The sequence below is a fragment of the Myroides sp. C15-4 genome (assembly GCF_050522745.1).
Lineage (GTDB): Bacteria > Bacteroidota > Bacteroidia > Flavobacteriales > Flavobacteriaceae > Flavobacterium.
The window spans coordinates 1-57,671 of the sequence record NZ_JBMVQX010000007.1 but is presented as its reverse complement, the minus strand read 5'-3'; the positions used below and the strand labels follow the sequence as shown (position 1 = coordinate 57,671).

Sequence of the window (57,671 nt, the reverse complement as noted above, 5' to 3'; positions counted from 1 at the left end):
CTTTTTGAAAATGTAACCCTCTCAACGTTCCTTTACGTGAATACGATTGATTATCTTGAACAAAATTGATCTTTAACCCTGTTTTTTCCTCAAAAAGAGCCTGGTTATAGCTTTCAAAAAAATAACCGCGACAATCTTGAAATACCTGAGGTTGTATGACAAAGCAATCCTCAAATGGTGTTGATTCAACTTTCATTTTTTATACTTTGGATTTATAATATCGCACAAAGTCAATACCCATTCCTACAACAAAAAACAAAAGCATACACTTCGCGATATTCTTTGCAATTTGCTTTTCGATTGTATCTACTTTTCTACCCATAAGAACCATATCCTGAGCAACATAATCCAAAACAAACAAAACTTCTTTGTTTTCTAACTGGGCTAATTGAATCTGATTTAAGCGAGAAATAACTTCTTTTTTCCTTGCTAACACAGTCAAATATTGCTTGCTTTCTCCTGTTTTATTCTCCAATAAAGCTACAGAAGAGAGCCCTTTTAACTCTTCTTCTAGGGCTTCTTTTTCTAAAGCTAGTGTTTGACTTTCTATCTGTTTACGTTGAGAAAAATAAGGATGCTGGTTAAAATGCTGCTGTAAATCGGTGATGAAAGTTTCCACATTGAAAGGTTGATCAAACTTAATTCGCATCAACTGATACGCATAATTTTTGCTAACTGCATAATTGTTTATCATCTCTCCAGCTGTTTCTTCTTTCGCGGCCAAGTGTTCGTATATTTTCACATATAAACTATCCTGGCTCAAAAACGAAAACACACTGGCCAATCCTTCAATTTTAACTTCTTTTATTTGAGTATACCCTAATTTATCTGAAAAATTGGCTTGAGCCAATTGATCTAAATAATCCATGCTATTATACTTAGGAGCCACAATAATCGCGTATTCTCCTCCTCCAGCACTTATTTCGGCTGTTTGGAGTAGGTGTTGATGACCTCGGTATTTGACATAACCTAACACGAACCCAAGTAGTAATCCCAATACGAGATACATCCACTTTCCAACGATATATCTTATCGTTTTGTAGGCAAGAAAGCCAATCGTATCCAACAAAGATACAGTGGCTCTCTTTATATCAACTAAATCTATTTCATCAAACTCTTTCTCTTGCTTGTCTTGCTCCTTCATTTTAATTGCTCGTAAAAATTTGTTCTAATATTTTTATTGTAATCAAATAGGTGGGTTTCACTCCTGTTGTACCCAATCCACCAGAAGCTAATGTACTTCCTGTTTCTAAGGGATTATCCGAAGCATAGTATGCATACCTCACTTTGACATCTGGATTGATGCTTTTGCGAATCTTAGACGCTGATTGAATGGCTTTTTGATAATGCGCACCTTCCATTTCCAGTCCGATTACGCCCCAAGTCGAATCGTGAAAGAACTTCAACAAATCTTTGTTTTGCAAGGAAGTACCCAATACAGTAACCATGGTTCCACCAACTACGGGAATACCGTGGTTTTCAAACATATCCACCGTTAATTCATTGTCAAAAGGATAGTTATCCCCTGTTCCTTCATTGATATGAGCAAAAGGAATCATAATATCCCCTTTTCCACCCTCTAAGATTCCCGCTTTTCCCATAATAGAAACGGATTCCACATTCAGTTGAATCTCTTTTTTATACGGTTTAAGCAATTCATCTATCGTTTCATAGGCTTGTTCTCCAAAAGCGTAGTCCATCACAATGATCACGGGATAATCACCTTCAAAATTCGCCTTGGCAAAGTTGGTTTGTTTGAAATCGATTTTTGCGGTATCGAAGATTTGCACATCAATATTAGTTCCCGAATCGTCTGACAAAAAGACCATGCCTTCTCTTTCAGCGCGTTCGCGAACCATATTGCGTAAGGCCTTGTTTTCAGGCTTACTCAACTCTTCATAGATTTCTACTTCTTCCGATACCTCTAGCTCTCCTTGCATCACAAAAGGAGCAAAAATAGAATTCATCACGCTGTGCATATTGGCGCTAATGATGTGAATCGGACGTTCTACAAGTCCTTTTTCAACCAATACATTCTTGATGCGGTCTGACCAAATTTCGCCGTAAATGTGATGGCCTAGTCGCTCGCGCAACAAAGGACTAAAAGTAATCGTTCGCTTGTCGTGTTCTACTTCTTCTTCAATAGCGAGTTTCCCTAACCAATAGATCACATCTAAAAATCGATCGGGATTTTCTGGAATAGCAAATTTTTCATACACGGTTACTACTTCCGCAAACGAACGTCCTAACACATTAGCTAAGTGCGAGATCGTTACTTCTTTTTCTTGTAATTCAAGTACTTCTGTTTGCTTGGCTGCTTTTTCAATTTTTTGCCAATCGCGCGTTACGCGTCCATCTTCCGCTATTAACACGCGGTTTTTGATTTTATGTGACTCGATAAAAATGAAAGTCAAATGCGTTAAAACATCATAAATGTCCGAACGTCCACGCGTAATTTCAATATTCATTTGCTCTTCGTCAATGCGATAGCAATTTCTTCTTCTTTTTGGCGGTACGATCGCTTGAAAATGGGAAAAGGAATAGCCTTCATCTGAGGTTAAATTGATGTATCTACATTCCTCTATACCAATAGGCAATCGTTCAATAACATAGAGTAATCCATCTAATTCTGCCTTTTCTTCTGCAATTGTACCATATATTTCTGGTCGCAATTCTAATAATGCTTCTCTGAGTGTATCTCCAGACACCCCCATAGGTTTGTAGAATCCTCTGTTAAACAAATGACGCATCGTAATATAAATGCGCTCAATCGCTGCAGATGATACCTGCGCTCTTGTTCTTGAAATATTTTTAATCTCTCTCATAGTCCTCATTTTTCTTTCTTGAATTCTAGTCTATTTTTAATTGATCTGCAATGCTTCTGTCATTGCTTAATCTCGGCAATTTATTTTGTCCACCTAATTTCCCAATGCTCTTCATATAGGCTTGGAATCCCTCTTGTTGTACCGATCGAATCACGAGCGTACGCAATACTTTTCCAACGATTAAATCATCGTAATACACATTTTGCTTGCGCAAGGCCTGATCGATGCACAAGGCAAACGCCTCCATATTTTCGGGTGCTTGTCCAAATTCGATAAACCATTCGTGATAGGGCAATCCTTCCGTGGGGTTAATTTGAGGCGCAACAGTAAATTCATTGACTTGGACGTCTGTCCCTTCCATCGCTTCTTGTAAAGCCGTTTCAACTTCCTTGCCAATCACGTGTTCGCCAAAGGCGGAAATGAAATGCTTAATTCGCCCTGAAACAACGATACGATGTGGTTTCAGATTGACAAATTGCACGGTATCTCCAATATTATATCCCCATAAGCCTGCATTTGTGGAAATTAAAAGTACATAATTAACCCCTATTTCTACCTCACCTATGGTATAACGCTTAGGATGATCTGAAAAGAACTCTTCTACTTTGATAAATTCATAAAAGATCCCTGCATTCAACAGCAGCAATAACCCCTTTTCTTTTTGTGAATCTTGGTAGGCAAAAAAGCCTTCTGATGCGGGAAACAGTTCAATTGACGGTACTCTTCTCCCAATTAGCTGTTCAAATTTGGCGCGATAGGGTTCAAAATTAACCCCGCCATAGATAAACAAATTAAACTGCTTAAAAATCTCCCCTACGCTTTTGCCTTCCCTGTTTTTTAACCGTTCAAAATACATTTGAATCCAGCTGGGAATTCCCGATATCACGGTCATATTTTCATGCACCGTTTCTTCTACGATGGTGTCAACTTTAGTTTCCCAATCCTCAATGCAATTAGTTTCCCAACTGGGCAATCTATTTTTTTGCAGATAAGCGGGTACATAATGCGCCACAATACCTGACAATCGTCCTAGATTAATTCCATTCACTTGTTCAAGAATAGGACTTCCTTGTAAGAAAATCATCTTGCCATCAACAAAATCAGCTATTCCCGTTTCGTGAATATAAGCTAAAATCGCATTTCGCGCTGCTTCAATATGGTAGGGCATGGACTCTTTGGTCAGGGGAATATACTTAGCGCCAGAGGTTGTTCCCGAGGTTTTAGCAAAGTATAAAGGTTTGCCTTTCCACAGCACATCTTCCTCTCCCTTTACTACGCGATCAACATAGGGTTTTAAGCCTTCGTAATCGCGAACAGGTACTTGCTGAGCAAAGGTCTGTGCATCTTGGATTAACTCAAAATGGTGATCTTTTCCAAAAGCAGTGTGCTTCGCTTGTGCGACTAAAGCAGCCAAGACTTTTGCTTGGGTTTGCTCCGGATTTTTAAGCCACTTTTGCGTTTTTTTATGGATGATAGAAGCAAATAACTTTGCTCCAAAAGATTTTACAGACATATTGTGTTTATTCTAAATCGATAAATAATTGAGCATCTAAGGGATAATTGTCTTTCCACAATTCAAAGTGCATATAAGATTGACTAACCTTTCCCGTTGTACCCTCTTGGTTGTACAGTCCTAGCACGTCTCCCGCTTGAACCGTTTCGTATTTACTCTTCGTCAACGAAGACAAGTGTTTGTAAATTGAGCTTAGCCCTTCTTCGTGTAAGACAATCACCGTATAGCCATCATTAATCGTCCAATCGACAAATATAACGGTCCCCTTGGCAACTGCTTTGACTAAAGCGTTTTTTGTTGCTGCAAAATCAATACCAAAATGCGAAGATTTTGGATCGTATTTTCGCATGATTGTTCCTTCAATAGGCGAGAAAAGAACCATGGTTACTCTTGCCTCAGCATTGGTAAATAAGTTGTATTTATCTTCTCTTCTTACATAGTCGCGAAGTTCTATATCTTTTTCACTGGGTTGGGTATGTTCGATGGCGTGTAATGGCGTTTCCGTTTTTATCAAAGAATCTACGCTTGCTGCTGTTATTTCAACATCGCCTAACAATACCCGCTTCACGGCGGCAACATATTGCTCATTCTTTTTTATCTCTGATTCCAAGGAATCGACACGCAGAGCCAAATCCACCGATTTTTGCTTTAACTCCGAAGAGGAATAACCCGGTATATATTCTTTCAGCGGGGTAACGATCAACAAAATCACATTAGAAACGAGCAACAGAAAGACAATGGTTGTTATAGCCCCCACAACATTCAATAGATTTAGCTTAAACGAACTAATATCCTCAAACGTTCGATCGTTCACTACTACTACTCTATATTTATCAAGAAGTCTTTTCTTCCACTTTTTCCATTGAAGTCCTTTCTTAGACATAAGCTATTCGTTTTCCACACAAATATAAACATTAAAAAAATTGACTTCTTCTCTTTTTTGCTTTTATTCACATATTAAAAGGGTCATAATGTTAATATTACTGATCTAAAAGTTAAATAATAGAATCTTCCAATAAAGGGAATCAGTTTTTCTTCCTATATTTGTTTTTATTAAAATCTTCAAACAAAATAATATGAACTCATTACATATTTTTTTAGGAATGGTTGGACCATGGCAAATAATTATTATCGTTGCCTTAATTTTATTATTATTTGGTGGTAAGAAAATTCCGGAATTAATGAAAGGATTAGGGACAGGGATTAAGGAATTCAAGGATGCTACGAAGGACGAAAACAGTCAACCGACAACTAAGAAAGAACCTACAAAAGAAGACAATTCTAAATCAGAATAATCCATTTAGATCTCGATATTTACATGCGTTATACTTACAAGTATAACGCATTTTTTATGGTTGCTTGGAACATAAAAAAAGTGCCCGTTAAAACAACGTTTAACAGGCACCTCACTTATAAAACATAATAAAAACACTACTTAACTTAACCTTATTTCTTTTTCAAATAACACGTATTTTCGTTTTCTTTAAATTTAAAAACAAAGACTATGCCAAAGTGTGTTCTTATTTTAAAAATTACAAGATCATCGAGAGTTGAATGCGTTTTTTTGCAGCATCTACATCGACCACTTTCACTTGAACATGTTGGTGTAATTTCACTACTTCATTCACGTCCGAAACAAATCCTTCTTTTAGTTGAGAGATGTGAACCAGCCCACTTTCTTTGATTCCCACATCGACAAAGCACCCAAAATTGGTGATATTATTGACGATACCAGGCAATACTTGTCCAATTTTCAAATCGGACATTTGTTTTACCGTAGGATCAAATTCAAAGACTTTTGCTGCTTTACGCGGGTCTAGTCCTGGTTTTTCCAATTCTTTTAAAATATCCGTTAATGTTAAAACACCAATATCAGCGGTTTCATATTTTTTTAAATCAATTTGAGCAATGGCTTCTTTATTTGAAATTAAAGTATCCACGGTTACTTTTAAATCTTTAGCCATTTTTTCCACCACAGGATAGGCTTCTGGATGTACAGCTGAATCGTCCAAAGGATGTTCTGCATTTTTAATTCGAATAAATGCCGCCGCTTGCTGATAGGCCTTTTCTCCTAATCGCGGTACCTTTTTTAAGGTTGCACGAGACGTAAATGCCCCGTGTTCTGCGCGATACTGTACGATGTTTTCCGCCATTTTCTCTCCTATTCCCGATACATAGCTCAACAAAGACTTACTTGCGGTATTGATGTTAATACCTACTTTGTTTACGCACTTCATCACAACAGTATCCAACTCGCTTTTCAGCAGGGTTTGATCAACATCATGTTGGTATTGTCCTACTCCAATTGACTTGGGATCAATTTTCACCAGTTCTGCTAAAGGATCCGCCAAGCGTCTTCCAATAGACACGGCTCCGCGCACCGTTACATCGTAATTAGGAAACTCTTCTCGAGCTATTTTTGAAGCCGAATAGACCGAGGCTCCTGCTTCGTTAACCACAAAGACCTGAACAGGCTTATCAAAGGCTATTTTCTTGATAAAAAACTCGGTTTCCCTCGAGGCTGTACCGTTTCCTATGGCAATGGCTTCAATGCGATAAGAATTAACCATAGAACGCACTTTTTTCATCGCAATAGCGCTGTCTTTTTGTGGGGGATGTGGATAAATTGTCTCATTGTACAACAAATTGCCATTTTCATCTAAACACACAATTTTACAACCTGTTTTATAGCCTGGATCAATCGCTAAAATGCGCTTTTCTCCCAAAGGAGCCGCCAATAACAATTGCGCGAGATTATCGGAAAAAACGGCAATAGAGTTGCCATCTGCTTTGGCTTTAGCCTCACCCAGTACTTCATTGGACAAGGCGGGTTCTAATAAGCGCTTATAACTATCCGCTACTGCCTTTTGTAAGTAGGGCGCAGCCTCTCCTTTGCTTTTTATAATTGTCTGCTCCATAAACTGAAGCGCATCTTCTTTGTCTACAGCAATATTCATGCGGATATACCCCTCTTTTTCCGCACGTAAAATGGCTAATAATCGGTGAGCGGGAATCTTGTATAGCGGCTCAGACCAATCGAAGTACTGTTCGAACTTCTGCGCGCCTTCCTCTTCTGCTTTCGCCTTGACCACTTTCGTAGCCACAACGGCTTCTCGTTGGAATTTTCTCCTCAACGCCTTGCGGATATACAGGTGTTCATTGATCCATTCGGCAATAATATCACAAGCTCCTTGAATGGCTTTGTTCTCATCTTCTACCTCCTTCGTGATGTATTTACTTGCAATGGCTTCAATATCTGTCGCATTTTGCGCCATAATTATTTTTGCCAAAGGCTCTAAACCAAGTGCTCTTGCTGTATCTGCCTTTGTTTTACGCGTTTTCTTATACGGCAAGTACAAATCCTCTATCTCAACTAAATCAAAGCTCTGCTGAATCCTAGCACGCAATTCATCTGTGAGCTTCCCTTGCTCTTCAATCGAAGCTAAAATAGATTCTTTGCGCTTGACAATACCCACGTAAAGATCGCGGTACTTCGCAATCTTTTCAATGGCCACCTCATCTAAATTTCCAGTTCTATCTTTTCTATAGCGAGCAATAAAGGGAATCGTACAAGCTTCATCTAACAAGCCTAACGTATTTTCAATACTTTTGGTAGAAGCGTCTACAGCTTGTTGAATAAAATGAATCAACGTCATAATATATTATTTTAAGAATAGCTAAAATACTACCTTTGCGCCAATAAATAAATGAGATGAAGTTTTTATTCTTTTACCTTTTTGCCATCAACTACATCACCTACTCTATGTTTAAAATAGACAAAGAGCGAGCGCAAAAACACAAGAATCGAATTTCAGAAAAGAATTTATTGACCCTTTGTTTCTTAGGGGGTAGTCCTGGCGGATGGCTAGCCATGCGGCAGTTGCGCCACAAAAATGCCAAGCAAAGTTTTAAATTGAAGTTTTACGCTGTATTTATTATACAGGTGGTTTTGTTTTTTGCGTTGTTTAAACGGTAAACAAAATAGCAAAGACAAAAAAGGCATTTACTTGCGTAAATACCTTTTCTTTATCTTCTAGTTTCTCTACTAAATCTTTCATCTGTAGAAATATTGGCCTTTATTCGCAACAAGAAACCTGTTTCTTTTTCAAACCTACCTGCTCTTTCTACTTGAGAACGATGCGCTCTGGGTCTTTGTTTGTTAACTATATAAGCGTTTTTATTTCTCCTTTCAGCAATAAATCCAAACTGCATAAAATAAGCAATCGTCACCTTTAGCTGTTCTTCTGCTTCATTAATCCATTTTCGGGATTCATGATCACTTCTGCTTTTCAATTCAACAAAGGCGATACTATCCCCATAATTTAAAAGACCATCACACTGCTTAGCGTCCTGTCCATTAGGTAAAGGTGGAATCAAACCACAGTGATCGATAGGGTAAAAAAAAACTTCTTCTTGATGTACATTGTGTACTGTTGCAATCCAATTTTCTCCATTTTCTTCATCTAAATAAGCATACTCCTCATTATTCTCATTATCACACAAACCAAAGATTTCATGCTCAGAACTAAAACTGATTTCAAAATCATCAAAACTATGCATGGCGGTTCTTATTTTCAATCTCCAACAAATCCATAAACAAGTCATTAAACTCTTCTAACTCTTTATTCAACCAATTCTCATCAGAAGGCATCCCTTGATAAGTTTCTAAGCGAGAGATGCTCCCGTCTTTTTCACTTAATTCATATACGATCACATCCTCTTCACTCAATAAAGATTTCACTGGAACAATCTCAAAAACTTGCTGCAATTTTTCATCGCCCTCTTTAAATAAACGCGCAACTTGTTGTGCCTTTACTGCTAAAATGAGGTAGTTAATTAGATAAGGACTATGTGTGGTCAAAACCAGCTTATTCTTTGGTAAATCATTGACAAACTCCACCAAGCTATTGACTATTTTTCGCTGAGAAGTTGGATATAAATTTTGTTCGGGTTCTTCTACTATGTTGAAAAAATAAGAATAGATATATTTTTTTAAAATTTTACTTTGTACTTTATCTAATCGTTCTACAAGGGACGAATTCAGGATATTACGTACTAAAACTTCATTTATATTTACTTTATCATTTATTTCACTGGAAAAAATTTCTTTTTTAATCGCCTCATTTAATTCCTTTTCTAATTTCATTCTCTCATTTAAACTAAAATAATCACTATTTAAAAAGAAATTTAGATCTCGCTCACCTTGTACTTCTCTCACTAACTTAGAAAGATAAGACGAGACAATATATAAGGGTACTAATGCTTGAAAACCACTAGATGCGCTAGACAATTTTAGCTTATAATCCTCTTCTTTGATATATGATTTTTGTGTAAAACTGTCGTACTCAAATGCTACATTGTTGATAGGTAATAGACTCTTTTTTTCTACTTTGTCAACCGCTTTAAAAAATTCATCAGCAAAAGTATAGAGGGTACGAGGTAATCCTGTTAGAGTTCTAATGTTATCTACTGCACTAATGATATTTCGATCAGAGGGTACATACATAATTTTAGGGCTATCGAACACTCCCTTGTCTAATAGATTAATCTCTATCTTATTTTTACTCAAATGAAAATGCAATGCTTCCCCTTTATACTCAATTTCAGAATAAATTCCATTCTTATCAATAAGATAATCTGCTATATTTTGATAGTCTAAACGCGCTTTAAAATCTGCTATACTATAACCATCTTTTGAAACTTCTCCTTTGACAATAGCCTTTTCTAACCAAGAAAACGTTGAAATTAACTTGGCAATCGTGCTTTTTCCCGATCCTTGGTTTCCAATAAAAACAGTAACTTTTGCTACCTCCATCCATCCATCACCCTCCATTAAACCACCTCGAATGGGACCAAAATTCTTTACTTTTATTTGTGCCATAGCTTTCTAAAATAACATTCCTATAACAAATATACTACTTCTCCTTTTTATTCAACTATACATTCTCAGGTTAGATCTTCCTTTTAAACTATAAAAAAAGGCATTTACTTGCGTAAATACCTTTTCTTTATTTTTTATGTAGCTGTTATCTTACGAACAAGCAATTTTATTCACGCGATTAGCGTGTCTTCCCCCTTCAAAAGCGGTTGCTAAAAAAGTTTCTACCATGGCAACAGCTTGCTCAATCGAAGTAAAACGCGCAGGAATACTGATGACATTTGCATCATTGTGCAAACGCGCCAATTCGGCAATTTCTTTGGTCCAACACAACGCACAACGCACCCCTTGGTGTTTGTTTGCTGACATGGCAATTCCATTTCCACTTCCACAAATAACAATTCCGAAATCTACGCTTCCGTTTTCCACCGCTGTGGCTACTTGATGTCCAAAATCAGGATAATCTACAGAATCAAAACGATCTGTTCCATAGTTTGTTACCTCATATCCCTTGGCTTGTAAAAAATCGACAATGGCCTTTTTATACGCTGGCCCAGCATGATCATTTCCAATTGCTATTTTCATTTTTTTCGTTGTGTTTGTGTTCCCTACAAAGGTAAAACTTTTGCCTTTTATAATCCTAATTCTTCTACAGCTATTTGGCGCATTTCCACCTTTCTAACTTTTCCTGAAATCGTCATCGGAAAAGAAGAAACGAATTTCCAATACTTGGGAATGCGGTAATGGGCAATCTTCTGATCACAGAATTCACGCATGCTCTCTCCTGTCGCGGTTTTTCCTTCTTTGAGGATGATCCATGCCATCACTTCTTCTCCGTACTTCTCACTTGGCACCCCAATTACCTGTACATCAGCTACATCAGGATGAGTGTACAAGAAATCTTCAATCCATTTAGGTGAGATATTCTCTCCCCCACGAATGATCAAATCTTTTATTCGCCCTGTGATAGCAATGAACCCCTCCTCATCCATGGTCGCTAAATCTCCCGTATGCATCCATCGATTTTCATCGAGTACTTCCGCAGTTAAGGTGCGGTTATTCCAGTATTTCAACATAACAGAGTACCCACGCGTACACAACTCACCAGCTTCACCGCGCGGCACAATACCTCCCGTTTCAGGATCGACAATTTTTATCTCCAAGTGATCTTGCACGGTTCCGACTGTACTTACTTGTTTCTTAATATCAATACCTATATGGGTTTGTGTAGATACAGGTGAAGTTTCTGTCATGCCATAACAAATACTGATCTCATCCATATTCATTTCCGTTTTCACGCGTTTCATCACGTGTTCTGGACACAATGATCCCGCCATTACACCTGTGCGCAAGGACGATAAATCATACTGCTTAAAATTGGGCAATTGCAGTTCAGCAATAAACATCGTCGGCACGCCATAAAGGGAAGTACACTTTTCTCTTTCTACCACTTCCAACGTTTTTGCAGGATCAAAACTATCATTGGGAATAACAATGGTTGCGCCATGGGACGTACAACACAAGTTGCCAATCACCATACCAAAACAGTGGTAAAAAGGCACGGGAATACACACGCGATCCTCCGCAGTATATTTTAATCGTACGCCAATAAAATACCCGTTGTTTAGGATATTGTGATGCGTTAGCGTCACTCCTTTAGGGAACCCCGTTGTTCCTGATGTATATTGAATATTAACGGCTTCGCCAAACTGAACCGATGCTTCTAATTCGGCCAATACGGCTGCATCGATTTCCTTGCCTTGAGCCACAAAATTGTCCCATTCTTCCCCGAGAAAAACAACTTCCTGTAGGGATGGACAATCTTCGCGCACCATGGAAATCATCTTTCGATAATCACTCGTTCGATAAGACTCCGCCGAGATGATGGCTTTTATTTCGGACTGATTTACCGCAAACTCTAATTCGTGTGCACGGTAGGCTGGATTCAAGTTGACCAATATCACCCCAATTCGCGCCGTTGCATATTGTAAGAGCACCCATTCATAACAATTGGGCGCCCAAATCCCTACGCGATCTCCTTTTTCAATCTGCAAAGCCAAAAGCGCTCGAGCCACTTGCCCTGTCTGTTGATAAAACTCGCGATAGGTTGCTCTATACGCTTGATGCGCACTGATTAAGGCTTCGTTATCTGGATATAATGCTGTTATTTTTCTTAAATTTTCTCCTATTGTTTCTCCTAACAACGGAATACTAGAGGCGCCATGCACATAGGATATTGCTTTCATTCTTCGTTTTCGTTTTTTATTGGTTGGTTTTCTAATGTACAAAAAAAAAGGAAAGGTTTTCCCCCTTTACAATTATCTTCTCGCAACTAACAAGATCTTTGTTGTAAAATAATCCCAACCCTAAGCCTGTTTATTTCACACACCACCCCACACTTCACCCAAAATCCTACCAATATCCTTTGAGTATGCTTTGAGTATGCTTCGAGTATTCTTCGAGTATCCTTCGACAAAACCTTAGATTATCCATATAAACTCGAAGCATTCTTGAAGTTTTGTCGAAGCACGTACTGCTCAAACCTAACCAAAAAACAAACCAAAGGGAAAGAATTATCCCTGATTTAATTCTCAAAATCAAGTCCTCAGTATAGAAAAAAGAAATAAATGCCGTCTAAATGAGAAAAAAGAAATACTTTTGACCTCAGTTTTCCGAATGAATTACACTTTTGAAGGAATAAAACCAAGTAGAAATCGATTGAAAAGACTTAGACCTCGACCGATTCTTCTTGTTTCCTTTACCAAAAAATGAAAAACTATAGGTTGATATAGTTGAGATTAGCACACTTTTTAGTCCTTGTAATTCACAATAATAACACAAAAAATAGCCTTTTATTCCTTAGAATAAAGAGTATTTCGTACATTTAAACAACTTTCCATACCCCTTTAGGGTGGAAAAAAAACAAAAAAATGGCAAAAAAAATTAGACATAAAAAGAAAAAACAATTTGATTTTTCGAATAAGATTTTAAAATTTTTAGGGAAGAATCCCAGTAAATCTTTTAACTATAAACAAGTAGCTGCCCAATTAGAAGTAGTAGATACTCAAGGCAGAAACGAAATTATTAAAGAACTTAAATTCTTACTTTCCAAAACGTTAATCGAAGAAGTAGAGGTTGGGAAATTCCGATTTGTTCCAAAAGCAAATTACGTAGAAGGACACATCGATATGACGAGTCGAAAAACGGCGTATTTGGTGAGTGAGGAACTAGAAGAGGATGTTTTCATCCCGACCAACAACCTAAACAAAGCCCTAGATGGGGATTTGGTTAAGGCTTACATCTACAACAAGCGCAAAGGCCGAAAACCAGAAGCTGAGGTTGTTGAGGTATTAGAGCGTCACCGTACGCAATTTGTTGGGGTGATTGAGATCCAGAAAAACTTTGCTTTTGTGACCACAGCCGATGCAAAGATGTATACGGATATTTTTATTCCCAAAGACAAATTCTTAGATGCACAACCTGGAGATGTTGTTTTGGTTGATTTAGAAGATTGGCCAGAGAAAGCAGATAGTCCTTTTGGAAAGGTAGTCAAAGTATTGGGTAAACAAGGAGAGCACAATACGGAAATCCACGCTATTTTAGCTGAATATGGACTTCCTAGTGAATTTCCAAAAGAAGTAGAAGAGTTTGCAAACAAACTCGATACGTCTATTCAGGAAGAAGAAGTAGCCAAACGCCGTGATATGCGTGAGGTATTGACTTTTACGATTGACCCAAAAGACGCCAAAGATTTTGACGATGCTTTATCTTTCCAAACCTTAGAGAACGGAAACCATGAAATTGGAGTTCACATTGCCGATGTATCCCACTACGTACAAGAAGGAACGATTTTAGATGATGAAGCGTATCACCGCGCAACTTCTGTGTATTTAGTGGATCGTACTGTTCCCATGCTACCCGAAGTATTATCCAATTTCGCTTGTTCCCTTCGTCCTCATGAGGATAAATATACCTTCTCAGCCGTGTTCGAAATGAATCCAAAAGGCGAGTTAGTAAACGCTTGGTTTGGTCGTACGGTAACGCATTCTGATCAACGTATGGCCTATGAAGAGGCGCAATACATTATCGAAACGCAAGACCGCACCATTCCAGAAGCTATTTCTATAACTGGAGAAGCACAAGAAGTGAGTGAAGAAGTCGCTCATGCCGTACTAACGCTAAATCGCTTGGCTATTATCTTGCGTCAAAAACGAATGAAAGCTGGAGCGATTTCTTTTGATAAGGTAGAGGTAAAATTCAACTTGAACAGTGAAAGTGAGCCTGTAGGCGTTTTCTTTAAAGAAGCAAAAGAAGCCAATCACTTGATTGAAGAATTCATGCTTTTGGCGAATCGAAAAGTATCAGAATTTATTGGTAAACAGAAGAAAACCTTTGTGTATCGTATTCACGATGAGCCCGATCAAGATAAATTATTTGGGTTGCAAGCCGTTATTTCGAGATTTGGTCATTCCTTGAATTTTAAATCCAGAGATACGATTTCCAAATCCTTAAATGAATTACTGAAAAATGTACAGGGTAAAAAAGAACAAAACTTAGTCGATACGCTAGCGATTCGAAGCATGAGTAAAGCGAGCTATTCCACACAGAATATCGGGCACTACGGTTTAGCTTTTGATTACTACTCTCACTTTACATCGCCTATTCGACGTTATCCAGACGTTATGGTGCACCGTTTGTTGGAATTCTATTTACACGGTGGAAATTCAGCGAATGCAGAGGAATACGAAACGAAATGCAAGCACTGTTCAGCGATGGAAAGCCTAGCAGCAAACGCTGAACGCGATAGCATTAAATACATGCAAGTGAAGTATATGCAAGACCAAAAAGACAAGTCTTTCGTTGGTGTTATTTCTGGTGTGACGGAATGGGGTATTTATGTGGAAATCATCGAAAACAAATGCGAAGGCATGGTGCGCATACGCGAAATTAAAGAAGATTACTACGTCTATGACGAAAAACAATATGCTTTACTTGGACAAGCTACAAATAACACACTTCAATTGGGTGATACGGTGGTTGTTTCAGTTAAAAATGCAGATTTGGTTAAGAAACAATTGGACTTTAATTACATACAAAAACTAAGCTAAGATGAAAAAAATTGCTGTATTATTTATTGCATTATGCGGAACCTTTGGTTTTGCTCAAGATGTCAAAGAAGTAGGGGAGTTTACTAGTGTAAATGTTTTTGACAAAATAGAACTGACGTTGATTCCGGCCAAAGAAACTAAAATGGAAGTTTCTGGAAGTAATACCAATGAGGTGACCTTTGTAAACAAAAATGGATACTTGAAAATCAAAATGAATTTCAGCAACAGTTTTCAAGGAAGTAATACCAAGGTAAAACTGTACTACAAAGCCCTTGAAGAGATCATAGCTGAAGAAGGAGCTAGTATTGAAAGCAACGACGTAGTTCAAGCAACAAACTTGCGAATCCACAGCAAAACGGGTGCTTCTGTTGATTTAAAAGTAAAGGCAGAAAAACTGATTGTACGCAGCTATACGGGTGGAACGATTACCTTAACGGGAAAAACGACTACACAAGATATTTTAGCCAATGCGGGCGCTACGGTTTACAATGAAAAACTAGTCAGTAAACAGACTGAAGTGACCGTAAATGCTGGTGGTATTGCCAAAGTCAATGCAACGGATTTAGTAGACGCTAAAACTAGAGCTGGTGGCGAAATCATCATCTTTGGTGGCCCGAAACAAATCAATGAAAAAGTGGTCATGGGCGGAAGTATCAAAAAGGAGGAATAAAAGTATTTATTTTTTTCTTATTCAATTGTCATAAAAAGCTGTACCTTGCAGTAGGTAATAAACATAGGTGCCAATATATAAACTATATTGGCATTTTTAATTGTGGTAAATGATCGATGACTTACTTACAGGGGTGACCTTAGGTTTTTTCCTAAGCTTCATGATTGGTCCTGTATTTTTTATTCTTATTGAGACGAGTATTACAAGGGGAATTCGAGCAGCTCTCGCTTTTGATATGGGCGTAATTCTCGCAGATGCTCTATTTTTCTCCATTGCCTTTTTTAGTAGCTTTCGCTTGATTAATTCGATTAAAGACGAACCCGCTCTATTTATATTTGGAGGATTATTGATGTTGACCTATGGGATTATTTCCTTTGTCAAGCTCAAAAAAGTACAAGTTCACACGATCCAAATTGCTCCACCCAACTTAAAAAGAGAATATTTGAACCTCTTTGTCAAGGGCTTTCTACTCAACTTTATTAATGTAGGGGTTTTGGGCTTTTGGCTGGCAATTATCATCACATTAGGCCCTAAGATGGACATGGATACCGAACGCATGTTTTTGTTCTTCTTATTCGCTATTGCCGCCTATTTTGTAACAGATGTATTCAAAATTCTCCTAGCTAAACAACTGCGCAAGAAGTTAACAGCCGAGAACATTTTAAAAGTAAAGAAAATAAGCAGTGTATTATTAATGATATTTGGACTGGTAATCATGGTAAAAGCCTTTATTCCCACCTCCGATCAAGAATTAAACTTGCCAATCCCTCGATTGGAACGAAAGTAAAATTGGAACGAAAGTAAAAAAGGATAGCTTCGCTATCCTTTTTTACTTTATAGTGATACGTAAACCGTAAGTAGTAAATGGTAAATGGTAAGTGGTGAGTAGTGAGTAGTGAGTGGTGAATGGTAAGTAGTGAATGGTGAATGGTGAATGTAAACTAAACAAAAAAAGCCCTAACTTTCGTTAGAGCTTTTAGTAAGTCGGGGTGGCAGGATTCGAACCTGCGACCTCCTGGTCCCAAACCAGGCGCGATGACCGGGCTACGCTACACCCCGCTTTCGGTATCGTGAGTGCAAATATACGGCAAAAATTCAATCTGTCAATAGTTTTGACTACTTTTTTTAGATAAAAACGAATTTTATTTATATCCTAGTGATAATTATATAGTTATGGGTGATGGGTGATGGGAGATGGGTGAAAAACCGTACACCGTCAACTGTTAACAAAAAAAGTAAACCGTAATCCGTGGTGCGTAATCCTTACACAAACACTTATTTCTCATTTCTCTTTTCTCATTTCTCTTTTCCAAAAAAAAAGGATAGCAAATGCTATCCTTTTTTCTGAGGCATCGAGCGGATTCGAACCGCTGTAGACGGTTTTGCAGACCGCTTCCTAGCCACTCGGACACGATGCCGTATCCTTTAATTGGATGCAAACTTACTACTATTTTTTAAATTTAAAAACCAATTTAGTGAGTTTTTTACCTCCAACAATCAGAAAACTATCTAACTCCCTGCATTTCAACAGTTACGTATTCAACATCTCCTCCAATTGGTGGATTAATTTTCGAAACCGCTACAGTTACCTTCTCCACTAACTTGATTTCTAACAAGATTCGATCAATAATACGCTGCACAACCGTTTCTAATAATTTCGAACGCTTGTCCATTTCTTCTTTGACAATTTGATTCAATTGAACATAATCAATAGCATTTACGAGTTCATCTGTTGCTGCTGCATCTCTAAAATCGCCTGCTGCGGTAATATCTACGCGATATTCTGATCCTATTTTAGCCTCTTCTGGCATGCAACCGTGAAACGAAAATGTTCGAATATTATTGAGTCTAATAATCCCCATAAAAAACCTTCTTTTAGATTAAAAGATAAAAATACGATTATTTTTAGTTAGATATCGCCTTTTGTCCAGGTAAAGTACATCGAAATTGTTTAGTTTTTTGATACCTTTGTAGTTATAATATTTATATCCATGTCAACAAAAGAGAAATCATTAAATTTTATTGAGCAAATCATTGAAGAAGATTTAAAAAATGGCTTGCCAACAGAAAAACTACATTTCCGTTTTCCGCCTGAGCCTAATGGTTATTTACACGTAGGTCATGCGAGTTCTATTTGTTTAAACTTTGGATTGGGATTGAAGTACAATGCGCCAGTAAACTTGCGTTTTGACGATACGAATCCCTCAAAAGAAGAACAGGAATTTGTTGACGCAATCAAATACGATGTAGAATGGCTAGGATATCAATGGGCAAATGAAGTGTATGCATCGGATTATTTCCAGCAACTATACGATTGGGCTGTGCAAATGATTAAAGAAGGCAAGGCCTATGTAGATAGCCAATCTTCTGAAGTTATGGCTCAACAAAAGGGTACACCGACAACAGCAGGAGTTAATAGTCCGTATCGAGATAGAACTGTAGCCGAAAACCTAGATTTATTCGAACGAATGAAAAAAGGAGAATTTGCAGAAGGCACGCATATTTTACGCGCTAAAATCGACATGGCACATACCAATATGTTGATGCGCGATCCAATCATGTATCGCATCATCAATGCGACACACCACCGTACAAAAAACGATTGGTGCATATATCCCATGTATGACTGGGCACATGGAGAAAGTGATTACTTAGAAAGTATTTCGCACTCGTTCTGTACCTTGGAGTTTTTACCTCACCGTGAATTATACGATTGGTTCTTAGATCAAGTGGTAGAGGAGGAGCATATTCGTCCGAAACAACGCGAATTCGCCCGTAGAAATCTATCGCATACCGTTGTAAGTAAGCGAAAACTAGCGAAACTCGTAGCAGAAGGGCATGTTACAGGATGGGATGATCCGAGAATGTCAACGATTTCTGGATTGAGAAGAAGGGGATATACGCCTGCTTCGATCCGAAATTATGCAGACACTATTGGAATTGCCAAACGAGATAACTTAATTGACGTTTCCTTATTGGAATTCTGTGTACGTGAGGATTTAAATAAAATAGCACCTCGTGTGATGGCTGTTTTAGATCCTGTAAAATTGGTTATTACCAACTACCCAGAAGGACAAGAGGAGTGGTTAGATGCTGAAAACAATCCGGAAGAAGAAGTAATGACTTTTAGAAAAGTTCCTTTTTCAAGAGAATTGTACATTGAAAGAGAAGACTTTAAAGAGGAAGCAAACAGCAAATTCTTCCGTTTGACTTTAGGAAAAGAAGTTCGCCTTAAAAACGCCTATATCATCAAAGGAGAAAGCGTAATCAAAGACGAAGAAGGAAATATTACAGAGATACACGTAAGTTATGATCCAGAGAGTCGCAGTGGAAGTGGAACAGAGGCAAGCAAACGCAAAGTAAAAGGAACCATTCACTGGGTTTCTATACCACATGCAGTAGAGGCAGAGATTCGCGTATACGATCGTTTGTTTATCAATGAAAATCCAGATGGCAATAAAGAGGTAGACTTTTTAGCCTTCATCAACCCGAATTCTTTAAGCTTAGTCAAAGGATATTTAGAACCTAGTTTACGCGAAGTAAAAGCTGGGGATAAGTTCCAATTTCAACGCATGGGTTATTTCTGTGTGGACAAAGACAGTACAGCAGATCACCTTGTATTTAACAAAACCGTAGGGCTTAGAGATACTTGGGCGAAGCTAGATCAAAATTAATTTTATTAACAATACAGTAAAAAAAAGGTGTTTTTAACGTTATATTAACGATCAAAAACACCTTTTTTTATTAACTTTATGAGATAACCATAAAACTTAATAAGTATGTCAGATCGTTTAGGAAGTACATTAGCAGCTTTAGTAGCTGGGGCAGCAATAGGAGTAGGTATTGGAATACTTTTCGCTCCTGATGAAGGAAAGAAAACGAGAAAAAAAATTAAAAGATCGTTTGATGAGTCTAAAGATGAATTATCAGATAAAATTGATGATTTAAAAAAACAAGTGCGAAATGTTGTTAGCAAAAAGGCTGATAGTTTCGAAGATGGTATTGAAGATTTTGTCAATGCTGCCGGAAAGAAAAGAGATGAGGTTATTTCTGCCCTAGAACACAAGCTAGCTGAACTGAAAAAGCAAGGAAAAGAGTTAGCTGAAAACGCAAAAAAATAATCTTTTTATATCAAATAAAGCATGGCATTCCAGGAAATCAAAGACAACCTCAGCGAGATTAAAGAACATTCAGAACAATACATCAATACGAGTATTGACTATGTTCGTTTGTGGGGGTTTAAAATTACAGCAAAGACAGCTATCATTTTTATGACAATTTTTGTCGTTGGTGTTTTTCTTCTTCTTTCGCTTTTATTTTTATCCCTGTTTGCAGCCTTTGCCATAGGGGAGAGCGTTGGAAGTATATCGCTTGGATTCCTCTATGTTGGCTTGTTTTATTTATTAATTAGTATTCTTGTCTTTACTTGCCGAAAATACCTTGTTGATAGACCCCTTATTAAAAAGCTTTCAGAAGCTATTTTTAATGATTAGATTTTAAATATATATGACTATGAGAAAGAGCTATTCATCCTTAGAGCAGATTAATCACGATCTACAAATCTTACGCATAGAGAGAGAAATCCACTATCAAAAGGTTAATCTTGCTTTAGACCAGCTTAAAGAAGAAGCATCTCCCGAAAAATTAATCAAGAATACTTTGGGTACTGCGGGTTCACTATTGAAAAGCTCTGGTAGCATACAGACTTTAATCATCTCGTCTATTTTCCGTTATTTTGTACGCAGAAAATTCAAGAAATAAAAAATGACGTAGCGCTAAAGCGTTCAGTTCACCCCTAAAAAGCTACTAGAAGAACAATATTCAAGCGTTCTTCTAGTAGCTTTTGTTCATTATACCCTCAACTAACTTGCCTCAGATCTACTCGAAGGTAGTTGTCTCCTCTTTTGCGTTGGCTCAATTCGCTTCTTTCGCTAGCAGGTCGCTTTATTTAACTTAGTTGCAAAAAAAAACTTGAAGATGCTATCTTCAAGTTTTATCATTTTTATATTATTCGTCTACTTTCGCTAAATTAGCTCAAATAAGACGATTTAAGGCCTGTTATATCGAACAACCTAGTTTGATTCATTATTCTTTTTTGTAGGCTTAGACGGTCTTTCATTTGACATTTCAGTAATTTTCCCACTCGCTGCAAAGGACGTAATCATATTGGTCAACATATCGCTTGCTGCAGTTGGAGAATTCGGCAATAAGATTAGATTCGATTTCGAATCTGCACCCACTGCTTGAAGTGTATCATAATGCTGTGTCACCACAATTAAGGCTGAAGCCTCTTGCGAATTAATGCCCACTTTATTTAAAACATCCACACTTTCAACTAATCCCTGAGCGATTTCACGACGTTGATCTGCGATACCTTGTCCTTGCAAGCGCTTCGATTCTGCTTCTGCCTTAGCTTTTGCTACAATTCGGATTCTACTTGCTTCTGCTTCGTATTCTGCAGCTACTTTCTCGCGATCTGCGGCATTAATTCGATTCATCGCATTTTTTACCTGAATGTCGGGATCAATATCCGTAATTAACGTATTGATAATATCATAACCATAGGTGGTCATTGCTTCGTTCAGTTCTCTCTTTACAGCTACGGCGATATTGTCTTTTCGCTCGAAAACATCATCCAAAATTAACTTGGGTACTTCGGCACGTACCACGTCAAAAACATAGGATGTAATTTGATCATGCGGGTATTCCAATTTATAAAAAGCATCGTACACGCGATCGGCAATCACTTTAAACTGAACCGAAACTTTGAGTTTAACGAATACGTTGTCCTTGGTTTTCGTTTCGATCATCACGTCCAACTGCTGAATTCTCAAATTAACCACGCCCGAAATTCGGTCCACTACGGGTATTTTTAACTGTAACCCAGAGTGTCGAATACTATTAAATTTACCAAAGCGCTCTATAATCGCTGAAGACTGTTGTTTAACTGTAAAAAAGCTCAAAAACAAGACAATCAATACAGGTACAAGAAAAATTAAAAACATAACAATTATTATTTATTCGTAGGTTAAATTACAAAAAAAATCTCCATTGCAGGAGATTTTATGTTATAATTGTACTTTAAATTCTAATTCTACTTCAATCATAGCAAGTAGTGCTGGTGGTAAACCAGCTGCTAAGTCGGGTACTAAAATTGGGATCAAGGCAGCAAATTGATCGCCTTTTGCTTTGATTACTAACTTATCCTCTGTCAATGTCGCTACATTTACTTTCATCTCCTGATCAAATAAGGTAAAGGTCAATTGGTTTGTTGCTGAATTTAATGCCCAGTTAGAACCTGTTGTTGTTACGGCACAACTTTCATCGTGTAAATTAAACCTCACTTGTTCTGTATCATTGAAAACGAGTGTATCATCGTCGCAATTTTCTTGTTTAGGATAAGGCATGGAAATGGGATCACCTGCTGGCATTCCTACATTTACATGCACCGGAACCCAAGTTTTTCTTATAGAAACAGCTGCTTGCTCCACGTTGATGGTAATTTCATTACTATCGTTATATCCTTCTTTCTTAGCGACCACTTTATATGTGCCAGCTGTAGTAAAGGTAAAAGGATTCGTCACTTGCTTGCCATCTACATAAATAAGACTGCCTTCTACCGTTGTACTTCCAACAGCAACCACAAAGGCAACTTCCTCATTTACAGTCACTGTATTTCCTTTTAATGTCTTTAATTCAAGCGTTTGCATTTGCTTTTTTTCTGAACTATTATCATCACTACTACAAGAAACGGTTCCTGTAAGCACAAGGGCTAGTAATGAAAAAGAAAGCATAATTTTTTTCATACGTTTATTTTTGGTTAACTTTCAAATATACAACTTATTACTTATTTTTTTTTAAAAATAATTAACGTTGAAATATTATTTATTTAACAAAAAGGAAATGAACAAAATAGCGTTCTTTCTCTTTTATTTCTTTCACTTCTGGGATAAAGGGAATTAAATCTGCTGCGACCTGCTCTAAACCAATCGACACTTCCAATTCATTGGTAGATTTATGCAGTAGGATGGTTTTTAGGGTACGATTATCCGCTACTTGTATCCCTAATTCTTCTAATTTGTGGTACCATATAAAAGGGGAAGTCTTCGCTTGACCTAAGCTGTCATAAGCCTGAAATACACCCGTAAAATCTTTGTTTAACACCACTACATCTGCAGAATTACCAAAACTGCTATACTCTTTTTTAACTACTGCTTGGCCGAGCAGTGGTTTTATCGTAATGGATTGCGGTTTCCATTCTCCTACCAGGTGTTTTTGAATAAAATTAGTCCATTCATTTTGCGCTCTTTCTTCTGTATTGGCTTCATCGTTCGCACAAGAAGAAAGCAAGAGGGCAACAATCCCTAAACTAACCAGTGATTTTTTCATTAAATTTCAATTTTAAAATTAAAAATACGCCTTATTTTTTACAAATGTAGTACACCTTTCTTTTAAAAAAGAAAAGAGAGCTGTTGAGCTCTCTTTTTACTTATAGTGTTGCAATTGCTTGCTTGATTCTCTTTAGCGTTTCGTCTTTACCAATTAGTTCAATGATTTGAAATAAATCAGGGCCTTTAAGCGCGCCAACTACACCTACGCGTAGCGGTTGCATCACTTTACCCATACCAATTTCTTGTTCATTGATCCACGCTTTTACTACTGTTTCAATTGTATTAGCTTCAAACGTATCAATTCCCGCGATCACTTCCGCTACTTGTTGCATGATAGCTGATGTATCTTCTTTCCAGTTTTTCAATGCTTTTGGATCGTATTCAGTTGGTGCTTGGAAAAAGAAATCACTCAATTCGTAAAAATCAGCTACAAACGTAGCGCGTTCTTTAATTAATCGGGTGACTTGCTCCACATAAGCATCTGTCGCTTGAATTCCCTTTTCTTTCAAGATCACTTGAAAGGCTTGGGCTAGATCTGCGTCTTTTTGTTGTTTTAAGTAGTGCTGATTGAACCATTTGTTCTTTTCTGGGTCAAACTTAGCTCCTGCTTTATGCACGCGTCCTAGGTCAAATTTTGCTACTAATTCTTCTAGTGAAAAGATTTCTTGGTCTGTACCATCATTCCATCCCAACAGCGCTAAAAAGTTGAGTACTGTTTCTGGGTAGAATCCTCTTTCGCGATAACCTGATGATTTTTCGCCCGAAATAGGATCGTGCCAGTCTAATGGAAATACAGGGAATCCCAACTTATCTCCATCTCTTTTAGACAGTTTTCCGTTTCCTACTGGTTTTAAAATTAAGGGTAGGTGTGCAAATTTTGGTGCTTCCCATCCAAATGCCTTGTACAACAATTCGTGTAAAGGCATCGAAGGTAACCATTCTTCACCGCGAATAACGTGAGAGGTTTCCATCAAATGGTCATCGACAATATTGGCCAAGTGATAGGTCGGCATCCCATCGCTTTTGAACAATACCTTATCATCTAATAAATTCGTTTCGAATTTAATATCTCCACGGATGATATCATTCAAAAAAAGCGTTTCATCCACAGGTGTTTTGAAGCGGATAACATAAGGCACATCCGTAGCAATCAACTGATCTACCTCTTCTTTTGCTAGCTTTAAAGAGGTTTTTAACGCTTCTCTATTGCTGTGATTATAAATAAATGTTTGCCCAGCTTCTTCAGCCTTTTTGCGCAATTCATCTAATTCTTCTGCTGTATCAAACGCATAATACGCCCATCCTGTTTCAATTAATTGATCGGCATATTGCTTGTATAATGCTTTGCGTTCACTTTGTCTGTAAGGTCCAAACTTCTCGTTTTTTCCCATTGTTTCATCTGGAGAAATACCCAACCATTCTAATGCTTCCAGAATATAGGCTTCTGCTCCTGGGACGAATCTATTTTGATCGGTATCTTCAATTCTCACATAAAAAACACCGTTATTCTGTTTAGCAAATAAATAATTAAATAATGCTGTTCTAACACCACCAATGTGTAAAGGTCCTGTTGGACTAGGTGCAAAACGCACGCGAACTTGATTAGCCATTTTGATTCATTATATTTTTACAAAGATACTACAACTATCGTTTTTATAAAGTTGTAATGCCTTTAAAATCATTTATAAAGTTAAACTCTTTCTTTTGCGGTTCTACTGTACTCGTTTATCAATAAACGTAATGGGTTTTCTACTTAACACATCAAATACAATAGGTTGTAAAACGGCCACTTCTTCAAAGATTACTTGAGGGGTGACCCTCAATTTGGCGCGAAACGCATCTTTTATCTGTTTCAGATATTCTGTTGACGTATCACTACTCACCAATCGAATGACAATTTCATCTGTTCCAATATCGTTGGTTTGAACCTCTACCAAATGCATTTGAACAGCTGTAAATGCATTGAGTATGTCGTGAATGGCTGGCGGATAAAAGGTCGTTCCCTTGTATTTAATCATGTGTTTTTTGCGCCCTTCTACGGGGCCTAATCGGTAGGTATTGCGCCCACATGGACAGGGTTTACTATGTTTTCTCACCATATCGCCTGTTTTAAATCGCACCAACGGAATACCTTCAACGCCCAAGGTTGTAATCACGAGTTCTCCTAATTCTCCCGCTGGAACAGGTTTATTCTGTTCATCTAAAATTTCAGTCAGGATCAATTCGGGAATTACATGTCCGCCTTGATGGTACTGGCATTCGGTAAAAGCAGCTCCCATTTCTGTTGAGGCATAAGTAGAATAAAGTTTCAACGGCCATTTTTCCAAAATTCGATTGGCGAGAATACTCGGTTGTAAATCTGCTGTACGCAAAGCTTCTCCAATGCAGATCACCCCTTGTACGCTGCTATTTTTGTAATCAATCCCCACTTTTTCGGCATAATCGATGAGTTTAAGCAAGAAAGAAGGAACGCCGATAAGGTATTTGGGTTGATACTTTAAGATCGAATCCCATTGTAATTGTGGGATTCCAGCGCCTACGCGAATAACACCTGCACCTAGCTTACGCAGCCCTAAAAAATAGGCTAATCCTGCCATAAATCGACGGTCTATTGTCGTCATAAGTTGTACGGTATCTCCTTTTTGAATACCTGCAATACCAAAGGACGTCGCTTCATTAAAAGCCAATCGATCTAAATCGCTATCCGTTAATCCAAAGGTTACGGGGTCTCCTAATGTACCTGATGTTGTCGCATAGTCAATAATTTGCCTTTTGTCTACACAAAAGAAATCATCGTTGTTTCTTTGCAAATCGTCTTTGGTAATCAACGGCAGCAAAGGGAGGTCTTCTAGTGTTTGTATGGCTGAAATATCTACCTGTTGCTCTTGATACAATTGCTTGTAAAAAGGCGAGTACTGAGTAACATAACGCAACACTTCGCTGAGTTTTTGCTCCTGAAAATGTTTTATTTCCTCAACTGATTGGTTCATAACTGACGAATTTAGTTCCATTTTCTATTTATTTTTTTGAGGTATTTCTTTATTTCTCGTTCGGCATTTAGGGTAGTGACTTCTTTGGTCAATGCCAATTCAAAAGCTTCCTTTGCCAATTGATATTCTTTTTGATTATAGTAATACATCCCGGTACGATAATAAACCAGCCAATATTCGGGGTTTAACTGCTGGTATGCAAGGAGTCGTGTTGAATCAATTTTTTCTTTGTCCTTAATTTGCTGTTCAATCACGCGATTTTCTGTTCTAAAGGCTTCATAATCGGCATAGGCTTTTGTGTGAACAAAAGGGTCTTCTGCGAGGCTTAAGCTATCAATGGCATAGGATTTGGCTTCTTCAAAGGTATTCGAAAAAACGGCATTAAGGTCATAGGCAACAAATGCGCCTAATTGATAGGGATTGGAAGACACCCACACCAGGCGTTTCTCTGGCTGAAAGATAATACCGTGGTGAGCAAGGAGTTGATTTAGCGCTTTTTCATTGCCATAGCCAAGTTCCTTGTTGTCTAATCCTTGTGTATTGCGCAATAGATGCGCCATCTTTAGGGGTGATAATTGGTGTTCTTCGTCTACGATTTCCTTAATCTTCTCCCAGCGGTATTGGGAATGACTTTCTTCTATTTGCTTGAGGTTTCGTTTATCTTGGGCAAAAGCATCACTTTGGAAGTGATTGGAACAAATGACAGTGGATACATTAGGCATATCGTATATCCCAAAATTTTTAGGGGCTATTTCAATAATAACGGCCTTTTTATCGTGGGCACTTCCTACTAAAATAGATTCTGAAACAAATACTTCTTGTTGTTGAGCAATGGCAATTGCCTCCTCAATGGTTGCAGCATATTGCAAGATTTCACGAGCCACGACGGAAATAGGCGTTTTAGCCTTTAAGGGTACTGCAGATTTACCTGCATTTAGTGTTACTGTTAATCCTTCTACATTCATTCCCGAGACTACGCCCGTCATTCCACCCCAAGTAACCGACATAAACGCGTGGCCTTGCTTAGGTTTGACAAAGGCAATAATCTTATTTTCTGCAAACTCATCTCCTGCGTAGAAATCAAAATTTCGACCGATAAGTAAACCCCCATCTGCTGAATGTTCTCCCCAAACAGCTAAAGAGGAACATCCTACTAAAGCCAAATCTTGAAAGGCATGTCCGATATCATGTGCACCGTGTAAGTACAAATTTCGATGATATGCATCTCCGAGATATGCAAATCGGTCTGTTGCATATTGTGATACGCCATAGATTTCAGTTTTGAATTCTTCTGGAATATAGCGATACAGGTGTCGGTTGTAAAATTTCAGCATCTTAACCAACATTTTTTGTTTAAAACCTGAGGGCACAAATTCTTCTACTTTAGCAAAAAAGACGGTTTCTTGCTTTTGATATAATGCTTGAGTTAAAGCCCCTGTTTTCAATCCAATTTGGTAGGGGTCACCTGTAACATAGAGTTCCCATAGCTTTTGTTTGTTTTGATAAAGGTAAGCCTGGTCCGTAATTTTTAAAGTATCGGTATCATAAGACAATCGAGGCACAAGGGTGTCGTATTGTTCAATAGACGGAAAGTCTTTCAGTCCTTTCTTAATTCCACAACTAGCAACCAAGAGGACGAGCAGAAGTAATGCGAGTATTCTATGCATGTGTTTTGTCATCGCAATATTGATTTAATTTTTTTATCAGGCCTTCTTTGTCAATCATTTCCATACAGGTTACAAAAGCGCCAATAGTCACCCCCATAATCCCGTGCATTCGCACATTTTGTCCACTAAAAAACAAATTACCTATTTTGGAACGCGGGGAAATAAACGTTTTCATTGGGCTATTGGCATCCTTGATGAAACCGTACATATTTCCTTTTTCTGAACCGATAAAATCGCGATAAGTCAATGGGGTAGACGTATACATCCCTTGAATAGACTCTCGAATACCTGGATATACTTTTTCAAGTCTTTGAAGGAGTAATTCTGCTTTCTCCGATTTGAATTGCTCATACGTTTCATCTCGTTGTTCCAAGGATTTAATAGTCGATACATTGTGCGTATGTTCCCAAGGCTCTACTTCAGAAAAGTCCATATAGGTCATCGCCGTCATGCTATCTGCATAAGTTTGTTCGGATTTACTAGCATTCATAGAAGCCACAAGTAAATTGGGCCAACTCGAATTACACTGCCCGTTGGTATCCCAAGTATCTGCTAGACTATTGTAGTGATAAATATTGTTGTTGTGATACGGAAAATGGTCCTTTTTAAAGACAATATAGAGGGAAAAAACAGAGGTTACTTCTTCTAAACTCATGATTCGCTTTACAAAGGGTTTGGAAAAGTGGTTGGGTCCAACCATGCGAATCGTCTGCTTTAAATTGATGTTGGAAATGAATTGTTCTCCAGCAAATACCTTTCCTTCTTTGGTTTTACATGTCGTAATTCTATCCCCATCAAATTCTAAGATCGTAACTTCGGTATTTTTATGTACTTCACCGCCGTATTTTTTTAATTCCGCAATGAGCAATTTGCTAATTTGACTTCCTCCATTGATACATCGCCAGGCACTTTGAATATACGAATTTACCGTCAGGGCATGTACATAGAGGGGTGTCGTTTCCTTGTTGGCTACATAGAGGAAATTAGATCCTACTAATACGGCTTTCAGGCGTTCATTCGCTGTAATTTCATCTAAGAAATCACACAATCGATAAGAGACAATTTGGTCATTATACCCAGTTCCCAAAGCTAGGTTATACATGGGAAAACTATCGCAAATTGATTTAATTTTAGTAATGTATTGGCGTAAAGCCTTTTCTTCCTCGGGAAAATAGACCAATAATTGCTGGACAAAATTTTCATATCCTTGGCCATGAGGATACTGAATTTTTTCATCGCCAAAGGAAATCAAATCATAGCCATTGAGATCCATTTGTTTTAACTTCAGCTTATCCATAATGCCCAAGTACGAAAAATACTTGTATAGGTTTTGTCCTTCTTGTAATCCACCAATATAGTGTACGCCCGTATCAAAAATGGATTTCTCTCTTGAAAAGGTCTGCAAATTGCCTCCGTATTGGTTATTTTTTTCCAATACGCATACTTTCTTGCCTTCTTTCGCAAGAATAACAGCAGAAGCCAGCCCTCCGATTCCACTTCCAATAATGACTACATCATATTTATTCTCCATCTTGTCTTATATTCCAAACTACTGTGTAGTTATCTTCTCTAATTTTTGTAAATCCTACATACTCCTGCAATTGTACTCCTGTCTTTTTAAGCACAACGATGGTGCGATAGTGGGAGTAGAACGCTGAAGTTAAGGCTGTATTTGCACTATTGACTAAAAGCGTATCGCATTTTGCGTGTACTTCCAGTGTATCGAGGTAGTGAATTTTTCTTTTCTTCACGATATACAAGGTATTCGCTACGGCTCGTTGTTCTTGATTTGCGATATAGCCGTATATTTTTCGCTTGCTTTGTTGCAAGGTTAACAGCATATTCAATTGTCCATAATCATCGCTAATATGATGGATCACCGCGTCTACTTCTAAATTTTTATCTAGTTCAAAATAGAACATACGGTACTGTTTATAATCTGCTTTAACTGCTTTGACCACTTGGGGAAACTTGTATAAATAAGCCCAATATAGCTTTTTCTTAAAGTAATCTACGCCTTCTAGCTCTGAGCGAATTTGAGCAAATTCAGCTTTAAAATACTTGCTAATCGATTTTGTTCGCTGTGTATAAGTGTTCCCGAAAGAGGTGTCATGATACGAAATTCGCTTACCTATTGTAGCTATAATGTGACCATCATAGATGATGTAATCTCCTTTTGGAATGGTTTCGGAATTGCCGTGAATATAAACGGGTACCACATCTAATTGCAGCGTTTCTGCCAAGTAAAAAGCGCCTTTGTGAAAGCGTTGTACTTGGTTGGAATACGAGCGTGTTCCCTCTGGAAAGATCATCAAAGAAAAGCCCATTTCTACTCTTTCTTTTAGGTGTTCGATACTGTTGTCCACACCTTCCGAAACGCGATAAAAACCGGCAGATTGAATCGCTCTACCAAAAATTGGCGATTTATATACCCAATCATTTACTAAATACACAATGTTGGGGTATACCATGCCCATCACAAGAGAATCTAAAAATGAGGTGTGGTTGGCAATGATAATTGCAGGTTTGTCAAAAGTTTCTCGGTGTGGGTTGCGCACTTTTTTACGCACAAATGCATTCAAATACAATACAGAAGTCATATACCCCCGCATTCCCTTACTAAATAATCGCAATTTAGTTCGTTTTTTACCTGGGGCAATCGTAAGAAATAGCTTAGATAGTGAAGAATATAAAAATCCAAAAACGCCAAAGTACAAGAAAGACAACATGCTGTGCAACAACAAGCGCAGTGTAATAGGCGAATTTCCTTTTTGCTGTCTGCGTATGAAACATATTTTGAATAGGCGTGGATAAATCACAAAAGCATTAATAGCCGCAACACTCATTCCAATAATGGAAACCATAGAGATGGATTTCAAGGCGGGGTGCTTAGCAAATACCAAAGTTCCCACGGCTAATAAAGTAGTTAATACGGCTAAAAGAATAGAGGCGCGGTAGGTTGGCATACTTTCTTCTCCTGTGGTATATTCTTTTTGGAGGGCATTGGTCATAAAGATCGTAAAATCTACTCCTTGTCCAAAAATAATCGTACATACAATCGTACTAAATATATTGAATTCAATATGGAACAACCCCATTAAACCCGCTGTGATTAGCCCCGTAACAACAAGGGGAATCATCGAGACAATGACCATTTCAATTCGCTTAAAGAACAACCATAAAATAGCAAATACAGCGATAAAAGAGTAGTTGACTAAGTCGTTAAAATCATGGACAATATTTCCTAAAAAGGCTTCATTCATTTCTTTTCTGTCTATCACGATAAAGTGATTGGAAGAAGGAAACTGTTTTAGGAAAGCCTGTCTGTTTTCTTCTGGTAATTTGACCACAGTACTCAGTGTATAATGTCCATTTTTTTCGATTAAGAACTCGTCGATAATCGCTGGATTTAAGGCTGAATATTCTTTTATGCTAATAGGCTCAAACGCCGTATTTAACAAAGTAAAAAAGGGCTGATAGGCTGTTTCATTAAAGCCATATTTAGCTCCTTCATATTGGAGTTGGGTGATAAATGCCTGGGCGTTCTTTTTTGTCCAGAAATTCTCCCATTGTGCAATTTTATTGCGTTGTTGTTGGGTGGAAAGTACAAAATCCCCTAAAGAACTGAAGTGCAGAATATCCCCTTTGATTTTTGCTTGCTCTAATTGCTTCGCTAGGGCGACATTTTGTTCAACTACTTGTTCTATATCCGCTCCAAAACACGTTAGATACAATGATTTTGAACCACTGTCAACGGTGGATTCTAATTTTTGTTCCGCTTGTTTTAGCTCTTCTGGAAAGTAGTTTAACGAGGATAAATCGCTATTAAATTTGACGTTTTTAAACGTAAAAAGGCTAATAATCACGATTAGACCACACAAGCCCAAAAGCACTTTACTTTGATCAAAGGGAAAGTGGGCGATCTTATCTAAGAGCGAATTGGACTGATTGAGTCGGTCTTTTTCACTAGGTTTATAGAGATGAGGAACCAATAGTAGGGATAGAATTCCCGCTCCTAACACGGTTATAGAGGCAAAAACGCCTAAATCTCTCAAGGCATCAGAGTGTACAAAAACCAAGCATAAAAAGGCAATAGCAGTTGTAGAGGCACTCATAATGATTGGGTTTGTAATTTCTTGATAGAGCTGCTTGATATCATTACAATGCTTGTAATGCGTCATAATATGCAGGGCATAATCAATTGTAATTCCAATTAATATAGCTCCGATACTCAAGGAGATTGCCGAAATGGCATCGGTTAAAAAATACAGAAAAAACAAGGCCACTAAGGCACTAATAAACGTGGGAATGAAGAGAATAATGGGGATAGTAATTCTTCGGTAAAAAGCAATAAGCAAAATCATCAAAATCGTAATCGAAACAGCTACTGTTTGCTGAATATCACTTTTGATTTGGGTTGCATTGGCTACAGCAACAAAAGAAGCCCCAAAATAATCTACCGACACTTGCTCCTGCTTGTGGTTAAAGTCTTCTTTTATTCCATTTAAAAAGCTTATAAAATCGGTATTATGTGCGGTATCACTTCCACTGTAAACGGGATCAATAAACAACAACAATTTATCTTCCTCTTTGTTAAATAAAAAGCCATCAATCAATTGAAAACCGTCGCCAATATTGAGTTTTTGCAATTTCTTTAACGCGATAAAGCCAATGCCAAAAGGATCTTTTTGGATGAATTGTTTGGCAACTAAACTCGTTGGAGATACTAAGGTTTTATAGTTTGCCTCCACCGTTTGAGCTACACTATCGAGCTGTATTTTTTGATCAAGTTGATCATAATCTGCTTCATCCAAAAACAAGGGTAAATGTTGGTAGACAAAAGCGATGGTTTCATTGATATTTTCCTCTTCTACTTTTCCTTGAATATGCTTAATATAGCCTTCTTTTGTTGCTAGGGTATCGAGCAAATTTGAGGCAAATACAACCATATCCTCTGTTGTTCCCTCTTTTTGTTTTTCAATGATGATGGTAATCTTATCCGAAAAACGCAGCTGTTCTAATACTTTGGCTGTTGCATTGGACTTTTCACTTTTCGGCAAAATGCGCGTAATATCTTCTTCAAATTTAATATTCCAAGCGCCGAAAGCCATACAACTGATAAACAACACAATACTGGCGAAAAATAGTAGTTTATTTTTCTCCCCCCATTGATATATTTTATAAAACCAATTTGCCATTTTTACTATTTCTGTTTTTGAGTGAATGAGAGTACGAAGAAGCTAATAGAGCCCAAACAAAAGCTAGCCATTACCGCAAGTGCAAAGCTACCTAAAATATATTGCCATACGTGCTCAGAGATGGCCGTAAAACTAAATTCACTAATCAAAATATGCTGACTACCATGGGGAACCATATAATAGCCTAATTGAAGGGACGCATAGACAATGAGCGGAATCATGGGTGGTATACTAACATTCGAAAAAGCGAAAGCCAATACCTTGTTTAATCGAAAGGCAATCGCCAAGAAGATAGCGAGGAACGAATGCAATCCCCAAAGTGGAGATAGCCCAATAAAGGTTCCCAATCCGATAGACAATGCCTTAACGGATGCGGTATCTTGACTTCCAAGAATATCTTGTGTTATAAAGGTTTTAAAACTTTTTTTTTTAAAACTGCGAAGAAAGTTTCTCGGGATGATATACAACAATAAGAGACAAACCAAAACCGTATTTAGTATGCTAATACGCGTAAAATCTCTGAAAGGGCGAAAATGAGACACGCGTTCTCGGTTATCGTATAATACTTGTATAGGCACGTTTTTCACCTCAACCTCATTCCAAGCGGCACGAACAATAACCTCTATTTCAAATTCAAATTTTCGCGTATAAAATCTTTTAGACAGTTTGTTTAAGGGATACAAACGAAAACCTGATTGGGTATCGGAAAGGGAAATTCCCGTTTCAAACCAAAACCAGAAGTTAGAAAACTTGTTTCCAAAGCTACTTTTTTTCGGAACCCCCTCTTGATTCATATTTCGTGAGCCGATCAACAACAGTTCTTTATTTTTTGCTTGTTCCAAAGCATCGATAAAAACGGGAATATCCGAAGGGTAGTGTTGTCCATCCGAATCAATGGTAATGGCATAGGAGAATCCTGCTTTTTTTGCGTGTTCAAATCCTTTTCGCAGTGCATATCCTTTTCCTTGATTTACGGGCAGGTCAATGATTGTGATCTCATCCCTATAAGCGTTTAAGATAAGAAGGGTTTCATCAGTAGAACCGTCATTTACAACAATAACATCCGTTGAATATTCCAACACGCCATCTAAAACACGTCTTAACGTCTTCTGGTTATTGTAGGTAGGAATCAGGATACAAATCCCCCATTCCTTTAGCTTAGTTATATAATTTTCAAAGTTCACTGTTGTCATTTCCATGCCCATGCCTGTTAAAGCAATTTATTCCGTTCATCCACAGTAAAGGCTTTGGATTGTTCAGCATAGGTTTTAATCCACTTTTTCAATGCCGTTGTTTGTTGGCCGTACTGTTTAATAATTATATTTTTATCGTTGTCGATATTTTTGTAATAGCCGACAATCTTAGGTGTATTCTCTTGAATAATTAAGCGAACAAGTCGAAATTCAACATTAGTAGGTTCTTTTTCGATTGCTGCCTCAATAAGTAAAGCCCCTTCTTGAACTAGCTCTTTTTTTACTTTGATTTTCTTTTCAAATTTAGCCAAAGTAACCAAAGCAGCTCCTTTGTAAAGTGAAGCTGATTCATCCGTAGTCTTGATCAACGATGCCTTTTCATAAAAAGCTTGTGCTTGTTCAGCAGACAAACTCGCTTGCTGAAAGCTTTTGCTCAAGTCTGCTGTTGACACCTGAAAAAAGCTCATAAAACTGATCATCCAAACGAAAGCTATCTTCATCTCTTATCTATTTTTGGGTATATACACTACTCATTTTTAACGCAAGAGTATCTTGAAAGCTAATACTACTCTTTACCTTTAGCAGTTCCTCTTTTTCCTCTACTGTAAAATTTACTAGTAATGTTTGATCCACTTGTGGATTGATCAACGTCATGAATTTCACATTGGAAACCGTTTGCATAAAGAGTCTTTTGTTAGTCGTTGTTTCAACTAGCTCTTTGATGATTTGGATCATACAAACACCTGGCATCACAGGATTGTCAGGGAAATGCCCATCAAAAACAGCATGATCCTTATTTAACTCTATGGTTGCTTGAAAATCCGTTTCCACACTTTGAATTGAAACTATACGATAAAAATCCTTTATCAACATAAAATATCCGATTGCGTTTTTAATTTCACAAAACTAATTAAAATTTACATATAGTTATGGAAAAACCGTCCGTAATGATGCCAATGGCTTTAACATTATAATTTGCAAACAAAAAAACTCTCTTTCTAAACAAAAAGAGAGCTTTTTTCTATTTCATTACTTAAAAAGTATAGGTCAATCCCAGTTGAAAACTGGAGTTAAAACTTTCATCATCATACCAATAATCATTATAGAACCAATTGTCTTTATCCACAACACGGACAATTCCTTGTCTCCATCTTGCTTCAATTCCCAAATGATCTGTCACTTGATACCCTACACCTAAGTTAAAAGTTAAATCGCCATAAAAATCCGTTTTACTTTTTCCCTCTGTCATAATCGCTAAACCAGGTCCAACATGTACGTTAAAATCGTTGAAACTAAACTTATTTATGACGTTAAAGTCTAGATAGGAAAGATTAATATCTTCGGATACTGCTTGATAAGATCCATTCCCCCAATCATTTCTTTTGAGATAAAAGAGATTGGCATTTTTAGCCCCTTGGCGTGTATAGTTTAATTCAGGTTGCAAGGTGTAAAAACTAGCCAATTTAATTGGAAATTGTAGCCCAACATAAAAATCGGCTTTGTAATCCGCTTCTGCATTCGTAATAGTAGATAAACTCAACCCTCCGCGAACGCCTGGTGTAAATTTCTTTTGTGCATAGCTACTGTGGCCAACCCCAATAGTAATACACGCAATGAATAGTAATTTTTTAATCATAATTTATAAGGTTTTTGTTACTAGCAGTTAAAATGAGTAGGTTAACCCAAGTTGTACACTCATATTCTGAATGTGTCTTGCGCTTCCTAGGGAATAAATATTTTCCTCCTTCATTGAAATAAGCCCCGTTGCCCCATATCTGAATCTCGTTTCTACTTCTATAGTTCTGCTTATACTATAGCCTAATCCAATCGTATAGGTAAAGTCATAATTGAAATCCGCGTACTTAGTTCCACCGGTCAAAAAAGCAATTCCAATTCCACCATGGGCATTGAATTGTCGCCAGTGAATTTTATTCATGATAATAAAATCTAAATAAGACATATTCATATCTTCTTTTTCGAAAACGCCTGTCTTATTTCCCCAGCCTTCCTCCGCTCTAGCTTGCCAAATGTCTGTATTTTTTGCTCCTAAACGGATATAGGATAATTCGGGTTGTAGGGTATATAATCGAGTAAGTCGAATTGGAAATTGCGCGCCTACATAATAGTCTGTTTTATAACTCGCATCTAAATCCGTTAGAGTCGATACCACCATCCCTGCGCGAAGACCAGGTGTAAATTTCTTTTGCGCATAGGTATGAGTAGCAATTCCCAAGCTCATACCTATACAGGTGAGAAAAAATAATATTTTACTCATGAGGTATTTCGTTATTTTCTAAAGGTGTTAGCTGAATAGATAAAGGAAAGTTTTGGTGTTTTATTTCCACCATTTCTCCTGCTTTTGCATAGGTAAAACTAATTTTTGGTTTTCTAGCGCTAGCGGCAATAACTTCCATTACGTCCTCCTGTTGATTCACTACAACAAAAGTTTTTTGCTTTTTATATAGTCCCTTGTAAACTGTTGTATCCCCTTGTGTAGCTTTTGCAACTAAGGCATAGGTATCTTCCACTAAATAGCCAAAATCTTTAGCTAAAAAATTGAGAAGAATCTTTTTATCCAAATCGGGCATGACGTAGTTAATCGCATAAGGGTTGTCTTTGTAAATAGAAAAATCAAAGAGCGTATTGCCAAAATCAGAAGTCAACACGACACGGTGTACTTGTTCATCCATGCGTTTTACGACTAATAAGCCACTCAATTCTTTTTTGAAAATTGAAATATGAGCGCGAAAAATATGTTCTTCACCAATCGTAGCAAAATAGGGATTGACTACAGTGAAAGTACCTTGTGTATAGTTTTCTTTGCTTGTCACAGGACCGTGATAGCTCCTACACGAAAACAACAACAAGGAGAATAAGCTAATGAATAAAAGCCTTTTCATCTAATTTAATATTTACTTTCTTGTTGCTAAATACAATACGCGTATAATCTGCCGAAGGTTCAATCAATTTAACCTCCGAAACGGTGTTTTGTCCTTCGTCAAAATACAAGACAATTTCACTGATGTATTGGGCAATTTCTTTGCTTAGGGGAACTAATTTAGCTATACGTCGGTTTTTATTTTTAAAATAGGTGATGGTAAACTCTTTTTCATCAAACATATTACCACTGATACTTCCGACAATTAACGCATTGATTTTGGCGAATTTTTTATTATTCCCAATATCAATTTTATTCTTTTTTCCTTGATCGTTAATCGTAATCTTATGATCTGAAAACGAAATACTATAAGCAAAAGGGCTTGTGTATTTCCAAAGTAGCTTATTGGGAATACTCAACTGCATTTGTCCTTTAGATTCGATTTCTTTTGACATAAAACTCATGTTTTTGTACTGTACAAAATCGGTTGAAAGGGTTTCTATATCTTTAGTCGTACTGACAACTTCTTTTTTAAAGGCATTCTTTTCCTCCGTTGTCATGGCTTTTTCTTGGCCATACCCAAACAGTGTTGATCCCAATACTAAAGCGGTAAAGATTATTTTTTTCATTCGTTTTCTTCGTTTAAGAACTCTACTAAATTAACCATTTTATACTTCTCTTGCTGCAATTGTTTTAAAAGTCTTTCTAAGGCCTTTACTGATCGTTCGCTTGTATCGTGTAATAGCACAAGAGATTGTTTGTCAATTCGCTTGTATACGCGGTTGAAAATAGCCTTTTCATCCTCAATCACGGTATCTAAGGACCGATTATTCCATCCCACAACACGGTGTTGGGTTTGGCGAATTGCTTTGGCAATATGAGGATTGGTAATACCAAAAGGCGGACGATAAAAAGGCGTTTGAAACTGGAGAATTTCCTGCATAACAGTTGTGCACTTTTGGATTTCCGCTTTGACTTTTGCTGCTGAGAGAAATCCCATCGAATGGGGATGAGAATAGCTGTGATTCCCTAGGGTATGTCCTTCTGCTAGGATTCTTTGAGCAATGGCAGGGTATTGTTCTATTTGCTTGCCAATGCAAAAAAAAGTGGCTTTGGCTTGATAGTGTTGCAATAAATCCAATACCTCAAGCGTGTAGGGGGTAGGACCATCATCAAAAGTTAAGGCAATGGTTTTTGGGGTAGGTTTTGTGCTTTTGACGATAACGGGAATAAAGAATCCCAAGCGAATATCAAAGACTCCCCAGCTAAACAAACCAATAAAAAATAGTAGTCCAGGAAACAACCACGCAAGTGATACGCTATTATTTATACTCAAATAAAGCACAGTTATCACGTAAACAACGGTTATTCCTACTCCTATTTTTCTTGACATTTTCTCAATAATATAAAACTGTAATCTTTCGCCTGAAATTGATTGTATAGAAGAATATACTGTATATCTTTCTCTCTTTTCATTTGCTCGGCAGCCAATAATAGACCAAAAGAAGAGGCGGTATGATGGTGGCCTACATATTCTTTGTACGCAACAATTTCCGTTGATTCCCAAGTATGGTATACTTCATCAAAGTACTGTTGATCGACAGGTAAATTACAACTTCCCACATATACTACATCAATGGCACTTGGTGTCAAATTATGTTGCTTTAGAAAGTCAGTCAAACTGCTTGTTGTCGTAGTATTGCTGATGTGTATATCGACTACTTCGGCATACGTTGTTGCTGTCTGTTGTTGATCGAGTACAAAACAGGTGGCTCCTTCACCGGTATTGATTCCCTTCTCAAAAACCGTAGCTTCTGTATTGACTAATTCTGCTACTTGTTGATTGTGTATCGTTGTTTTCCCCACCTCATCAATACCTCCAATTAATGCATTGTCGATTTCTTCTGCCCTAATTTGCAAAAAACCATCGAGTAACGCTGACTCAAAAGAGCTATGTTGATGTACATAGGTAAAATTATATCCTTTACATCCTAAATGCAAAGCAATTTGTCCACCAACGGTATTGTGTGTAGATTGAATAAATGAAGTAGGGGTAAGATAGCTCTCGTTATTGTCTAATAGCAATTCTAAGAATTTTTCAGAATCAACTAGACACCCCAAACCCGTTCCTGTAATAATGGCTTGTGGCACTTGAATATGAGCTTCTTCTAAAGCCAAATGAGCCGTATAAATCCCCATTTTCACTCCTTTTGCCATTCTTCTAACCATAGCTGGCGCTATTAATTCTTTATAGGAAGGTTGATAGGCTTCATTCACTCCTTGTTGAATCTTTTTAAGTGATTCCACAGCGAAATTACGCGTTTGTTCCTGAATAGATATGGAAGATACGCCATTGATATAAACCTGTTTCATCTGTTACGCTTTAGTAAAAATAATCGTTGAACAATTTCCTCCAAATCCAAAAGAGTTAGACATAACCGCTTGAATGGATTTATGTAAAGTCTCTTTTTGCGGTATAAGCGTTAATTCTTCCATCGGAGTTGTATGATTCAAGTTCGCAAAAACTACATTGTGCTGTAAGGCTAAGATACTGTAAACGGCTTCTATTGCACCAGCGGCAGCTAAGGTATGGCCTGTAAACGGCTTCGTAGAACTAAATTCAGGAACTTGAGATCCAAAAATACGCTGAATAGCTCGTCCTTCAGATAAATCATTATTTGGCGTGGCTGTACCATGAGCATTGATGTAATCAATAGCTTGTTTGTCAAGCTTTGCCATCGTTAGTGCTTTTTGCATGGCTAAAAACGCACCTTCGCCATCCTCTGAAGAAGCTGTTTGATGGTACGCATCATTCGCATTGCCATAGCCTGCAACGACACCTAAAATCGCTTGATTTCGCGCAAGTGCTATATCTTCTCGCTCCAAAACAAGATAAGCCGCTGCTTCGCCTAAGTTTAATCCTTTTCTATTTTGATCAAAAGGCGTGTTATCCGTATCTGATAAGATCATCAGGGTATTAAAACCATTGACGGTAAACTTGGCTAATGCATCTGTGCCCCCAACGATTACGCGGTCTAATTTTCCAGCTTTTATCATGCGGCATCCCATCATCAGCGCATTAGCTGCAGAAGAACAAGCCGTACTAATTGTGGAAACATAGCCTTGTAACCCCAAGTAATCTGCTATTTTCTCTGTTGAATCTCCTGCTTCTTGACTGGATACGTATTTTCGAACGCTAGAGTCGGTTTGAAAGGATTGATAATACTTTTCAATATAATCCATTCCACCCACCGAAGTAGAAGATATTAATCCTGTACGAACAGCATTAATATCTTGTATATCAGCTTGCTCTACTGCCTGTTTTGCAGCATAAACACCTAATAAAGCCGTTCTCGTATAGTTATTGTCTTCGGGTAGATTTAATTGTTTGATCAATGCGGCAGTTGTAGACTTCACTTCTCCAACCTTGATCTTGTCCTTGTGAATAGAGTCAAACAACGTTAATGTCCCTACACCCACTTCATGTGCGCATAAAGCACGGTAATTTTCTTCAACGGTTTGACCAATTGCAGAAATAATCCCCATCCCCGTAACAACTATACGATTTTGCATATTTATTTTGTTCTATTAGATGAAATATAGGTTGCCATTGTCTCAATCGATTGAAAAATAGCGCGTCCTTCTTTTGGATCACTTAATTTGATTCCATAATCTTTGTCCATTAGTACGATCAATTCTAATGCATCAATCGAATCCAATCCCAATCCATCTCCAAATAGAGGATCTGTATCTTGAATATCGTTGATTTCGATATCTTCAAGATTTAAAACGTCAATGATTTTTGTTTTTAATTCTGTTTTTAAATTTTCCATTTCAATTAAAATAAATGCTTAATACTTTCTATTGTATGTGGTACTTGTCCTTGTTTTTCAACGCAATACAAGACCAATTGATATTCTCCTTCTAAATAATCTACCCAACCGCATATCACTTTTGTTGCGCGATTGGTCTGTAGGGCATACGTTGTGTATTGGTGCAGAAGTGCTGCATCATACACGGGTGAGATAAAAAAGGCATTTTCACCTTGTAAACGGTGTCTAATGCTTATTTCTGCTAAGCAAATATTCGCTAAGGTATACACAAATACGGCAGGGCTTGGGTAACAAGCTGTTGCATCTGCAATAGATGCACTGTGTTTCAGATCCGTATCTAAACTCGAGGTTGAATTACTGAGAAAAAGGGCGGTATCGCGTATAGGTTGCGTTGTCGTTGCAGGTCCTACCAGTAATTCTGCGCCGATAAAAGCCAATTTACTTAGCATATCCATTTTAAAAAACTTGGGATATTCTATTGTTTTTTCCTTGTAGATACGCTTTAAAAACAAAGCCAAATCCTTTGATTCCTCCACATTTGCAATGAAGAGGTTCTTGCCATTTACACTCGCTTTTCCCGCTTTAATTGTGCAATAATCCGCAATATAAAAAGTTTGTTCCCTCATCTTCTGTTTACTTTTTACTTAGTATTACTGCGGTATTTGATCCTCCAAATCCAGAAGCCGTTTTCAACCCAATCTGTAGAGATTTTGCTTCTTTTTTTGTTGTAATATTTACCGCTCTTGACACGCCTAGCTGTGTAAATCCTTTGGAAACGATTAATTCGTTATTTCTCATGCTCTGCATAAGCATTACGAGTTCTAATAAGCCCGCAGCGCCAAGGGTATGACCGAAATATCCTTTTTGACTGTGGATGGGCGTTTGCACTAATCCCAATCGATCAAAGGCAATAGCTTCCATTTCGTCATTGTAAGCGGTAGCGGTACCATGTGCACAAATACAATCGATCTGATCCTGTGTGAGCTGGGCTTCTTTTAGAGCTTCTTGTATACTTAAAAATAAACCTTCACCCGTACGCGATGGTCCTGAAATATGATTGGCATCTGCGATAGAGGCTTCCCCTATAACTTCAAATGACACGCCTTCCACAGCAATGGTGTTGAGGTAAACCGCGGCGGTAGCCTCACCTAAACTCACTCCTTGTCGATTGAGATCAAAAGGGGTACAAGGTTCCTTGCTCATCGCTTGGAAACTAGTAAAGCCCGAAACAACAAAAGGGGTTAATTCATCTCCAGCTACTACATAAGCCTCATCAAACTGTTCCATTTGGATCAATCGCTTGGCAACAGCCACAGCTAAGATCCCTGATACACAGGCATTGCAAACCACAATAGGAGGCGTACTGAAACCAAAAAAATCAGCCACGCGTTGTGCCGATCGATTAATATCCGCTTCTTCTAATTTTCCTCCTGCTAAAGCGGCAATATTTCCTTTCGTTGTAGAAACAACTAAGGCTGTTTTGGCTGTAATTGTTCCTTGAGTGACAATGGGGTGAAGTGTAGTTAGGAGTAAACGTTCAAAACGAGTAAAACCCGATACCTCCCCAATGCTAAGCTGCATTTGTTCATCAATCCAGGCATCGGCAATCTGCCCGCCATAACAAGCTGAAATAAATCCCATCTGATCTATTTTTTTTATGCCTGACTCTTGTGCTTGGATAGCTTTCCAGTTGTAATCTTGACCAAATCCGATGGAGCTAAAACACTCTGCTTTATTGATATATACCTTTCTCATCCTTTTGTCAATCCTAATTTGGCTTTCCATTCTTCATAGAAAGGGGGTATAGCTAACGAAAGATTATTGGCTTTATCGAGGAAAACTTGTGTTGTTTCTCCAGTACAAACCACTTGATCTTGTTCGTTTAAAATCTTAAATCTAAATATAATTTTTGCGGCAGGGCTCGTTACATAGGTCGCTTGAATGCGAATAACATCTCCGTATTTCAACGTTAATTTATGGGCACAAGAAGAGGCAACAATTGGCGTTACATATCCTGCTTGTAGCATGTCTAAGTAAGAGATACCGTATTTTCTGCCAAAGGCTTCTCTAGCATCTTCAAAATACACTAAATAATTGCCATGCCAGACAATTCCCAGTGCATCTGTTTCGTTGAATCGAACGCGAGTCTCAACTTCAACAGTCAGTTCGGAAACTTCTTTATAAAGATCTTTTTTTCTTATCATAAAACAACGCTATTGAGATCATTACTAAAGCAAACAAAAGTAGCAAAATAATCTCAGTTCTAATTTCCCATAAACTCCCTTGTCGAAGCAAAAGAGCGTAATACCCTTCCAATCCCCAATTCATTGGGGACAATTTAGCAACATACTGCATGAAAATTGGCATAGCAAAGGTCGGTACCCAAACCCCACTCACCGCCGCAAGGATCACAACAAAAGTGGCCCCAAACGGAGACGATTGTTCTTGTGTTTGGGCAATTGTTCCAAACACAACACCCAAAGATATAGCAGATAAACCAATACACAAGGTCAATATACTCAAATTAAACAGTTGATTTCCAATAGTGAAAGGCTGTAATCCCAAAGAGGGAAAAACAAATTTTCCCACGCATAAAATTAAATAAAACTGCAACAAGCAAATCACGAGATAGGTCATAATCTTGCCTGCCCAAATAATCCCCATACTGGTTGGAACCGTATAAAGTCTCACCTTCGTTCCTTGATTTTTTTCCTTGACTAAGTTCATGGCAAAAGGCACAATAATAAAGAAAATAGCAAACAAAGACCAGGCTGGGACGTTGTGTTGGACGGCATTTGGTTTTACTTCCTGCTGTAAATCAAGGGGAGATATTTCTTTAAATGCAAAAAGTGCCTGTTGTTTTAAAAGTGCACTACTAGGATCTAAATCGAGCTGAGCAGCAAAAGCGTCATAGATAAATTTATTTTCCGTTTGGGTAACAATGCGATCAATAGCTGCTTTGATTCCCTCTTTATACGCAATTTGCAGGGCTGGATCAAAATACAACACCACTTCTTTTTGTGCAAAACCTGGCTTATCGTTTGGTTGACGTGTCGGTTCACTCAGCTGAAGTACTTCCTCTACATTGGCGTCAATATACTGTTGAATGTCATGGGTCAATTGTTTGGGAATTACAATAGCCAATTGATAGTCTCCTTTGAGCACTGCCTGTGCTGCGCGTTCTTCTGTGAGCGGCTCTTCATCTAAAGCAGTAATTAATTCAAAACTACCCAAGGCATTTACCTCATCAAAAATAGCTTGAGCCACTTCATCTTGATCTCGATCAATAACCAATAGCTGTAGTTTGTGGTTGGTTATATTTTCATACGTATTATTTTGAATAAGCGTAACCACTATAACGAGAAATACGGGCATAATGAATAGAATTGCCAAACCACCTAAATCCCTTGCCAGCAGTTTCACTTCTTTGCGGATGGTCATCAGTAATTTATACATTGTCCTTCAAATTTATACCTGTTAATTGCAAAAAAGCCTCTTCTAAATTCGCTGTTTTCGTTTGCATCATCAAATCTTCACTGGTTCCCAGGGCAAATATTTTTCCTTGATTGATAATAGCAATAGAAGTACACAATTCCTGTACCTCGTGCAAGTGATGTGAGGTGTAAATAATTGTGGTTCCCTTGGCGTTGAGTTCTTTTAGAAAAGAAACAATCAGCAACCGAGATTGTAAATCAACCCCTACAGTTGGTTCATCAAGGAAGAGAATTGTAGGATGGTGTAAAATACCTGCAATGAGGTTGACGCGTCGTTTCATTCCACCCGAAAAGGTGTCAATTTTTTTATGTGCAAAGGCCGCTAGGCCTAAATAGTCGAGATAATATTGAATTTTTTGCTTGAGTTCTTTTCCCTTTAATCCGTACATACTGCCTAAGAACACGAGGTTTTCATAGGCAGAAAGAGTAGGGTAAAGGGCGTATTCTTGCGGAACCACCCCAATGATACGCTTGATTGCTCTTTCATTTTGTTGGTAGGTTTTCCCCTCAATGCTCAACATACCTGAAGTCGGTTTTACCAATCCGTAAAGCATGGATAACAACGTTGTTTTACCAGCGCCATTAGGACCTAAGACGCCGATAAAGTCTCCCTTGTTAATTTGCAAAGAGACAGCTTCAATAGAAAAGAAGTCTGCTCCTTTGTATTGCTTGTATAACTTCTGTATGTCAATAATGGCGGTTTTCATTATAGGGCTTTTTTAAGCTTTTTAAAGAATTGTTCTTCTCGATCGGCCAAAGCATTTAATTCTTTAGACAAGCTGAGGTACACATCCTCTCCATTTTTTCGTTTTTTATACACACGAGCTGCATTGACAGCAAAATCTCTCCACGCATCACCAATGGTTGTCATTTCACTTGCAAACTCGTTTAAAATGGGGGTATTTATCTTTGTAGCTGCTTCTTGTAGAAAAGCGGCGTAAATAAAGCGGAATCCACCGCCTCCTGTTCCGATTTCTTCCTGCATGCGCACCATCTGTGCTAAAAAGTGATTGGCTTTGGGTACACCGTGTTTCTTTGGCCATTTTACAATGGCTTTGGCCACCATTCGCATCCCACGTACGCCTACAATAGGAACAGGTGCAAGCATGTCATTACACGTTTTTTTAATTGCTTTGACAATCGCCTTTTCCCAATCTAACTGTTGTGGGATCGAAAGAGGATAATAAATCTGTCCTTTGGGCGCAAAAGCCCCTTGTGCAAATCGCACTTTTTCTAATTCAGCTGGAGTTAATTCTGTCGTTGTTGCCATCACAGGATCACTAACTAAAAAATTAGCTCCATTTTTACCGTATACCACTAAATTGTGCGCATTAAAATGAAAGCGATATTCATCTGGAAAATAGGGGAGATGATATACCCCCACCTGAAGTCCACAAGGAATTCCCTGTGCTATTTTGGCTTCTAGTTCCCGTTGTGCTTTTTGTTTATCGTTAAATTTAATGCGTTTTACTTTTAATCCTAGACGCTTGGCTAAACGGTTAAAAATTAACCCTGGCATCGGTCGATAGCTAATCGCTGGGGCGTGATTTACTTTGACAAAAGGCAAGTAAACAAAAAACAATCCCGAACCAAGACCAAAAGCCATGGGTTCGCTCATTTGGATGCCTTGATTACTCAATAAATTCGATGCTACTCCATTTTCGCAATGTGCAGCCTGTTTGTGTACAAAATCTATCTTCATCTTATTTACCGCTAAATGCTTTTAACTCCTCTATGGAAATGTCAAAGGCATTGGCATATTTTTGTAGTACAGCTGTACTTAATTTTTTAAAAACATCAGGTTTAAAATGTCGTTTTACACGCCATCTCCAAAGTGACACATACGCACTCAGCGTGGCTAAGTCCATACGATTCACTTCCATAAAATACACAATAGGACTGACTAATCCATTCGCTACTTGTTCTTTTGCTTCTTGCACTCGGGTTTGAATTCCCTCTAAAGTTGCCTCCTGAACGATGGTTTTAGTCTCCCAACCAGAACTAAGCGCAGTAACATACTCGCCTTTTTCATTGACTGCATAACACAATTCTTGGATGTCGTTATCCTGTAAACTGCTTTTATCTTGTGGTACTTCAGACTCTTTCATCTCTTATTGTTTTTGTAAAAATAGATTAACTTCCGCTTTCAGTACAAGTTTATGTGCTGTATGCGTAGTAACCTCAATTAAACAAATTGAAAAATCATTCCCATCTAGGCGAGAAATTAGCTTTCCCTCTGTTACTAGAACCTCATCTACCTGAGGTAATCCCAGAATTTCCACCTTTTTCATTGTACTAATAAATCCCAATACCTGTACATTTTGACGTTCTTGATGATTTTCATCAAAAAAAAAGGATTGTCCCACAATAGCAGAACACGTTTGGGCAGCATTTTCCATCAACCCAACCTCACAAAGCAACTGATCGGTTACAAAAATATTATCTTCTTTTACCAGAAATCGCGTAGCAACACTATCTGCAGTAATAGCTGTAATAATATCCACCATCAGCATTGGATCGCGATGAGGTAAATAATTTTGTATTTCAATTACTTTTGCATTGACCATAAGGCATTATGATTTTGCTAGGACTGTTTTCATCTGTCCTGTTGCTATTGTGATATCCTTACAGGTTGTAGTCAACTCTACTAGAGTTACCCCCATAAATTCATGTAAGATTTGCGCTCTAGTGATTAATTGATCTCCGACTTTAGGCAATTGTGTAATCTCTATCTTTTTAATGGATCCAATATAACCCGTTGGCGCCGCTTTATTTTTCAAATAATAGGCATATCCTGTATGTAAGGCTACTGCCTGTGCCATATGCTCGATAATCCCCGATTCTTGCATCTCTTCATTGGATACGCAAAGATTATCTGTATGGATTGACAAGCCTGCTTCAATAAAATCATCTCCAAACTGATACAGTGCATCCACCATAACCAGTGGTGCTCGTTGTGGAATTAATGTTCCTACTAAGTCCCTTGCAATTAATTCTCTTTTCTCCATGACTAAACCACTTTTAAATACGCATACGCATACGAAAATCGTCCGCTTTCAGGAACAGATAGTAAAATGCGATCGCCTGATTTTAATTGACCTGAGTTCATCAACTCTTCGAACATCAAATAGATAGAAGCAGACCCCACATTACCAACGTGTTTTAGATTCATAAACCATTTGTCTTTGGGAATTTCCATTCCCGCTTCTGCAAATTTGGTATATAATCCCTCTACAAAGTAATGGGACGATACATGAGGTAAAAAATAATCAATATCCGCTACAGTGATTTTATTTTTCTCCAAGGCGGCTTTCATACTTTCAACTCCTTTATCTAAGATATTTTCATTCAATATTTTTACATCTTGTTTCAAGGAGAATACCGATTCTGTCAGCCATTCCTGTGCGTTATAGTCGCTCCACGGCTTAATATTCCCGTCTGGTAATTTATCTCCGCCTGCATACATACATGCTTCTAGTTCAAAAGCGTACGAATAGTAATCCATCCATAAAATTTCGACTGATCTTTCACCTCTGGGTTGGTTTTCTAACAAAAAAGCACCACAGCCATCAGAAAGCATCCAACGGAGAAAATCCTTTTTAAAGGCGATGATTGGCGTTTGTTCCAATGCTTTTAAATTTGCTACTTCACCTTCAAATTTCTCCGATTTCATCCAGGTAGATACTCGTTCTGAACCCGTGCAAACTGCATTGGCTGCCGTCCCTGCTTTGATGGATAAAAAACCAAATTTTAACGCATTCATTCCCGAACAACACACCCCTGAAGAGGAATTGAGCTCCAGTGATTTTGTTTGCATTAGTCCGTGTACCATAGCGGCATGTGAAGGCAATAAGCTATCTGGTGTTGAAGTTCCACAAGAGAGTACTTCGATTTGAGCTAATGCAAACTGCGAATCACATAACCCTTGAATAGCTTCAAAAGTTAGTTGCGCATTGGTATGTGTTACTTTTCCTTGTTTGGTCATCGCGTAATAGCGCGTCTGAATTCCGTTGTTTCTCAACACAATTCGACGTGCTTTAGAGGCTTGTTGATCTATTTTGCCCAATACTTCTTCCATTTCATCATTGGAAATAGGGGTATTCGGTAAACACTTTGCGGCTCTTGTTATAAAAACTCTTTCCATAGCTTTACTTTATTCCTTGAAAATACACTTTATCTCGTTGAATTTTCTTGTATTTGAATGGATACAAAAGGAGGTGAATCAAATGTACGATTGGCGAAATAAGCCAAATTGCTATAAACAAATAGACATTGAAACACTTCAACAAAAAAGGTCGTCGCTTGGGGCTACTTTTCAAAATCAATGCCGACCAAATGCCAAAAAGACGATTGGCTTTTCGATCCATTGAAACCAAAAAATGGCGTACCTCTACGGCATTTTGTTGCACGAGTTCATTTTGTAATCCTTGATAATTAGTACTATATAAATATTTTTTTATTGTATCTCCAAATCGCTTACTAGCCACAATCTCTGCTGTTGAAATGCCAGGTTTGGGCAGTAGGCCGTAAACCTTTCGCTGTTTTCCAGAGAACATCCAATCGACAATGGTAATAACACTGACTAAATTAATATTTCTATCCACAAGTGCAATATTACCAACTAATATACCAGTTATGCTTTGGATTTGTTTTTTTATTTTTTCTTGTGCCATAATCCACATATTTCTACTCCCACTAACCGTTACAATAGGGGTATCGGCTAGTATTTTTTTTGCATAACTGCTTTTTAAAAAGGAATTAATAGGGATAGAAGGCGTTAAATACCAAACTTGATAGCCAAGTATGATTAAATCGTATTTCGTGTCTAAAATAGCCTCAGAAGGCGGTAGTATTGGTTGTTCAATTTGTCGGAATGATTCTGGAAAGACATCGAAAAAGTCCATTTTCTTCCAAGGAAAAGCATAGGGTTTTTCCATTTCTATTTCATACCAGTTTACTTCAATTGCTTCATCTTTTGTTAATGAATCGACCAATTGATCTAATACCCGTTTTAATTGTCCTGATTGACTATAGTAAATAACTAATACACGCTTCATCTTCTTTTTATTTAGTAGGGGTTGGTTTTTCCCAAAAATCATAATAATTAAACCATTGTAAGGGGTATTTTTTTACGATTTGTTCTACGCTAGTACAATAAGATTGAAGCAAATGTTGGGCATCGCGATGTTTTACTTCTGCACGTCGCGTATATAAATGATAGTGTAAATTGCGCTCTTTCATTACATATACATAAGCAACAGGTACTTTCATGCGCGAAGCTATACTGAAGGGACCAGCAGGAAATACGGCTGATTCTCCTAAAAATTCTTCTTGTAGGGTTTTACTACCAGGGAAGAATCGATCCCCGGTAAAACAAATAATTTCATTGTTGGACAAACAAGTATTAATCTCAAAAATATGAGACATATCGTCTTTTACAACAATAAAATTCAGCTTTGTTTTAATGGATATTTGATCAAAATACGCTTTGATAAAACTGTGCTCCCGATCTGTGGTCACTAGGTTAATTTGACAGTCAAAATCAATATCTGCAAAGAAGTATTCTGCTACTTCAAAATTGCCTACATGCGCACTAATCAGAATAGCTCCTTTTTTCTCTGCTAGCAATTCTTTTAGAATTTCGATTCCGTCAAAATCATAAGTAAAGCGATTTCTCAAACCAATTGAAATAGCCGTTTTATCAATGAGTACTTGCCCAAATCTAAAATAGTTGGCATACATCATACACAGCGATTTTACTACGCTAAATTGATGTCTATTGTGAAAGTAATAGTAAAGAACTTTATTGGATTTCCATGCCGTGATAAAATAATAAAAAGCTACAAATATCAGAACGCTATAAGCCATTCTGATACCGAGCTTTTTTATACATAAAACGAAAATTTTATACCCTAGTAAATTACCTTTCGATTTTCCTTGCCATTGCGCCATTGATCATCTTACTTTTGCGTAATCTTGCGTTCAATTAAATCATAAAAATCTTGAAAAGTAACAATAGCTGTAAAATCAGCTTCTACTAATTTAACACCAAAATTTGATTCAATTAATACCACGAGATCAACGTAATCTAAACTATCTAAATTTAAGCTTTCTCTTAAATTATTTTCTGCTTCAATGACCTCTTGATCTACTTCAAATTCTTCTACTAAAATTTGATTAATTTTCTCAAAAATCTCTTTACTATCCATGTATCAACTATATTTTTTTAACTATAAGGGCGGAATTTGTACCACCAAATCCAAAAGAATTGGACAAATATATGTCAAATTTTTTATCCAACGTTTTTTTAACAATGTTAAGTCGGTTCGAGTCTTCATCTCCAATTGTGAAGTTCTTATTTGCGCCAACAAAATTGTTATTCATCATCAGGGTAGAATAAACAATCTCACTAGCTCCTGCCATCCAACATTCATGCCCTGTTAGTGATTTAGTTGAGGTAACATAAGGCATACTCGCGTTGAATACCTCATAGATTGCTTTGGCTTCATTTGCATCTCCTAGTGGAGTAGATGTTGCATGTGCATTAATATAGCCTATTTCATCCACTGCAATACCTGCATTTTCGATTGCTCTGCGCATTGCTGTAGCAGGACCGTCGACATTTGGTGTCGAAATATGTCCACCATTGGATGAAAAACCGTAGCCAATTACTTCAGCGATAATAGGTGCTCCACGCTCCATTGCTGATTCATAACTTTCTAAAATCAACGTTGCCCCACCACCACTAGGTACTAAACCATTGCGATTAACATCAAAGGGACGAGAAGCTTCACTTGGGTCAACTCCTTCTTGTGCAAATACACCCAATCCATCAAAACTCGCCATGGCAAAAGGATTAATTTCTTGAGCACCCCCGCAAATCACAATATCTTGCATTCCTCCTTTAATCAGCGCAAAACCAAGTCCGACAGCATGAGATCCACTAGCACAGGCAGCACTAATGGTCATATTAATTCCCCTCAATTTAAAAATGGTAGATAAATTCATGGTTACCGTCGAATTCATCGATTTAAAAATAGCACCCGAACCAATTAAAGCCGTGTCTTTTTTTTCTCTAAAAATATCAGTTGCCTCAATCACAGCTTTGGAAACACTATCGTTACCATATAGAATACCCACTTCGCGTTGTTCTAAGAAGTCTAAACTGATTTGTGCATTTTTTAAGGCTTCCATTGTTGCTACATAAGCGTATTCTGTTTCCTCTCCTATAGAAAGTCGCTGTCTTCGATTCAAATCAGCTTTCAAATCAGGTCGGGGAACCATCCCCGTATAAGCAGAACGGAATCCCATTTCATGACGTTGTTCATCATAAATAATTCCTGATTTTCCTTCATATAACGATGTTTTTACCTCGTCCAGATTTAATCCTAAACAAGAGTAAATCCCCATTCCTGTAATAACAACTCTTCTTTCCATCAAACGTAGTTATGAATAAATTCCACCATTGATATTAATTACTTCCCCTGTAATATAGCTTGCTTTATCAGAGGCTAAAAAGCCAACTAAATCCGCTACTTCTTCTGTTTTTCCAAATCGATTAGCTGGTATTAATTTCACCAAGGCTGTCGCATCTAAATTAGCGGTCATATCGGTTTCAATAAATCCTGGCGCAATGGCATTTACCGTAATATTTCGCTTCGCTACTTCTTGTGCCAATGCTTTTGTAGCTCCAACAATCGCAGCCTTAGCAGCAGAATAATTCGTCTGCCCTGCTGTTCCCTTCATTCCTGATACAGATACCATATTAATAATGCGTCCATATCGGTTTCTCAACATCTTTTGCATAAAGAACTGCGTTACATTATAAAATCCGTTGATACTGGTTTGCATCACGGTATTCCAATCTTCATAAGACATCCACATGAATAATCCATCTCGTGTAACCCCCGCATTATTGACAACCACTTCTACAACAGCTGTAGGGTTATTCTCCACCCATTGCGTTAATACTTCGGTTACTTCCTCATTTTTACTCACATCAAAACGCAGAATCTCTCCTGTCGCTCCTAACTCCTCAACTTCACGTAGCGTTTCTAACGCCTTTTCTTCATTGGATTGATAATTGATTAAAATATGATATTTTTTTTCTTGTGCTAATCGCAAACAAATCGCTCTACCTATTCCTCTAGATCCTCCTGTTACTATCGCGGTTTTCATTTGTGTATATTTAATTAAATAATTCTACAATTAAGCTTTTAAATAGTCTTTGATCTGTTGTAAATACGGATACAAGGTTTGATCTTCTGAAAAAGTAGGAATAATTTGACGAATATCCGCATACCATTTTTTTGTTGTTTCAGAAACTTGATCCTTACATGCTAAAGCATCAATAGCCTGAACCAAAGTCAATATTTCAATAGTTAAAACCTCAAAACTATTTTCAATGACTTTATCACACAATACTGCTGCATTGGTACCCATACTGACAATATCTTGATTGTCGTTGTTGTTTGGTATACTGTGAATATACATCGATGTTGCTAAGGCTTGACATTCTGCTGTCGTTGAAGTAGCCGTAAATTGCGCTCCTTGCATTCCAAAGTTGAATCCCAATTTTCCGAGGTTGGCAAAAGGGGGTAATAATTCATTAATCTTCGCATTGAGCAAATAATTCAGCTGACGTTCGGCTAACATGGTCAATCGCGTAACAACCAATTTCAATTTATCCATTTCCAAGGAGATATAATCACCATGAAAATTCCCTCCATGATAAACCTGTTGACTCTTTACATCGATTACTGGATTGTCATTGGCAGAATTTATTTCATTTTCCAAGACTTTTCCTACAGCTTGTATCGTTTCATATACAGGACCTAATATCTGAGGAATACAGCGAATGGAGTAGTATTCTTGTACTTTATCTTTGAATATATCCTCTTGATTTGTACCCGAATACAAATGTTCTTCTCTTTTTTTGATGCGTTGACTATCTTGTAAATTTTGCCGCATTTGAGCGGCAATATGACGCTGTCCCTCGTGTAGTTTAGCTTCGTTTAATTCTGCCGACAAGTGATCGTCATAAGCAGCCACCAACTCATTAATAGCACAAGCCATTTTTACAGACCAATCCAATAACTTAGAGGCATTATTCCAATTGAGAATACCAATACCTGTCATCACAGACGTACCATTCATCAAAGAAATACCTTCTCGAATACTAATGCGCATTGGCGTTATGTTTTCGAGTTCAAATACCTCTTTTGTGCTTCTGCGTTCCCCTTGATAGAAAACCTCACCTTCACCTATTAATACCAAAGCCAAATGCGCCAATTGAACTAGATCACCACTTGCACCAACACCTCCATGTGCGAAAATAAGCGGGGTTATTTGTTTGTTCAATAGGGTTTGCATTAACTCAATAACCTCCAAATTAATCCCAGAATACCCCAAAGAAAGCGAATTTAAACGCGCTAAAATGGCAGCGCGAACTTGTGCTATACTCAGGGGATTTCCAAGTCCTGAAGCGTGACTGCGAATTAAATTATATTGTAATGCAACACATTCTTCATCTTTAATTCGATACTGAGCCATCGGTCCAAATCCAGTATTTACGCCATATATTACTTTATTTTTAGCGTAATCACTTAAAAAATTAAAACTCGTATCTACTCGTTCCTTTAGCGCTGGAGCTAAGACTAATTCGTGTTCTGCCTTTAGATATTGTATGAAATTTTCTAAAGATAAGAAGCCATTCAACGTGTTCATTAACTTGGTATATTAGTTATATTTGTATTCAAATTTATGCTTATACCCTCTCTGTATAAGACAGCAACAAATTTAATACTATTAACATAATAAATAGCAAACAATGTCAATCGAAAATGTAGATGTTCTAATAATCGGAGCAGGCCCATCTGGAAGTGTTGCAGGCAGTTACTTACACAAAATGGGTATCAGCACTAAAATTGTTGAAAAAACAAAGTTTCCTAGAATTGTTGTGGGCGAAAGTTTAATTCCCCGTGTAATGGATCATTTTGAAGCGGCTGATTTACTACCTGCTTTACAGACCTACAATTTTCAACCCAAACCTGGTGCGCGATTTATTCGAGGAAAGGAAATCTGTATTTTTGATTTTAGTGATAAGTTTTCTGAAGGTTGGGATTGGACATGGCAAATTCCGCGTGCAGATTTTGACAAAGCTATAACGGATGAAATGCAGCGAAAAGGCATTGATATCCAATTTGAAACTGAGGTGATCAATGTCCAATTTGAAGGAACCGATTCGATAACCACTATTCAAAATGCACAAGGGGAAACCGCTCAAATTCGCGCTAAATTTTTAATAGACGCCAGTGGATATGGACGTGTTTTACCCCGCATGCTCAACTTAGATGCTGCCTCTAAATTAAGTCCACATTCTGCAATTTTCAGCCATATTATAGATGATAGAAGACCCGAAGGAGTAGAGGGAACGCAGATATCCTTTGACATTTTAGAGACCAAAGTATGGCTTTGGGTTATTCCTTTTTCCAACGGAAAAACAAGTGTGGGAATTGTAGGCCCTACGGACTATATCGAAAAACTGGGAAACACCACCACAGAAGCCCTGCAAAATGCTATTAATCTTTCTGATTACTACATCCAACGCTTTGGTGAGTTACCTTTTGATTTTGAGCCAAAAAAATTGTCAAATTATTCAATTAGTGTATCGAAAATGTTTGGCGATGGATACGTATTAACGGGAAATAGCACCGAATTTTTAGATCCCGTTTTCTCCTCTGGTGTTTGTTTTGCCACCGAATCGGGTATGTTAGCAGCTAAATTAGCCATCAAAACCCTACAAGGTGAAACAGTGAATTGGCAAGTAGAATACGCCGATTATATGAAGGAAGGAATCGATGTTTTTACCACCTATATCCAAGAATGGTATACGGGAAATCTACAAGAACTCTTCTTCCATCAACCCGAAAATCCAGATGTAAAACGAAAAATATGTTCTGTTTTGGCTGGCTATGTTTGGGATAAATCCAACCCATTTGTTTTAAAACACAACAGCGTAATACGCAATATGGCCCATCTAATTAAAATGGAAAAAGACAGTTAATCTACTTTTTTACCTCCAAAAATAGCTAGACTAATCGCTTTAAAAAAACAGTACAAGGCCTAGTTGACGATTGGCTTCCCTAGAGCTTTTTCAATAGAAAAAAAAGACAAGCTTGTTATTGCTCTTACTACACGATAAGAAGAATGACAGGACAACTGTATAGTAGATAACGGGATTATAAACAAGAGCTGTACAGCTATATCTGAACTAGACATTTGATGTTTGGGTATGATAGGTCATGTGTCCATATTGAGTCCATGATGACTCCATAGTGACTCTATTAAAACACAGTTTTTTTATAGACTCACTATGGAGCCACAATAGAATTAGTATACTGGTACGTAGACTAGTATACAAAGCAGAATCGACGGTGAATAGGCTAGCATGGTTTTTGGTTTATGCTCAATAGGAAAAATAAAGAGCAAAGAGGATGGGCAATAGACCCTCTTTTTTTTGTTTTTAGTCCATATTTTTATACCCAAACTAATTTCAATCGACAAGGTAAGAAGAGTAAAATGAAGCTTAAAATCCCCTTTATTCTTGCTTTTTATCTTGCTTTTTTCATCTAAAAAAGGTGTTTACCAACTTTAATAAACCACAAAAAACTCTTTTTTAGTTCTCTTTTATTCTTCCGAATTTCACGCAAAATGCTATCCTAAACCGCGTAAAATTTCTTCTTTTATTTTTTATAAATCCCCTCTTTCTCCTCTAGAATTTCTCTTTTATTGCCTTTTTATTTCTTTTCATTTGCGGTTATTTTTCTCTTTTTATAGCGAATAATAACGGTTTTATACACTAAATACAACAATAAAAAGAGCTAAAAATAAGGCTTAATTTTCCTTGACTACTGACTCAAAAAATAGAAGAATGAAACTGTATTTCGCCTGTTTTTAGCCGCACGTAAACTGTTTTTTCCCTCTATTAAAACGGAAAAACACCATTTATCAAACAAGAGAAAAAAGAAATCCCAATTTTGAAATAAGAAAATAATTGATTGATTTACAGCTAGATAACACTTATCAACATCGTTTTTTTTAAAATGATCTAAAGAGCTGATTTTGAAGTAGAAGACAATAAACAGTTTTTGTTGATAAGTAAGGAAAGAATAGAATAACTATTTTTTGTTTAGTTGAAATTAATTACAATACAGGATTAATTAGATGCTGTGCAAATTTATTTTTTATTTTCTATGAGCTAGATATCCATATCCTATCCACCACTTATTAACAGAAATACACCCCCCAAGTTATCGTAAACAGGCTGTTGATAAAGGTTATTAACCGTGTTAATAAGATAGCTATAAGGCTATTTTTAAGCGATTTAAGAAATGATATCGTGTTAATAAGTTTTTATAAGTCAAAACTGCAAATTCTGGCTAAAAAGTTATTGTACATATTAACAAGCAATATAATAGAGAACAATTTTTTAAATTTTTAAAAAGATTTTATTTCTAATTATTATATTGTTGATAACGTTGATAACTGTGATTTTTTGTCTTTTTGAATTTTATGGTCAAAAGTTGACTTTTTCCGTTTTTATTTCTCTTGAAAAATGTGTTTTGATTTTTTAGGATGCGCTGTAGTTTCGCTATTTTTTTTAAGCTGATACTTAGGCGGAAATACGCAAAATAAAAGGGATGTTTTTTGGATGAATACACAAGAGAACGTTTTTTTAGACCGCTTGTCGTTGGGATAAAAAGTATTTTGTTTGTTTGGGTTCAAAAGGGAAGAAATAGACGGGGCAGTTTTTGCTGTAAAACATCTTTAAACTAGAATTTCAACGTCCTGTATTTTGCGTAAAAAATAATTGTAACTCCAGTGTACGAAATACAAAAAATAGACGAGGTAGTTTTTGCTGTGAAATATTTCTAAAATAAATTATCAACGCCCTATATTTTGCGTAAAAAATAATTGTTGCTCCAGTGTTCGAAATACAACAAATAGAGGGGGCAGTTTTCCTGTCCTAGTT

56 protein-coding genes and 2 tRNA genes (1 of these 58 running past the window's edge) are annotated in these 57,671 nt (G+C 37.5%); 10 read left to right on the top strand and 48 right to left on the bottom strand.

What is annotated here, in order from left to right; all coding sequences use genetic code 11:
* The 5 genes in view from rfbC to ACPDHL_RS05105 are tightly spaced (at most 25 nt apart) and all read right to left on the bottom strand, a layout consistent with a single transcriptional unit that may run on beyond the window.
* Positions 1–196, bottom strand: partial view of a dTDP-4-dehydrorhamnose 3,5-epimerase gene (gene rfbC / locus ACPDHL_RS05125; protein WP_430531717.1) — the 5' end (the start) only. It extends 353 nt beyond the left edge of the window; 196 of the gene's 549 nt are visible here — the first part of the coding sequence; the start codon lies at positions 194–196; its stop codon lies off the left edge, out of view.
* A gap of 3 nt (positions 197–199) precedes the next feature.
* A complete protein-coding gene (locus ACPDHL_RS05120) occupies positions 200–1,144 on the bottom strand; it encodes a hypothetical protein (protein WP_430531716.1) in 945 nt (314 codons plus the stop codon).
* A gap of 1 nt (position 1,145) precedes the next feature.
* A complete protein-coding gene (locus ACPDHL_RS05115; RefSeq protein WP_430531715.1) occupies positions 1,146–2,825 on the bottom strand; it encodes a DUF6909 family protein in 1,680 nt (559 codons plus the stop codon).
* 25 nt (positions 2,826–2,850) lie between these two features.
* The gene (locus ACPDHL_RS05110) at positions 2,851–4,338 is read right to left on the bottom strand and encodes a GH3 auxin-responsive promoter family protein (RefSeq protein ID WP_430531714.1); all 1,488 of its coding nucleotides are present in this window, start codon (positions 4,336–4,338) and stop codon (positions 2,851–2,853) included.
* A 7-nt stretch (positions 4,339–4,345) separates the two neighbouring features.
* On the bottom strand, positions 4,346–5,221 hold the full coding sequence (locus tag ACPDHL_RS05105) for a murein hydrolase activator EnvC family protein (RefSeq protein WP_430531713.1): 876 nt from the start codon (positions 5,219–5,221) through the stop codon (positions 4,346–4,348).
* A 193-nt stretch (positions 5,222–5,414) separates the two neighbouring features.
* Between ACPDHL_RS05105 and ACPDHL_RS05100 the strand changes: the two genes are divergently transcribed.
* The gene (locus ACPDHL_RS05100) at positions 5,415–5,633 is read left to right on the top strand and encodes a twin-arginine translocase TatA/TatE family subunit (RefSeq protein WP_430531712.1); all 219 of its coding nucleotides are present in this window, start codon (positions 5,415–5,417) and stop codon (positions 5,631–5,633) included.
* A 237-nt stretch (positions 5,634–5,870) separates the two neighbouring features.
* On the opposite strand, the gene ACPDHL_RS05095 is transcribed toward ACPDHL_RS05100, so the two are convergent.
* Positions 5,871–7,994 (bottom strand): Tex family protein, encoded by a 2,124-nt coding sequence (locus ACPDHL_RS05095; protein ID WP_430531711.1) that lies wholly within the window; start codon positions 7,992–7,994, stop codon positions 5,871–5,873.
* Positions 7,995–8,050: 56 nt separating this feature from the next.
* Between ACPDHL_RS05095 and ACPDHL_RS05090 the strand changes: the two genes are divergently transcribed.
* Positions 8,051–8,314: a DUF1294 domain-containing protein gene (locus ACPDHL_RS05090; RefSeq protein ID WP_430531710.1), complete on the top strand. Its 264-nt coding sequence runs from the start codon at positions 8,051–8,053 to the stop codon at positions 8,312–8,314.
* 50 nt (positions 8,315–8,364) lie between these two features.
* Here the strand turns inward: ACPDHL_RS05090 and ACPDHL_RS05085 are convergent, their stop codons facing one another.
* From ACPDHL_RS05085 to ACPDHL_RS05070, 4 genes are all read right to left on the bottom strand, one after another.
* A complete protein-coding gene (locus ACPDHL_RS05085) occupies positions 8,365–8,898 on the bottom strand; it encodes a hypothetical protein (protein WP_430531709.1) in 534 nt (177 codons plus the stop codon).
* Entirely contained in the window at positions 8,891–10,219 is a 1,329-nt protein-coding gene (locus ACPDHL_RS05080; RefSeq protein WP_430531708.1) for an AAA family ATPase, read from the bottom strand. The genes ACPDHL_RS05085 and ACPDHL_RS05080 overlap by 8 nt, the downstream gene beginning before the upstream one ends.
* A gap of 150 nt (positions 10,220–10,369) precedes the next feature.
* The gene (gene rpiB / locus ACPDHL_RS05075; protein WP_430531707.1) at positions 10,370–10,801 is read right to left on the bottom strand and encodes a ribose 5-phosphate isomerase B; all 432 of its coding nucleotides are present in this window, start codon (positions 10,799–10,801) and stop codon (positions 10,370–10,372) included.
* Positions 10,802–10,848: 47 nt separating this feature from the next.
* Positions 10,849–12,462, bottom strand: a complete 1,614-nt coding sequence (locus tag ACPDHL_RS05070) for an AMP-binding protein (RefSeq protein ID WP_430531706.1) — start codon at positions 12,460–12,462, stop codon at positions 10,849–10,851.
* Between the two features lie 684 nt (positions 12,463–13,146).
* Here ACPDHL_RS05070 and rnr point away from each other — a divergent pair.
* From rnr to ACPDHL_RS05055, 3 genes are all read left to right on the top strand, one after another.
* A complete protein-coding gene (gene rnr / locus ACPDHL_RS05065) occupies positions 13,147–15,324 on the top strand; it encodes a ribonuclease R (protein WP_430531705.1) in 2,178 nt (725 codons plus the stop codon).
* Between the two features lies 1 nt (position 15,325).
* Positions 15,326–15,994, top strand: coding sequence for a GIN domain-containing protein (locus tag ACPDHL_RS05060; RefSeq protein ID WP_430531704.1), 669 nt, complete (start codon positions 15,326–15,328; stop codon positions 15,992–15,994).
* A gap of 109 nt (positions 15,995–16,103) precedes the next feature.
* Positions 16,104–16,781 carry a LysE family translocator gene (locus tag ACPDHL_RS05055; RefSeq protein WP_430531703.1) on the top strand — a complete coding sequence of 226 codons (678 nt, stop codon included), beginning with the start codon at positions 16,104–16,106 and terminating at the stop codon, positions 16,779–16,781.
* A 197-nt stretch (positions 16,782–16,978) separates the two neighbouring features.
* Here ACPDHL_RS05055 and ACPDHL_RS05050 read toward each other — a convergent pair.
* The 3 genes from ACPDHL_RS05050 to folB form a co-directional block, all read right to left on the bottom strand.
* Positions 16,979–17,053: transfer RNA gene (locus tag ACPDHL_RS05050), tRNA-Pro, on the bottom strand.
* Between the two features lie 288 nt (positions 17,054–17,341).
* A tRNA-Cys gene (locus ACPDHL_RS05045) sits at positions 17,342–17,412 on the bottom strand.
* A gap of 87 nt (positions 17,413–17,499) precedes the next feature.
* Entirely contained in the window at positions 17,500–17,856 is a 357-nt protein-coding gene (folB, locus tag ACPDHL_RS05040; RefSeq protein WP_430531702.1) for a dihydroneopterin aldolase, read from the bottom strand.
* 129 nt (positions 17,857–17,985) lie between these two features.
* Here folB and ACPDHL_RS05035 point away from each other — a divergent pair, with 129 nt between their 5' ends.
* From ACPDHL_RS05035 to ACPDHL_RS05020, 4 genes are all read left to right on the top strand, one after another.
* Positions 17,986–19,668, top strand: coding sequence for a glutamine--tRNA ligase/YqeY domain fusion protein (locus ACPDHL_RS05035; RefSeq protein ID WP_430531701.1), 1,683 nt, complete (start codon positions 17,986–17,988; stop codon positions 19,666–19,668).
* Positions 19,669–19,773: 105 nt separating this feature from the next.
* Entirely contained in the window at positions 19,774–20,115 is a 342-nt protein-coding gene (locus ACPDHL_RS05030) for a YtxH domain-containing protein (RefSeq protein ID WP_430531700.1), read from the top strand.
* Positions 20,116–20,136: 21 nt separating this feature from the next.
* Positions 20,137–20,487: a hypothetical protein gene (locus ACPDHL_RS05025; protein WP_430531699.1), complete on the top strand. Its 351-nt coding sequence runs from the start codon at positions 20,137–20,139 to the stop codon at positions 20,485–20,487.
* A gap of 19 nt (positions 20,488–20,506) precedes the next feature.
* Positions 20,507–20,755 (top strand): DUF6327 family protein, encoded by a 249-nt coding sequence (locus ACPDHL_RS05020; protein WP_430531698.1) that lies wholly within the window; start codon positions 20,507–20,509, stop codon positions 20,753–20,755.
* Positions 20,756–21,066: 311 nt separating this feature from the next.
* On the opposite strand, the gene ACPDHL_RS05015 is transcribed toward ACPDHL_RS05020, so the two are convergent.
* The 35 genes from ACPDHL_RS05015 to ACPDHL_RS04845 all read right to left on the bottom strand — a co-directional run bounded on the left by ACPDHL_RS05015 (position 21,067) and on the right by ACPDHL_RS04845 (position 54,364).
* The gene (locus ACPDHL_RS05015; RefSeq protein WP_430531697.1) at positions 21,067–21,999 is read right to left on the bottom strand and encodes an SPFH domain-containing protein; all 933 of its coding nucleotides are present in this window, start codon (positions 21,997–21,999) and stop codon (positions 21,067–21,069) included.
* A 63-nt stretch (positions 22,000–22,062) separates the two neighbouring features.
* Entirely contained in the window at positions 22,063–22,800 is a 738-nt protein-coding gene (locus ACPDHL_RS05010) for a PEGA domain-containing protein (protein WP_430531696.1), read from the bottom strand.
* Between the two features lie 79 nt (positions 22,801–22,879).
* On the bottom strand, positions 22,880–23,383 hold the full coding sequence (locus ACPDHL_RS05005; protein ID WP_430531695.1) for a hypothetical protein: 504 nt from the start codon (positions 23,381–23,383) through the stop codon (positions 22,880–22,882).
* A 100-nt stretch (positions 23,384–23,483) separates the two neighbouring features.
* Positions 23,484–24,995, bottom strand: coding sequence for a glutamate--tRNA ligase (gene gltX, locus ACPDHL_RS05000; protein ID WP_430531694.1), 1,512 nt, complete (start codon positions 24,993–24,995; stop codon positions 23,484–23,486).
* 102 nt (positions 24,996–25,097) lie between these two features.
* Positions 25,098–26,396, bottom strand: a complete 1,299-nt coding sequence (locus tag ACPDHL_RS04995; RefSeq protein WP_430531693.1) for a phenylacetate--CoA ligase family protein — start codon at positions 26,394–26,396, stop codon at positions 25,098–25,100.
* On the bottom strand, positions 26,387–28,054 hold the full coding sequence (locus ACPDHL_RS04990) for a C45 family autoproteolytic acyltransferase/hydolase (protein ID WP_430531692.1): 1,668 nt from the start codon (positions 28,052–28,054) through the stop codon (positions 26,387–26,389). The genes ACPDHL_RS04995 and ACPDHL_RS04990 overlap by 10 nt, the downstream gene beginning before the upstream one ends.
* On the bottom strand, positions 28,035–29,573 hold the full coding sequence (locus ACPDHL_RS04985) for a phytoene desaturase family protein (protein WP_430531691.1): 1,539 nt from the start codon (positions 29,571–29,573) through the stop codon (positions 28,035–28,037). Before ACPDHL_RS04985 ends, ACPDHL_RS04990 begins: the two co-directional genes overlap by 20 nt.
* The gene (locus tag ACPDHL_RS04980) at positions 29,563–33,240 is read right to left on the bottom strand and encodes a 1-acyl-sn-glycerol-3-phosphate acyltransferase (protein ID WP_430531690.1); all 3,678 of its coding nucleotides are present in this window, start codon (positions 33,238–33,240) and stop codon (positions 29,563–29,565) included. The genes ACPDHL_RS04985 and ACPDHL_RS04980 overlap by 11 nt, the downstream gene beginning before the upstream one ends.
* Before the next feature lie 5 nt (positions 33,241–33,245).
* Complete coding sequence (locus ACPDHL_RS04975; protein WP_430531689.1) at positions 33,246–34,445, bottom strand: DUF2062 domain-containing protein; 1,200 nt, start codon at positions 34,443–34,445, stop codon at positions 33,246–33,248.
* A gap of 5 nt (positions 34,446–34,450) precedes the next feature.
* Positions 34,451–34,933 (bottom strand): hypothetical protein, encoded by a 483-nt coding sequence (locus tag ACPDHL_RS04970; RefSeq protein WP_430531688.1) that lies wholly within the window; start codon positions 34,931–34,933, stop codon positions 34,451–34,453.
* A gap of 7 nt (positions 34,934–34,940) precedes the next feature.
* Entirely contained in the window at positions 34,941–35,306 is a 366-nt protein-coding gene (locus ACPDHL_RS04965; protein ID WP_430531687.1) for a 3-hydroxyacyl-ACP dehydratase, read from the bottom strand.
* Positions 35,307–35,466: 160 nt separating this feature from the next.
* The gene (locus ACPDHL_RS04960) at positions 35,467–36,069 is read right to left on the bottom strand and encodes an outer membrane beta-barrel protein (protein ID WP_430531686.1); all 603 of its coding nucleotides are present in this window, start codon (positions 36,067–36,069) and stop codon (positions 35,467–35,469) included.
* A gap of 27 nt (positions 36,070–36,096) precedes the next feature.
* Entirely contained in the window at positions 36,097–36,708 is a 612-nt protein-coding gene (locus tag ACPDHL_RS04955) for an outer membrane beta-barrel protein (RefSeq protein WP_430531685.1), read from the bottom strand.
* Positions 36,701–37,333, bottom strand: coding sequence for a hypothetical protein (locus ACPDHL_RS04950; RefSeq protein ID WP_430531684.1), 633 nt, complete (start codon positions 37,331–37,333; stop codon positions 36,701–36,703). Before ACPDHL_RS04950 ends, ACPDHL_RS04955 begins: the two co-directional genes overlap by 8 nt.
* The gene (locus ACPDHL_RS04945) at positions 37,311–37,940 is read right to left on the bottom strand and encodes a LolA family protein (protein ID WP_430531683.1); all 630 of its coding nucleotides are present in this window, start codon (positions 37,938–37,940) and stop codon (positions 37,311–37,313) included. The genes ACPDHL_RS04950 and ACPDHL_RS04945 overlap by 23 nt, the downstream gene beginning before the upstream one ends.
* Positions 37,937–38,704 (bottom strand): polysaccharide deacetylase family protein, encoded by a 768-nt coding sequence (locus ACPDHL_RS04940; RefSeq protein WP_430531682.1) that lies wholly within the window; start codon positions 38,702–38,704, stop codon positions 37,937–37,939. Before ACPDHL_RS04940 ends, ACPDHL_RS04945 begins: the two co-directional genes overlap by 4 nt.
* The gene (locus tag ACPDHL_RS04935) at positions 38,689–39,684 is read right to left on the bottom strand and encodes a beta-ketoacyl synthase N-terminal-like domain-containing protein (RefSeq protein WP_430531681.1); all 996 of its coding nucleotides are present in this window, start codon (positions 39,682–39,684) and stop codon (positions 38,689–38,691) included. The genes ACPDHL_RS04940 and ACPDHL_RS04935 overlap by 16 nt, the downstream gene beginning before the upstream one ends.
* Before the next feature lie 3 nt (positions 39,685–39,687).
* On the bottom strand, positions 39,688–40,884 hold the full coding sequence (locus ACPDHL_RS04930; RefSeq protein ID WP_430531680.1) for a beta-ketoacyl-[acyl-carrier-protein] synthase family protein: 1,197 nt from the start codon (positions 40,882–40,884) through the stop codon (positions 39,688–39,690).
* A gap of 2 nt (positions 40,885–40,886) precedes the next feature.
* On the bottom strand, positions 40,887–41,144 hold the full coding sequence (locus ACPDHL_RS04925; protein WP_430531679.1) for a phosphopantetheine-binding protein: 258 nt from the start codon (positions 41,142–41,144) through the stop codon (positions 40,887–40,889).
* Positions 41,145–41,149: 5 nt separating this feature from the next.
* The gene (locus ACPDHL_RS04920) at positions 41,150–41,770 is read right to left on the bottom strand and encodes a 3-oxoacyl-ACP synthase (protein WP_430531678.1); all 621 of its coding nucleotides are present in this window, start codon (positions 41,768–41,770) and stop codon (positions 41,150–41,152) included.
* Between the two features lie 7 nt (positions 41,771–41,777).
* Entirely contained in the window at positions 41,778–42,899 is a 1,122-nt protein-coding gene (locus ACPDHL_RS04915) for a beta-ketoacyl synthase N-terminal-like domain-containing protein (protein WP_430531677.1), read from the bottom strand.
* Positions 42,896–43,348: an acyl-CoA thioesterase gene (locus ACPDHL_RS04910; protein ID WP_430531676.1), complete on the bottom strand. Its 453-nt coding sequence runs from the start codon at positions 43,346–43,348 to the stop codon at positions 42,896–42,898. The genes ACPDHL_RS04915 and ACPDHL_RS04910 overlap by 4 nt, the downstream gene beginning before the upstream one ends.
* Positions 43,323–44,600 (bottom strand): ABC transporter permease, encoded by a 1,278-nt coding sequence (locus tag ACPDHL_RS04905; protein ID WP_430531675.1) that lies wholly within the window; start codon positions 44,598–44,600, stop codon positions 43,323–43,325. The genes ACPDHL_RS04910 and ACPDHL_RS04905 overlap by 26 nt, the downstream gene beginning before the upstream one ends.
* Positions 44,593–45,345, bottom strand: coding sequence for an ABC transporter ATP-binding protein (locus tag ACPDHL_RS04900; protein WP_430531674.1), 753 nt, complete (start codon positions 45,343–45,345; stop codon positions 44,593–44,595). Before ACPDHL_RS04900 ends, ACPDHL_RS04905 begins: the two co-directional genes overlap by 8 nt.
* A complete protein-coding gene (locus ACPDHL_RS04895; protein WP_430531673.1) occupies positions 45,345–46,340 on the bottom strand; it encodes a BtrH N-terminal domain-containing protein in 996 nt (331 codons plus the stop codon). Before ACPDHL_RS04895 ends, ACPDHL_RS04900 begins: the two co-directional genes overlap by 1 nt.
* A gap of 1 nt (position 46,341) precedes the next feature.
* Complete coding sequence (locus ACPDHL_RS04890; protein ID WP_430531672.1) at positions 46,342–46,746, bottom strand: hypothetical protein; 405 nt, start codon at positions 46,744–46,746, stop codon at positions 46,342–46,344.
* 3 nt (positions 46,747–46,749) lie between these two features.
* Positions 46,750–47,205, bottom strand: a complete 456-nt coding sequence (locus tag ACPDHL_RS04885; protein WP_430531671.1) for an ABC transporter permease — start codon at positions 47,203–47,205, stop codon at positions 46,750–46,752.
* A gap of 6 nt (positions 47,206–47,211) precedes the next feature.
* On the bottom strand, positions 47,212–47,646 hold the full coding sequence (locus ACPDHL_RS04880; RefSeq protein ID WP_430531670.1) for a hypothetical protein: 435 nt from the start codon (positions 47,644–47,646) through the stop codon (positions 47,212–47,214).
* 2 nt (positions 47,647–47,648) lie between these two features.
* Positions 47,649–48,782, bottom strand: coding sequence for a beta-ketoacyl-ACP synthase III (locus ACPDHL_RS04875; RefSeq protein ID WP_430531669.1), 1,134 nt, complete (start codon positions 48,780–48,782; stop codon positions 47,649–47,651).
* Between the two features lie 4 nt (positions 48,783–48,786).
* Entirely contained in the window at positions 48,787–49,695 is a 909-nt protein-coding gene (locus tag ACPDHL_RS04870; protein WP_430531668.1) for a flavodoxin, read from the bottom strand.
* 7 nt (positions 49,696–49,702) lie between these two features.
* Positions 49,703–50,590 (bottom strand): lipid A biosynthesis acyltransferase, encoded by an 888-nt coding sequence (locus ACPDHL_RS04865; protein ID WP_430531667.1) that lies wholly within the window; start codon positions 50,588–50,590, stop codon positions 49,703–49,705.
* Between the two features lie 8 nt (positions 50,591–50,598).
* The gene (locus ACPDHL_RS04860; RefSeq protein ID WP_430531666.1) at positions 50,599–50,847 is read right to left on the bottom strand and encodes an acyl carrier protein; all 249 of its coding nucleotides are present in this window, start codon (positions 50,845–50,847) and stop codon (positions 50,599–50,601) included.
* Between the two features lie 7 nt (positions 50,848–50,854).
* A complete protein-coding gene (locus ACPDHL_RS04855) occupies positions 50,855–52,075 on the bottom strand; it encodes a beta-ketoacyl-[acyl-carrier-protein] synthase family protein (protein ID WP_430531665.1) in 1,221 nt (406 codons plus the stop codon).
* A gap of 9 nt (positions 52,076–52,084) precedes the next feature.
* A complete protein-coding gene (gene fabG / locus ACPDHL_RS04850; protein ID WP_430531664.1) occupies positions 52,085–52,816 on the bottom strand; it encodes a 3-oxoacyl-ACP reductase FabG in 732 nt (243 codons plus the stop codon).
* A 30-nt stretch (positions 52,817–52,846) separates the two neighbouring features.
* Positions 52,847–54,364, bottom strand: a complete 1,518-nt coding sequence (locus tag ACPDHL_RS04845) for an HAL/PAL/TAL family ammonia-lyase (RefSeq protein ID WP_430531663.1) — start codon at positions 54,362–54,364, stop codon at positions 52,847–52,849.
* A 103-nt stretch (positions 54,365–54,467) separates the two neighbouring features.
* Between ACPDHL_RS04845 and ACPDHL_RS04840 the strand changes: the two genes are divergently transcribed.
* Positions 54,468–55,703, top strand: coding sequence for an NAD(P)/FAD-dependent oxidoreductase (locus ACPDHL_RS04840; RefSeq protein WP_430531662.1), 1,236 nt, complete (start codon positions 54,468–54,470; stop codon positions 55,701–55,703).
* Positions 55,704–57,671 lie beyond the last annotated feature (1,968 nt).

What these genes read in the sequence shown, in the direction of transcription:
- ACPDHL_RS05120 (WP_430531716.1), bottom strand. Translation starts at nt 1,144, where the DNA reads ATGAAGGAGCAAGACAAGCAAGAGAAAGAGTTTGATGAAATAGATTTA.
- ACPDHL_RS05115 (WP_430531715.1), bottom strand. Translation starts at nt 2,825, where the DNA reads ATGAGAGAGATTAAAAATATTTCAAGAACAAGAGCGCAGGTATCATCT.
- ACPDHL_RS05110 (WP_430531714.1), bottom strand. Translation starts at nt 4,338, where the DNA reads ATGTCTGTAAAATCTTTTGGAGCAAAGTTATTTGCTTCTATCATCCAT.
- ACPDHL_RS05105 (WP_430531713.1), bottom strand. Translation starts at nt 5,221, where the DNA reads ATGTCTAAGAAAGGACTTCAATGGAAAAAGTGGAAGAAAAGACTTCTT.
- ACPDHL_RS05100 (WP_430531712.1), top strand. Translation starts at nt 5,415, where the DNA reads ATGAACTCATTACATATTTTTTTAGGAATGGTTGGACCATGGCAAATA.
- ACPDHL_RS05095 (WP_430531711.1), bottom strand. Translation starts at nt 7,994, where the DNA reads ATGACGTTGATTCATTTTATTCAACAAGCTGTAGACGCTTCTACCAAA.
- ACPDHL_RS05090 (WP_430531710.1), top strand. Translation starts at nt 8,051, where the DNA reads ATGAAGTTTTTATTCTTTTACCTTTTTGCCATCAACTACATCACCTAC.
- ACPDHL_RS05085 (WP_430531709.1), bottom strand. Translation starts at nt 8,898, where the DNA reads ATGCATAGTTTTGATGATTTTGAAATCAGTTTTAGTTCTGAGCATGAA.
- ACPDHL_RS05080 (WP_430531708.1), bottom strand. Translation starts at nt 10,219, where the DNA reads ATGGCACAAATAAAAGTAAAGAATTTTGGTCCCATTCGAGGTGGTTTA.
- rpiB (WP_430531707.1), bottom strand. Translation starts at nt 10,801, where the DNA reads ATGAAAATAGCAATTGGAAATGATCATGCTGGGCCAGCGTATAAAAAG.
- ACPDHL_RS05070 (WP_430531706.1), bottom strand. Translation starts at nt 12,462, where the DNA reads ATGAAAGCAATATCCTATGTGCATGGCGCCTCTAGTATTCCGTTGTTA.
- rnr (WP_430531705.1), top strand. Translation starts at nt 13,147, where the DNA reads ATGGCAAAAAAAATTAGACATAAAAAGAAAAAACAATTTGATTTTTCG.
- ACPDHL_RS05060 (WP_430531704.1), top strand. Translation starts at nt 15,326, where the DNA reads ATGAAAAAAATTGCTGTATTATTTATTGCATTATGCGGAACCTTTGGT.
- ACPDHL_RS05055 (WP_430531703.1), top strand. Translation starts at nt 16,104, where the DNA reads ATGATCGATGACTTACTTACAGGGGTGACCTTAGGTTTTTTCCTAAGC.
- folB (WP_430531702.1), bottom strand. Translation starts at nt 17,856, where the DNA reads ATGGGGATTATTAGACTCAATAATATTCGAACATTTTCGTTTCACGGT.
- ACPDHL_RS05035 (WP_430531701.1), top strand. Translation starts at nt 17,986, where the DNA reads ATGTCAACAAAAGAGAAATCATTAAATTTTATTGAGCAAATCATTGAA.
- ACPDHL_RS05030 (WP_430531700.1), top strand. Translation starts at nt 19,774, where the DNA reads ATGTCAGATCGTTTAGGAAGTACATTAGCAGCTTTAGTAGCTGGGGCA.
- ACPDHL_RS05025 (WP_430531699.1), top strand. Translation starts at nt 20,137, where the DNA reads ATGGCATTCCAGGAAATCAAAGACAACCTCAGCGAGATTAAAGAACAT.
- ACPDHL_RS05020 (WP_430531698.1), top strand. Translation starts at nt 20,507, where the DNA reads ATGAGAAAGAGCTATTCATCCTTAGAGCAGATTAATCACGATCTACAA.
- ACPDHL_RS05015 (WP_430531697.1), bottom strand. Translation starts at nt 21,999, where the DNA reads ATGTTTTTAATTTTTCTTGTACCTGTATTGATTGTCTTGTTTTTGAGC.
- ACPDHL_RS05010 (WP_430531696.1), bottom strand. Translation starts at nt 22,800, where the DNA reads ATGAAAAAAATTATGCTTTCTTTTTCATTACTAGCCCTTGTGCTTACA.
- ACPDHL_RS05005 (WP_430531695.1), bottom strand. Translation starts at nt 23,383, where the DNA reads ATGAAAAAATCACTGGTTAGTTTAGGGATTGTTGCCCTCTTGCTTTCT.
- gltX (WP_430531694.1), bottom strand. Translation starts at nt 24,995, where the DNA reads ATGGCTAATCAAGTTCGCGTGCGTTTTGCACCTAGTCCAACAGGACCT.
- ACPDHL_RS04995 (WP_430531693.1), bottom strand. Translation starts at nt 26,396, where the DNA reads ATGGAACTAAATTCGTCAGTTATGAACCAATCAGTTGAGGAAATAAAA.
- ACPDHL_RS04990 (WP_430531692.1), bottom strand. Translation starts at nt 28,054, where the DNA reads ATGACAAAACACATGCATAGAATACTCGCATTACTTCTGCTCGTCCTC.
- ACPDHL_RS04985 (WP_430531691.1), bottom strand. Translation starts at nt 29,573, where the DNA reads ATGGAGAATAAATATGATGTAGTCATTATTGGAAGTGGAATCGGAGGG.
- ACPDHL_RS04980 (WP_430531690.1), bottom strand. Translation starts at nt 33,240, where the DNA reads ATGGCAAATTGGTTTTATAAAATATATCAATGGGGGGAGAAAAATAAA.
- ACPDHL_RS04975 (WP_430531689.1), bottom strand. Translation starts at nt 34,445, where the DNA reads ATGGGCATGGAAATGACAACAGTGAACTTTGAAAATTATATAACTAAG.
- ACPDHL_RS04970 (WP_430531688.1), bottom strand. Translation starts at nt 34,933, where the DNA reads ATGAAGATAGCTTTCGTTTGGATGATCAGTTTTATGAGCTTTTTTCAG.
- ACPDHL_RS04965 (WP_430531687.1), bottom strand. Translation starts at nt 35,306, where the DNA reads ATGTTGATAAAGGATTTTTATCGTATAGTTTCAATTCAAAGTGTGGAA.
- ACPDHL_RS04960 (WP_430531686.1), bottom strand. Translation starts at nt 36,069, where the DNA reads ATGATTAAAAAATTACTATTCATTGCGTGTATTACTATTGGGGTTGGC.
- ACPDHL_RS04955 (WP_430531685.1), bottom strand. Translation starts at nt 36,708, where the DNA reads ATGAGTAAAATATTATTTTTTCTCACCTGTATAGGTATGAGCTTGGGA.
- ACPDHL_RS04950 (WP_430531684.1), bottom strand. Translation starts at nt 37,333, where the DNA reads ATGAAAAGGCTTTTATTCATTAGCTTATTCTCCTTGTTGTTGTTTTCG.
- ACPDHL_RS04945 (WP_430531683.1), bottom strand. Translation starts at nt 37,940, where the DNA reads ATGAAAAAAATAATCTTTACCGCTTTAGTATTGGGATCAACACTGTTT.
- ACPDHL_RS04940 (WP_430531682.1), bottom strand. Translation starts at nt 38,704, where the DNA reads ATGTCAAGAAAAATAGGAGTAGGAATAACCGTTGTTTACGTGATAACT.
- ACPDHL_RS04935 (WP_430531681.1), bottom strand. Translation starts at nt 39,684, where the DNA reads ATGAAACAGGTTTATATCAATGGCGTATCTTCCATATCTATTCAGGAA.
- ACPDHL_RS04930 (WP_430531680.1), bottom strand. Translation starts at nt 40,884, where the DNA reads ATGCAAAATCGTATAGTTGTTACGGGGATGGGGATTATTTCTGCAATT.
- ACPDHL_RS04925 (WP_430531679.1), bottom strand. Translation starts at nt 41,144, where the DNA reads ATGGAAAATTTAAAAACAGAATTAAAAACAAAAATCATTGACGTTTTA.
- ACPDHL_RS04920 (WP_430531678.1), bottom strand. Translation starts at nt 41,770, where the DNA reads ATGAGGGAACAAACTTTTTATATTGCGGATTATTGCACAATTAAAGCG.
- ACPDHL_RS04915 (WP_430531677.1), bottom strand. Translation starts at nt 42,899, where the DNA reads ATGAGAAAGGTATATATCAATAAAGCAGAGTGTTTTAGCTCCATCGGA.
- ACPDHL_RS04910 (WP_430531676.1), bottom strand. Translation starts at nt 43,348, where the DNA reads ATGATAAGAAAAAAAGATCTTTATAAAGAAGTTTCCGAACTGACTGTT.
- ACPDHL_RS04905 (WP_430531675.1), bottom strand. Translation starts at nt 44,600, where the DNA reads ATGTATAAATTACTGATGACCATCCGCAAAGAAGTGAAACTGCTGGCA.
- ACPDHL_RS04900 (WP_430531674.1), bottom strand. Translation starts at nt 45,345, where the DNA reads ATGAAAACCGCCATTATTGACATACAGAAGTTATACAAGCAATACAAA.
- ACPDHL_RS04895 (WP_430531673.1), bottom strand. Translation starts at nt 46,340, where the DNA reads ATGAAGATAGATTTTGTACACAAACAGGCTGCACATTGCGAAAATGGA.
- ACPDHL_RS04890 (WP_430531672.1), bottom strand. Translation starts at nt 46,746, where the DNA reads ATGAAAGAGTCTGAAGTACCACAAGATAAAAGCAGTTTACAGGATAAC.
- ACPDHL_RS04885 (WP_430531671.1), bottom strand. Translation starts at nt 47,205, where the DNA reads ATGGTCAATGCAAAAGTAATTGAAATACAAAATTATTTACCTCATCGC.
- ACPDHL_RS04880 (WP_430531670.1), bottom strand. Translation starts at nt 47,646, where the DNA reads ATGGAGAAAAGAGAATTAATTGCAAGGGACTTAGTAGGAACATTAATT.
- ACPDHL_RS04875 (WP_430531669.1), bottom strand. Translation starts at nt 48,782, where the DNA reads ATGGAAAGAGTTTTTATAACAAGAGCCGCAAAGTGTTTACCGAATACC.
- ACPDHL_RS04870 (WP_430531668.1), bottom strand. Translation starts at nt 49,695, where the DNA reads ATGAAGCGTGTATTAGTTATTTACTATAGTCAATCAGGACAATTAAAA.
- ACPDHL_RS04865 (WP_430531667.1), bottom strand. Translation starts at nt 50,590, where the DNA reads ATGGCGCAATGGCAAGGAAAATCGAAAGGTAATTTACTAGGGTATAAA.
- ACPDHL_RS04860 (WP_430531666.1), bottom strand. Translation starts at nt 50,847, where the DNA reads ATGGATAGTAAAGAGATTTTTGAGAAAATTAATCAAATTTTAGTAGAA.
- ACPDHL_RS04855 (WP_430531665.1), bottom strand. Translation starts at nt 52,075, where the DNA reads ATGGAAAGAAGAGTTGTTATTACAGGAATGGGGATTTACTCTTGTTTA.
- fabG (WP_430531664.1), bottom strand. Translation starts at nt 52,816, where the DNA reads ATGAAAACCGCGATAGTAACAGGAGGATCTAGAGGAATAGGTAGAGCG.
- ACPDHL_RS04845 (WP_430531663.1), bottom strand. Translation starts at nt 54,364, where the DNA reads ATGAACACGTTGAATGGCTTCTTATCTTTAGAAAATTTCATACAATAT.
- ACPDHL_RS04840 (WP_430531662.1), top strand. Translation starts at nt 54,468, where the DNA reads ATGTCAATCGAAAATGTAGATGTTCTAATAATCGGAGCAGGCCCATCT.